Raw genomic sequence first — 57671 nt, 5'->3', positions numbered from 1 at the left:
ACGAGCATGCGGCCTGCGGATACACAGCGCTGCCCACTGGTTTTGAACCCCGCGAGCACCGCACAGGTTACTGCCAGATCGAGCCTTGCATCTTCACAGATGATAACTGCAGATTTGGAACCCATTTCACTGGCGACAATGCGATCATAGAAATCGGCAGAGATCTGCTGAATCTTGTGACCTACTTCGTAACTTCCCGTGAACAGAACAATGTTCACTTCCTTGTTGCGAACAAGAGCTTCGCCCGCCACGCCGTCACCATGCACCAGGTTGATAACGCCTTCAGGGAAACCTGCTTCGAGGAAGAGTTCCACTAATCGCTGACCAATAGCAGGTGTATCTTCGCTGGGTTTGAAAACGGCAGTGTTGCCTTCCAGCAGCGATGGCCCGAGCATCCACAGGGGCACAGCAAACGGGAAGTTCCACGGCGTGATGACCGCAGCCACGCCCCACGGCTTACGCCGCATGAAAGCATCTTTTTCTGGTATTTCGCTGGATATGACATCGCCATTGGGCATGCGGCCCAGGCCGAAAACGTACTGCACCATGTGCAGCCCTTCGATCACTTCAGCCCGGCATTCGTTGAAGATTTTGCCACATTCCCATGCCATCAGTCTAGCGAGGTTGTCTGTCTCACGCTTGATGATCTGTGCCAGGTTGTCGAACAGTTCAGCCCGGTAAACGCGACTTTGGCGACGCCAGTTCGGGTAAGCAGCCCGCGCTGCAGCTACTGCTGCATTAGCTTCCGCAACAGTTGCCTTGGGAAACTGGCCGATAACGACGCGGCTGTCTGCCGGGCTGGTGCTTTGAAATGTCTGAGAACCTGAATCCTTGTTCCCACCAATCAGATGATGTCCCTGAAAGGTTGGAGGTGCAACGTGCTGACTCATGAATCACCGGAGAGGAGAATGATTTTGGTCATTCTATGAAAGAGTCAGGGCAGTGGATGCATGCGGATGTTCTTGTACGAAATAACAGAAAAGTGACAGTCCCAGTCATCTCGACTTGAGAAGGTGCTGAGTACAAACTGAGTGGCGAATGCAAGATCACGAAGTTTGATTCGAAACGGAATGACACCAGCCGAGGCATCTTTGCCAGAGCGAAATGTTAGTTCTCCAAAGTCCTTATCGAAAGTCAGCAGAACTCTCGTTTCTTTGACTGACCATTGCAGTATTTCTTCATCAGCAATACCCGGTGCATCGGAACGTACCCAGCGAATGTCGTAACCAGAAGCAGCCAAGGCTTCTACGATGACTCTTGGAAAGTTCTCATTGGCGAGCAGTTTCATACTGATGCCGGTATTGGATAGATACGTTCCTGATTCAGAACCTGATGAGCATATTCCAGACAGGCTAAAATGTGTTCGCGGTGTATTCCGGGATAGTTGTCTTCAATCTGTTCGAATGACCAACCCTGAGCAAGCAAATCAACAATGAACTCAACAGCCAATCGAGTGCCTCGAATGATTGGCTTGCCAGATAGAATCTTTGGATCAATGACTATGTGTTCCATATCATCACCTCGTTGTTGGAAATTATACCTAATAACTTCTTCTTCGCCATGCTATCGGCACGGAACTTCACCCGCTCGCCATCTGCACGTATTCATCTCTTTAGCTCAATTGGGTTTCAGCACAACCGTCTCAAGCTCGATTTTCTCATCGGAGTTCCAACTTTTGAATCGTACGTGGAGTTGGATTGTCGGGTATTGACCAGATTCAAGCTTTTTAGAATACAGGAAAACTGAACCCGCGTATCCCCCATCGAAATAGTCTAGTTCGATTGCTCCATCCTCGTATCGTGGCACTCGAAGGCATAGTCGGTTCCAGCCAAGCTTCGTTCGCTTAGAGAACCACACGCGGTAATCGTCATCTTCAAACGCTTCTTCAATCCAGTCTTCACCCAGACGGTAGGTCTTTCCGCCGGATTGAAAAGTATTCGGCTGAACCGTGACATCGCGAACCCAAAACCCCTCGTTTTTCGCTTGTTCGCGAGAAAAGCATGGTTGCGGATCGCCGGGCTTCTGGATTCTAAAAAAGAAGAGAGCCTTGATCGTGGTCGCTGCTGCACCAACAATTAGAAGGATCAGGAGTGTTCGAAAAAGTTTCCGCAATACGTCCTCACCTTTGTCGACTTTCTTACAAGAAACTGCCACTCGTTGAAACACTTCTCGCGTGACACTGGTCTCCTGACCCCGCCGTTCCGTAGATGGCCCGAGCCGAGCGCGTCGCTGATCTATCAATTCTTGTTTATCATCAGACCTTCTACTTCTGCCTTGCGTTCAGTTTCAGCATCTGAAAGTTTTGCGAAATGCGCACTATAGTTTGAGTTCGATTCTAACAAAGGGAGAGCAGCTACATTCGGAATCTGCACAAAGTTATCTGGGGTAAGCTTGAATTCAAAATAACTCCATTTGATCGATTGATCTTGAGGCACTCCGATCTTGCCTTCACGTATGCACAAAACGAAACTTGTGATTGAGTCATCAATAGGAACGAGAAACTTGGATGACTCGCCTTTATTCGGTGTAATGTGAAACCTTAAGTCGCTGATACTTTTATGAGCTTCAACAACATCTTTCGGAGCATGAAATTCTGAACGTGTAGTCAGAATTGGATATTCGTACTTGTTCTTGTTAACAACAAATATCACTATTTCTAAATCAACAGGTTGAGTTGAAGTCGAATATCTGCATTCGAGTTGTCTGCCCATATTGTAACGGATTAGGTGCTTGAGATTCGTCGGAACTGTCCAGACTTGACGAGGACCGCACCCGATTGCATTGATCCCAAACAAACAAATTAAGGTGATAATAACATGACGTACTTGGAGCATTTTTGCCTCCTAGTCATTTTACATGCCCATCAACCTGCTACCGTGGTTTCCTCAATGTACAGCAACTCGGAGGCAGTATCATTACCAAATTCTCAGGTTATGTAGCAAAGTTACGCTCACTTCTTCTTCGCCTTAAACTCCTTGATATACTTCTCCGGATCATCCTTGAACGCATCCAGGCAGCCAGAACAACAGACGTAATAGGTCTCGCCTTTGTGCATTACTTTGGTGGTGCCCAGCCCGCCGCTGACGACACATTCTGGCCCGCTGGATTTGGCTGCACCTGCCAGCGATTCTCCTTCGCGTGTTGCCCCCACCTGAAACGTCTTGGCATACAACCGGCGATCTTTCGGTTTGGTTTCCAGCATATATTGAAATCGAATATCCCCCACCAGTGATAGCGTCAGCCTGGCATCCTCGGTGCGATTGGCATCGGTTCGTTCCGCCACCAGTTTTCTGCCATTGCTTGTCAGTGTGCCGGTAAATGTCTGCGTTTCACCTTTAGGTGTCTTAATCACGAGATTGAACTTGTCCTCACCCAGTGATCGCAATTCTCCGGAGGCAATATGTTTGCCATCCTTCATCGTGAAGGCCAGCCAGGCATCATCGCCTTTGAACTTCCATGACCAGCTGATTGTTTCTTTCCAGAATCCCTTGCTCGCACTTCTGCTTCCAGAACCGGGTTCCTCGCCGGTAGCTCGCCAGCCGCCAATGAGTTCCTGAAACCCTTTCAAGGCTTCCTTGGCGTTGGCCTTGTCATCAACAGGAGTTACGAACGTTACAGTCAGGAAACAAAGCGTGAGCATGCAGCACCTCCAGCCAATACATTAATATAACACATCCAACCCCGCAACGCCCGCAAAGGCTCTTCATGATCCGTCTCAATAAGTTTATGGCAGATGCAGGTGTCGGTTCCCGCCGTTACTGCGATCAGTTGATTCTGCGGGGACGGGTCGAAATCAACGGCGTGAAAGTCAGTGAACTGGGAACCAAGGTCGATCCCACGCATAAGGTAACCGTCGATGGCAAGCTGCTGAAGCCGCAGAAACATGTTTACTGGGTGGTGAATAAGCCTAAGGGCTATTTGTGTACCAATCACGATCCTGGAGGCCGACCCATTGTGCTGGACCTGATTCCACACGTAGAAGAACGCGTCTATACCGTCGGCCGACTGGATGATGATAGCGAAGGTTTGTTGCTGCTGACGAACGATGGCGACTTGGCACTGAAGCTGACGCATCCCCGTTTTGGCATCACCAAGACCTATGTCGTGCTGGTGGCAGGCATTGCCACCGATGAAGAATTGCAACGGATGACCAAGGGTGTGCGATTGAGTGAGGGCATCGCCAAGGCAATGCGCGTTGAACGGATTGCCAGGCAAGGGAATGCATCCCTTTTGAAAGTCGTTCTTTCCGAAGGTAAGAACCGTGAAATCCGCCGCATGCTTGCCAAGCTCGGGCACAAGGTGATGGAACTACGCCGCGAAGCCATCGGTCCGATCCGAATCGACCGTCTCAAACGAGGCAAGTGCCGCAAGTTGAGCCAGGTAGAATTGGACGGTCTCAAGCGGATGGTAGCGAAGAAGTAAGCTATCAGCTATCAGCTATCAGCTATCAGCTATCAGCTATCAGCTATCAGCTATCAGCTATCAGCTATCAGCTATCAGCTATCAGCTATCAGATGGGTGAGATCAAGCTCTAGGCATTTGTAAATGGTATGTTAGAATATATTTCATTCCCACCGGTTTCTTGATTAGCTGAAAGCTGATAGCTGACGGCTGAAAGCTCTGTAATGAACCTCCCTATCAAAGACTGGATCAACGAATCCACCTTCCACGATTATGTTCGTTCCGAAACCCGTCGGCAGTTCTTTGCCCGCGGTCTGAGCGTGGTAGGCACCGCGGCCCTTGCCAGCCTAATGGGTGTGAAGAGTTTTGCCGGCGAAGGCACCAAGACAGGTATCGGTGCTTCGCTGCCGGAAACACATTTCCCAGCCAAATGCAAGAACATCATCTATCTGCACATGGTCGGCGGTCCGCCACAGATGGACCTCTTCGATTATAAGCCGAAGATGAACGATTTTTATGATAAAGACCTGCCCGATTCGATCCGCCAAGGCCAGCGTCTGACAACCATGACGAGTGGCCAGGCACGTTTTCCCATTGCACCGTCCAAGTACAAGTTTCAACAGTACGGCAAAAGCGGTATGTGGCTGAGTGAATTACTGCCGAATAAAGCCAAGATGGTGGATGACCTCTGTTTCATCCGCAGCATGCACACCGAGGCGATCAACCACGAACCAGCTATCACCTACATTCAGACAGGCAACCAGGTGACGGGCAAGCCCTGCCTGGGCGCCTGGATGTCTTATGGTCTGGGTTCGCTCAATCAGAACCTCCCTACTTTCGTGGTGATGGTGGCCAACCCATCCAATACCGAACAGGTGCAGGCGATCTCAGCCCGTCTGTGGCAATCGGGCTATCTGCCTGGTGAGCATGCTGCTGTTTCATTCCGTTCTGCTGGCGATCCCATTCTTTACATCAACAACCCGCCCGGCGTGCCCAGCGATATTCGCCGCAAGACGCTGGATGGCCTGAAGCAACTTAACGAAATGAATTACAAGCTGGTGGGCGATCCCGAAACGCATACCCGCATTCAGCAGTACGAAATGGCGTTTCGCATGCAGACCAGTGTGCCCGAACTGACTGCCATCAACAAAGAACCCGAATCGACATTCAAACTCTATGGCGACGAAGCCAGGAAACCCGGCTCCTTCGCCAACACAGCCCTGATGGCCCGCAGGCTCGTCGAACGCGGCGTTCGCTTCGTGCAGATTTATCACAACAACTGGGATACGCATGGCAACGTGGCAGGCCGCCTGCCCAGCCAGTGCAAGGATGTTGACCAGGCCTGTTACGGCTTGATCCAGGACCTGAAATCGCGAAGCATGCTCGATAGTACCATGGTCATCTGGGGCGGCGAGTTTGGCAGAACGATTTACTCGCAAGGCCAACTCAGCAAGACCAATTACGGCCGCGATCATCACCCCCGCTGCTTCACCATGTGGATGGCAGGCGGCGGCATGAAGCCCGGCACCGTCTACGGTGAAACCGACGACTTCAGCTACAACATCGTCAAAGACCCGGTCCACATCCGCGACTTCCATGCTACGATTTTGAATCGACTGGGTATTGATCACGAACGCTTCACCTACCGTTTCCAAGGCTTGGATCAGAAACTCACCGGCGTAGAACCGGCGCAGGTGATTAAGGATTTGATTACGTAGTATGCGTTGATCAGCCGCTATCAATGAAAAAACCGCGGTCATGTTGCCATGATCGCGGCTTCTTGGTTGTACTTCTCACCATAGGTTGAACGTTAGGCTACTGCAACACGTCGACGACGCATCCAGTAACCAGCGCCCAAGAGCGGTGCACCCATGCCGAGCAGCACGATGCCTGCAGGGACTGGGACTGCGTTGACAAGTTCATAGTCAAAACTAGTGCTTTTCACGCCTGCACCGTGCGTAATATAGACCACTTGGGTCATTGAGTATAATCCATTGATTGGACCATGTCCATCATTCACGATAGACGAAAACGCTGCATTAGAAAAGGGTCCGTGATGTACGGATGCTTCTGGATTTGTTGTATCAAAAGCAATGTTGCTATCGTTCTTGTAACCCCAGGCTTCAAGGGTTCCATTGGTTGTACCACCGATATTTCCTGTTAGAATTCCGTTTGACGGGAAAGCTGGAAAACCAGTGTAAGTTAATTCAATAAGTAATGTAGCGCCAGTTGATGTTGTAGAAGAAACATTAACCGAATTCAGATCCATTTTTGCAAAGCCAGGTGAAGCTGGGAAAATAGGATCAGAAATACCTGTAGTTACATTTACTAACCAAGGTGATGCCCCTGAACCACCTGTAAGTGTACCACTAAAAGTAATCAATCCAGTTGTTGTGTTTTGTATGTCACCTGCGCCGTTATCCACAACAGTTACGCTATTACCAAGGTTGTCAGTTAATCGCATTTGAAGCAGACCAGCTTCAACTCTTGGGGTTAATAGAGCTCCCATCAAGGCAATGATGCCGAGGGAATAGATGAGCTTCCTAATCATGCTGTCCTCCTGTGGGCGATGTTTTTTCATGAAATGGTTCGAGAAGTTCAACCACAGATTAGTTATCAGGCTTCAACTATCCTTTGTCAAGTTAATTTTTTTTGACAAAGTAGAATTTATGAGCTATGCGTATTTTTCCTATTTTTTCGGTCTTTGCGAAAATTGGGTAATTTGCATCAACCCTTGAATGTTGTTGGATTATTTCAAACGCCAATACGGCTCACAGTAGATCTGTAATATGAACGCATGGCCATACTGTTCTTGATCTGCACGTACCTCTTGGATGATTCGAGCTGGATTCCACTCTTTCCCAACGAGGGCCCGCCTACAGGCTGGATCGTCACTGAGTGGAGTGATGTTGCTAAACCGGCTTCAAAAGATGGGCAGTGGAAGGTTAAAAACGGCGTTCTTTACCCCGGCGAAAAGCGTGGCACCTGGCTGATCAGCGAGAAAGAGTACAGCGACTTCATTCTTGAATTTGAAATCAAGCTCACCGAGCGAGGCAACAGTGGGGTGGCGTTACGCACTCCCTTGAAAGGCGACCCGGCCTTTGATGGGCTGGAACTGCAGATCGCAGACTTACGATACAACACCCAGGCGAAACCATCCGAATTAACAGGTGGACTTTACCGGGCAGTAGCTCCCACACAGCAAGTCTACAAACCTGCTGAATGGAATAGATTCCGCATTGAATTGCGAGGCAACAAACTGAAAGCCACGATTAACGGTGTGCTGGTGCAGGATATCGATCTCAGCCAGCAAACCGAAACGGTCAAGCGGCATGATGGCACCGATGCTCTACCCATCAAAGATCGGCCACGCAAGGGGCATATTGGTTTTCAGCATCTCAGCCGGAACAATGAACCGATAATGATCCGCCATGCCCGCATTCATGAGATCAAATAAACTCTACCGGGGTGCAGCTTTCATCCACTGTTCCCAGTCGTAACTGGTAACATCATGCTTCCCCTGTCGCAGATGATAGCGGATGCTGTTGCCCACCGGTGTCTGTACCGCAGGCCACAGGGCAGTTCCCAGCCCTTTCAAATGAAACAGCTGGAAAACCGGTTCGGCATGAACGCCAGCCAGGAATTCACCTTCGGGATCAGCCCAGGCATCATCACTGGCGCTCGCAATATAAACAAGGCGAGGTGCCATGCAGGCAATCAGCCAGTGCTGATCGAAAGGCAGTTTTTCTTCGTGTCCTGAATACTGATGAAAGTTCTTGCAGTACCAGTGTGGGAACACACGATTCAGATCAGCAGTGCGTTCGCCCTTGAGTCGACGGGCCAGTGCGGCACCACCTTCGCCTGAGTTGTTGCTGATTACCATGGCAAAGCGTTCATCACAAGCCCCAGCCCACAGTGCTGTTTTTCCCAATCGGGAATGACCATGCACATACACTCGCTTGGCATCTACGGTGTGCCAGATTTCGAGTGCATCCATGATGCGAGACAACCCCCAACCCCAGGCGCCTATAGCACCCCAGGCATGATCAGGCAGTTGATCACCCACTTTGCCATCTACAGGAAATAATGACCGGACCCCTGTCTTCCAGCCATCTTTGTGATCCTCCTCCAGGTCGCCATAGTACGCGGTGGCCACGCCAAAGCCCTGGTCAATGATCTGTTCCAAAGGCCAGCGGCTTGCCTGCACCCCTCGATGTGCTTCCGTTGCCCGGTTATTAACGACTCCCTTTTGGCCTGAAGAAGGCATCCATTTGGTGCTCAGGGGAATTCCAGGATCAGGGTGAATGCCATGATTGCCACAGAAATTGAGACCGAGAAAAACAGGGTATTTCTTGTCAGGAGTTGTACCTTGAGGCACTACCAGCATGACATCAATCGTATGTACCTCTCCGCTAGGGGCTTTCAGCTTGATGAGCAACTGCAGCCGCATGGCTTTGCCATTCAGAAAGTTCTTATCAGTCTGAGCAATCCTGATTTCCGAGCGGGCAACACGGCCTGGAGCCATGCCATACATCTGTGTTCGGAACAATTCAAGAATTTCAGGACGCCGCTGCGATTTCCACTGTTCGGCAGTGGTTACTTTTTCACCATTGCGATTGATGAGTGGATCGGGCTGGCCAACAGCCTGGGGGTTCTCTTGGCACACGGTAGTTTGTGATAGAGTCATGGCAAGCACAGCACAAAAGAACAGAGATAAGATGCGAAACACCATGATACAAGACTCCTGCGTTCGCAGGCATCGTATCATGGTGCAAGTGCAAGTTACATCTCAAACTTGGTCAGATACAGTCCGGCAATTACGCTGGCGGGCGTGGGCGGTTGTCGTCACCACGCTCTCTGCTTGAACGTTCACGAGCCGGAGGCGGTGGATCGCGACGGGGACGATCCGGACCACGCTCCATGCTGCGTGCAGGCGGTTGCCCAGGTCGATCAAAGCCGGGCCTGCGTACTTGCGAGGGTGGACCAAAGCCAGGTCGGCTGCGGGGTGCAAAATTATTCCAGCCACGTTCCCAGCCCTGGAAATTGCGACGCGCAGCAAAGTCTCGATTAAACCCGCCACGCCATGGTGTAGGTGATTGCCACCCTTGTCTGAAGTTTTGGCCACGCCCCCAGCCTCGGCCAGGCCCCCAGGGGTTGCCTCTGCCAAACCCTGGCCCCCACGGATTCTGTTGAAACCTGCCATACCCGCGGAACCCCTGGCCGAATCCGCGAGCTTCAGGCCGTGGTACGCCAGGACGACGAACCTGATCATTGCGGGTTTCTGGTCGTGCATCTGGTCGATTCCCAGGCCTGGCATCTGGTCGACGGTCACGCCCGCGAGGTGGAGTCGATTGCCCGCCCTGCAGCTTTTTCAGCTCTGCACGAAGGTCAGCAATCTCCTTCTCCAGTTTTTGCAGTCGGTCGTCAGGATTGCCTCGATCCTGAGCCTGGTCTGGCGTTGCCAGAAGCAGCATGCTCAAAATCGCACCAGTTGTCCACCATTTCCACATGTTTGTTACCTCCCGGTCGATGCCCCCGGTCTTGATGTCGTTAGCGACAAGGCTGCATCTGGAAGGTTTCAACACCGTCTCTGCTCGAGAGTAGTTACGTTCTCATCCATTTCTCTCGATGACTAAAGCCATTCTGAAGTCATGACCTGGCGCTCGAGGATTGAGAGAGCCATTGCTGACATGTTTTGTTGATCTGCTTTTCCAATCGTTTCAATTCCACCAAACACCATCTTCGCAATGTTTCCATATATCGGTGCAAACTCCTGCTGGCATTCACCTGATGGGACAAACTCTGCTGCAGAGGTATAAGCCAGCCCAGCAACTGGTTGATATCCCGCTGCCTGCCCAGTGCATCCTGTATAGCGGTCAAATCATTCAGAAGCTTTGCAGCAGGTGAGTTATCCTTGGCTGGATAAACCGTTTGCAGAAGGTATCGCCACCGCTTGGTCGCAAGGCGAAATTCGTGCAGCGATTCAGCAGATAAGGACTTTCCCGAAATCTGACAGGGAAGACTCTGCTGATGCAGCCAGCGTTGATGCCGCTTCTTCCAGGTAGATGTGGTGGCAGTTTGGTAAGCGCTCTTACCCTGTTCCTGCAACTCTTTGAATGCACGAAAGTAGCGTTCTGCCTTGCTGCGTACCTGGTTGATTACCTTCTGGTAATGGCAATGCCAATCATGTAAAAGTGCAGCGGTGAGTTCCGAATCTGGTTTGCGGGTATGTTCCTGCAGCAAGGCCAGGCGAATATCCGCATCGCGCAGCTTGCTGAACTTTCTGCGCAATGAACGAAGAACTCGAAGTGCTTTGTCGGGAACCGTTGATGGGTTGATGAGCTTCAGCACCGACCACGCAGCGGCGCACTTGCGGGATAATATGCGCAGCTGATGTACCCGCTCAGGCTGATAAGTATTGCCAGCCAGCAATGATCTGAGCAGTGTTCCCATTTGCTGAGCATGCCGTACGGCCAGCCTGGCAACAGCAGGGAAGATGTTTTTGGAAACAGTGGGGAGTGGCGAGGCCTTTTTCATGACATTATTGTCATGGATATGTCAATGGAAATCAAGCGGCATTATTGGTGTCGTTCGAGTTCACTTCTGAGTGCCGCCTCCTGCATCACACCTACGTGGCTGGCAACTTTCTGTCCATTCTTGAATATCATCAGTGCTGGGATGGATGATACGCCATACGCGGATGCCAATGCCTGATTCGAATCGACATTGACCTTGCAGACTTTGTAATCGCGTGCCAGTGATTCGAGAACAGGGTTCATCATTCTGCACGGCCCACACCACTCGGCCCAGAAATCGACCAGCACAGGCTCCTTCGATTCCAGCACTTCCTTTTTCCAGTTGAATTCGTGCATCAGCATGAGGTGCTCCACTTGTCACAATCAAATTATACGCGAGACCATTCAGCTGGTGAACCTGTTTGATAGTGTTGTGTCATGCATGGTATGCAGACTTCGTCTTTACCACTGGACGCCGACGCGCAGCACGAAGCGAGTGCTGATCAGCGCGAAATGGTGCGTTTGGTTCGCCAGGCACGAACCGAGGTGGGTAAGCGACTGCGCGAAATAGGCTGCATGAACCCGGAAGAAATTGAAACAACCCTGGTCTGCCTGGATAAACTGATCGACTTGCACGTGTATGTTCATTCCATGGACGAACGGCTGGAAAGCACACGAGAACGACTGAATCGCACAACATGGAGCGATTGATAATTACTTCTTTCGCAATTGCACATGCACCCTGGCGACATCCATCATGTAATGATCAATCGGATGCTCCAAAGCCTTGCGGATATATTCCTGTGATTTCATCGAGTTTCCCATCATCTCTTCAAATAAGCCGCAATACAGATAGGCATAGAATCTGCTTGAGGTCTTGTCCTGTACACCTGTTGCATTCGCTGCCGAAAGTACCTTCTCTACAGAACTTCTGCCTGCAAAAAGTGCATAGACCTCCATCATGGGAACTCGACTGTCCTGGCTGATTTTCAGTAGTTCTTTGCGTGCAGGCTCCAGACCTTTGACTTTGGCATTGCACAGCAGATGCCAGACGGCATTCTCTACATCTTCAGGTTCAGCCTTGTCGGAAGTGACAAACTGGGCCACGCCTTCACTGAATTTGTCAGCATAGTAAAGAGTCAATCCGCGTCGCCAATGGGCAGGGGCATCACTCGGCTTGAGACGTATCTGCTGATCGAAATCAGCCAGTGATTCTGCAATCTTCGCTTGTTTGAAAAGAATGCCTCCCCGCATACTGAACAGTTCAGCCCGCTTGGGTTCCAGCTTGATGGCGGTATCGAGCAGCTTCCTGGCGTCCTGCAGATTACCCGTCTTTTCAGCCTGTTGCGCCTTGGATGCCAAACCACGCCAATCGTCCTGCCCTGTTTGCCAACAAAGACAACTGCAACATAGGAATACCGAGAGTTGTGCAGTCATATTCAGCTCCTGTATCTTCAGTCGGGCGGTTCTGTGTCACTGTCACAAACTGCATACTATCATGAAAACATCATGACGTAATCAGGTGCCCTATGCAATACGCTCTACTCTCTGTTTTATTCATCTTTGGCTCGATAGTAGTTCAGGAAAAGAAAAACCCTGAACCAAAACCTGATCCATCGCTGGTCCGTGTGGAAGATGTTGCCGGGTTGCCGCGCGTCCTGATCATCGGCGATTCCATTTCGATGGGTTACACGCTGCCTGTCCGCAAACTGCTCAAAGACAAAGCCAATGTGCATCGCATCCCGGAAAACGGCGGTCCAACTACCAATGGCATCGCCAAACTCGATAAGTGGCTGACGGTTAACGGCTCACGCCACTGGGATGTCATTCATTTCAACTGGGGACTGCACGATTTGAAAGTGACTGCCAACGGCCACCAGGTTTCTCAAGAAGTATACGAGAAAAACCTCAGACAACTGGTGAAGCAACTGCAGGCAACGGGTGCTCGACTCATCTGGGCAACCACCACACCAGTTCCCGAAGGTAAATTAAGCCCACCACGCAAGACCGAAGATGTACTGCAGTACAATGCCATTGCTCACAAGATCATGATGGAGGAAGGCGTCACTATTAATGACCTCTATGCCGCCTGCCTGCCCGAACTCAAGAACTGGCAAAGGCCGGTCAATGTTCATTTCACCGAGAAAGGATCACAGGCCCTGGCTGAAATCATCGCGGGCAAAATCAAAGAAGAACTGAATCGCAAACCTTAACGACTCATTTAATACACAATAAGTCACGCGGGTTGGGTGCCACGGTTCGCGTGTACTCACGCTAACCGTGCCCATTCACCTCATCGTTACATTAAGGTTTTTTTGCTCACGCTTCCTGAGTAACAGCATCCATCGTGGTAATGGTATCGTTTGGGTCCGTCGCATGATCGTTGAACTCTCCCTCCCAGCGGGCCATCACCACCGTAGCCAGGCAATTACCCACCAGGTTTACCGTCGTGCGGGCCATGTCCATCAATGCATCCACGCCGAGAATGACTGCAACAGCTTCCACTGGGTAATTGAAAGAAATCAATGTGCCTGACAAAATCACCAAAGAGGCACGCGGCACAGCAGCTACCCCTTTGCTCGTCAGCATCAGGGCCAGCATCAGGATGATCTGCTGCCCCCAGGTGGTTTCCACCCCCGATGCCTGCAGACAGAAAATCGATGCCACCGCCAGGTAGAGAGTCGTTCCATCCAGGTTGAATGAATAGCCGGTGGGCATGACAAAGGAAACGATGCGTTTGGGTACGCCCAGAGCTTCCATCGCCTGCATGGCCTTGGGCAAAGCTGCTTCGGAAGAGGTTGTGGAAAACGCAATCAGCGCCGGTTCCGCGATAGCTTTGCCGAAACTCTTGAGGGGCACCCGTGCCAGCCAGCAGACAGGCAGCAACACCACCACGATGAAGACGATTAACGCTGCGTAAAGTGTGAGAATCAGCATGGCAAGGTTTTTGAGCACTTCCAGTCCACCCTGAGCCACTGTGCCCGCGATGGCAGCACCCACACCAATCGGCGCGTATTTCATCACCAGCCCGACGAATTTGAACATCGCCTCAGCCAGGGCATCCAGCCCTCCCAGCAGATTGTCGCGGTGGTGTTTCTTGATCTGCGTCAAAGCGATGGCAAACAGAATTGCCCAAAACACAATCTGCAACACTTCATTCTCGGCAGCTGCCTGGACAATGCTCTTGGGAATAATGTGTTCCATCATGGAGGAAGCGGAATTCTGCTTCTTGGCAAATTCCTTTGCTTTCTCGGCACTTTCGGGTGGTTTGATGCCAACGCCAGGCTGCGTTAGGTTGACAGCAGCTAGGCCGATAAAGAGCGCCAGCGTGGTGACGATTTCGAAGTATATGAACGACTTGAGTGCCAACCTGCCCACTCGTTTAATGTCGTCGCCATGCCCGGCAATGCCGATCACCAAGGTAGCAAAGAGCAGGGGGGCAATCAGCGACTGGATCATGCGAATGAAGATCGTCGACAGCATGCTGTAGATCGTGGTGGGATCAAATGCAGTGGGGTCAGTTGGCTTGGGGAACAGCCATCCAATGAGCGTGCCGACAATCATGGCCAGCAGAATCCAGCGAGTCAGCGACCAGGTACGGAAGTATTGAAACATAAAAGCCCGGCTTCCAGACAACAAACGAAGTGCCCCACCTTAGCCGGGCTTGTCCAGTGTGGCAAGCGCATTCTTATGATCACAATGAATGAGTGCTTTGAATCTCACCCCTCAACCCTGCCCCCTCACCCCTTTTTCGCCGCATCCTGCCACAAACCAATCACTGTTCCATCCGGATCAGTGACATAACAGTAGAAACCCATTCCCATCATATCCATCTTGGGCATGATCACTTTGCCACCTGCTGCTTCCACTTGCTTTACCCGTTCATCAATGGAAGCAACATGAATGGCAAAAGCAGGGGCCTTGAGATGCTGGTTCTCAAGCAATATGCCGCCGTTGATGCCGCCCGGCTTAAGTGGAACGCGTGTAGTTTCATCGACGGGAGTGGTAACACAACCCACCATAACGCTGCCATCCGGCATGGGCCAGTCGGCCAGTTGCCAGCCAAAGATGCTGCCATAAAAGGCCCGTGCCTTATCAAGGTTCTTGACGGGGATTTCAAAATGTACGACGGGATCCACAGCTTCCTCCTTTAATAATAATGTGCAATCTGTCTCTAGCCTAAACAGTACGTAAAGCACTGGATAGGTGTACAGTTCAGGAATCTGTAAAAATGCCTGTTCGTTGATCAGATAAAGATGCGTTTCTATTTTCTTGCGAACCAGACTCCAAATACTTAGACTTAAGGCCAGCCAGGGAGGATTGCATCATGGGCCGTGATGGGTGTCCCGCTGTAAAAACCTTAGACAGTGCCTTGCGAACTTCCATTCCATTTTTGAATGGATCCTACAAGGAATGGAATGGCAAAAACTATCCACGCTTACAGACGGATGGCAATCCCCGCCATCAGATGGGCATCTGCCTGGATATCATCCTGTTCTGCAAACAGGGTCTGACGCCCGACAAAAGTGTTGACTGGCAAAAAGAGAAGAAACTCGGCGAGAACCTCGTACGGGCTTTCATTGATTTGAAGGATTCGATGAAATGGACGGAGATCATCTTTCAGGACAGGTTTTTCTGGGAGCCTGAATATTACACACATTATGCACAGGATCAGAAACACTTTACCCACATCCACATCGACTGGATGACAAACAGCCTGAAAGGCAAAGGTAAATCGGAAAACGAAATCTACCAGAATTCCCCTCAGAATAAGACCACGGAATTCAAAGCTGCACTGACTGCCAAACTCGATCAGATCAATGAGAAGTGGAACAATAATACGCTCGACTCCATCAACCTGGCTGGCATCGTCAAAACATACAGCCCGGATGTCAATCCGGTCGGTGAATGGCGCGTGCAATGCGATAAATGGACCTGGATTTACCAATTCGATGCCAACGGTAACGTTACCTGGCGCGATCCGTACAACAACAAATCAGGAAAAGGTAAATGGAAAGTGGGAGCGGGTGAGATTCAGTTTGCCTGGAATTCCGGCACACCGGAATCATGGAAGTTGCCGATTAACCCATCCAATCAAACGGGCAGTACCAAGATGGAGGGAAAACATTACACCATTAATGCGGTGCGGATGTAAATCCTTCTTCCACAATAGAAACTTTATGGATGCTGTTACTGGCTCAATTGTGTTGCGATTTCTTTAAGCACCTCCACATCACTCTCCGGCCGCATGGGGCTATTCGGATGGGTTTTCGACGACTCAATACTGCCCAGCAGTTTCAAGAACTGTGCTGCGGAGTGCTTGTACGCAGGCACAGGCTCACGAAAGGCAAATGCACCAAGGTACTGGAGCTTATCGTTCAATTCATAAAACCGCACATCGCCCGTTTCCCAGTATTGATCCCGTTGGGCGAACAACTGGGGAGCAAAAGTGGATAGACCCAGCAGGTAATCGCTGCCATACATCACCATGTCGATAGCCAAGTCGTTTCCGGTAAAGACGTGAAAGTCAGGGCGCTGCTGATCACGCAGTTTGAGCCGTTGCCATTCCAGTTCACGCGATAGCGACGAATGCTTGGCTCCCATACACGACTTGACTTTGAGCAGTTCAGCATAAACTTCCAGCGAGTAGATTTTGCCAAACGGTGCAAACATCTGCCCCAGTTCAAATGCAATGAATCGAGAAACATGGCTGCCAAGATCGTGATATGCTCTGACCAGTTGGTCATCAGGCAATGATGTCAACCCAAACGATTGACAGACCACCGGGATGCCGCCTTGCTGGGCAATGTGTTCCATTTGCCGGGCGTAGGCATCTTGCTGAAACGGGCTACCCGGCTGATCGCTGACAAACACGCCGGCAGCAAAAGGTTTACCGGCCATTTCGCAGCGTGTGTATTCAATTGCTTTCGCCTTATCTGCATCACTCAAGAACGGCCCAAAACCAGTATCCATGTTGACGGCAGGCATCAACCCGGCATCTCTGGTGCGGATGACATGCTGAACAAAACTCCGCCAGTCGATCTCCCCATTCTCCAGGAATGGCAGCAGGATCGCTGAGATACCCATTATCTTGCGGCGGGGGCGGAGCATGGCGAGGGGATCGATCGTCATCAACTAACCCGAAAATGATTGGTTCAGAAGTCTTTCATTCACTTGGCCAAAAGTAAACATTCTCCCGCTTTGCAGATTGTTGAAGGTTACCCTGGCCGGGCTGAAGAGCAGGGGATCGATCTTGTAAAAGTCGCCTCCCACTTTTTCAAAAAGTTCTGCGAATGGAACGCCGTAATCAGGTGAAGCAGAAGCAGGCACCTTCGGTCCGACTTCAGCAATGAAGTCATCAGGGCAATCAACCCATAGCGTCACCATGCCGCCATAGAGGATGGCATCGTTAGTGCGGCCAATGGCGGCATTGGTGCGTTTGGCTACCGGCGGCAGCGGAGCAGTTCCGTGCCCGCTTTTCACTTGAAGCACATCGAACTTGAGTTCGTGCAGTTTGTGTAAACACGTCTCTACGCTTCGTGCCACCACCTGCAAGGTTCCCGCCATCGAAGTCGTCGGAGCAACCAGCAACGTCACATGCTCCGGGCTGACATTGCACTTGCTGGCAATGTCGAGAGCCACATCATCGTTGGGCAGTTGCTTGGTTTCCAGGCAACCAATGGCAGCATGAACAAGTTCAGTGCAGCCAATATGTTTGTACAATTCTTCGCGGCCATAAGCAGCACGCATGGGGCCGGAACCCATAGCAAAGAAATTGCCAACCTTGATCATCCACCCCGCATATTGACTCGCCAGGCAGGCAGCTACCGGTTGATCGGTGGTGACTTGTACGAGGGGGTAACCCGCCAGCGTTGCAGATTGTATGCTGACCAGTCCCAGATCAGCCAGGCAGATATGGGAAAGCATCAAGCCAGCGTGCAAGCCGCCAGGGACTGCTACACCTGCATCAATAATACGCGAGCCTTGCGCCGTTCGGCTGACTGCAACCCGGAAATCTTCTGCCCTGGCTTCCAGCAGTTCAGCAAGACGAAAACCGCGTGCATTCAAATGGAGATTCATGGATTGATGAACTTCTTTTCAGAAACCTGGTGTTTGAGACAACGAAGTTAGCATATCGAATCTTCATTACACAGCCGACAGGGTTGTCTTGCCGAATGTAACGACCTGGTTGATGCGAAGTTGCTGCAATCTAACAGGTTGCATGATGCGGAGTATTACGGAAATTCGTTATAAAAGAACTTCGCATGCAATTCCGACAGGATAACATCATGTCCTTCTTCCGCCTGTTCAGTATCGTTGCTTTCTTCAGTATTATGGCGGTGACTTACGCCGATCCTTTTAGACCAAAAGAAACTGAGCCGAAACTCTTCAAGAACCTGAAGTATCGTCAGATCGGCCCGGCAGCTGGTGGACGTGTCTGCCGAGTGGCTGGCATTCCGGGTGATGCACTCACCTATTATGCAGCTACCGCTTCGGGAGGATTGTGGAAGTCCATGGATGGCGGCCTGCGCTGGTCATCCATCATGGATGAGACGGGTTCCTTTTCTATTGGCTCCGTTGCTGTTGCTCCAGCAAACCCCAATATTCTCTATGTAGGTACGGGTGAAGCAAATATTCGAGGTAACGTCTGCAGTGGCGACGGTATCTTCAAATCCGTTGATGCAGGACGCACCTGGAAACACGTGTGGAAGCAGAAGGCCCAGATCGGCACCATCATCGTGCATCCAATCAATCCAGACATCTGTTTTGCAGCAGTGTTAGGGAATGCGTTTGTGCCCAGCAGCGAACGTGGAGTCTATCGCACTACCGATGGAGGCAAAACCTGGAAGAAAGTTTTGTTCCATGACGATGCAACCGGAGCCAGTGATGTCTGCTTCGACCCCAACAATCCGAACATTCTCTTTGCAGGCATGTGGCAAACACGTAGACGGCCCTGGGAACTGACGAGTGGCGGCCCAGGCAGCGGCCTCTATATCTCCCGCGATGCCGGCAACACCTGGCAGAAACTGGAATCAAAGAATACTCTCGGTAAAGAGACTGGCTTGCCTGAAGGCATCTATGGCAGGGTTGGCATTGCGGTTGCTGCCAGCGACAGCCAGCGTGTGTACGCTTTGATTGAGGCAGAGAAGGGCGGTTTGTTCAGGTCGGATGATGGTGGTGTCACCTGGAAACTGGCCAGTGGCGACCGTCGCTTGCGACAACGTGCCTGGTATTATTCGACGATCACTATCGATTCCACCAATGCCAATGTTCTTTGGTGCCCGCAGGTGACACAACTGAAAAGCATTGACGGAGGTAAGACATTCGAGAACGTAGCTGGGCCGCATCATGGCGACCATCATGATCACTGGATTGATCCCACCAATCCCAGGCGGATGATCAATGCCAACGATGGCGGTGTGGATATCACAGTGGACGGCGGAAAAACATGGTTCACACCTACTTTGCCGATCAGCCAGTTTTATCGCATCCAGGTGGATCAGCAGATGCCTTACCATGTAGGCGGCACTATGCAGGATTTAGGTTCTGCTGCCGGGCCATCGAATACGCTGGCAGTGCAGGGCATCCGCTTGGCCGACTGGTATCCCGTTGGTGGTGGCGAAACAGGTTATGTGCTTTTTGATGCGAAGAATCCGAACGTGGTCTATGCCGGTGAATATGCCGGCATCATCACTCGCTACGATCGGCTGACTCGCACAGCCAGGAATGTTTCCATCTATCCAGAGAATCCATCAGGGCATGGCGGGGAAGCGATGAAATACCGCTTCCGCTGGCCTGCTCCCATTGCTGGTTCGTTTCATGAAGCAGGCACCTTGTATCATGCGGCCAATGTCCTGTTCAGATCACGTAATGGTGGCCAGACATGGGATAAGATCAGTGATGACCTGACTCGCAACGATAAGAGCAAACAGAAATGGTCGGGCGGACCTATCACCGGCGATAATACGACTGCTGAGTTCTATTGCACCATTTCCGCAGTAGCAGAATCACCGCTGGAAGCTGGCGTCATCTGGGCTGGCTCCGATGATGGGTTACTTCACATCACCAGAGATCAAGGCAAGACATGGAAGAATGTAACAGCACAACTCCCTGAATTCCCCGAGTGGGGAACTATCAAAATGATCGAAGCTTCACGATATCATGCAGGCACTGCCTACGTTGTTGTGGATGCTCATCTGCTTGGCGATACGAAGCCCTACCTGTTCAAGACCAAAGACTATGGGCAAACCTGGGAATCACTCAGTCAGTCCATGCCAGGCAGCGATTACCTCCATGTGGTGCGAGAAGACACCAAACATTCAAACATGTTGTTTGTGGGGTTTGAGCGAGGTGTATACTTCAGCACCGATGCAGGCAAAAGCTGGCAAGCACTGAAATTGAATCTGCCTCCAGTGCCAGTGCACGATCTGATCGTGAAGGGTAACGATCTGGTGCTGGGAACTAATGGCCGATCGCTCTGGATTCTCGATGATATTTCGCCGGTCCGAAGCTTGAATGCAGAGAAAGCTGAAGAGCCGGTAGTGTTCCTGAAGCCGGAGCCTTGCATCCGCTGGAAAATGGGAAGCTCCGCCATCACTTCACATTTAGCAGCATCGTTCGAAAACCCTCCGTATGGAGCCGTTCTGCATTATCATCTCAAAAAGAAACCAGCCAAAGAACTCAAACTGGTGATTGAAGATGCTGCGGGTAACCGGATCATCAGTTTTGAAGGCAAGAAAGATCAGGACGACAAAGAGAAGAAACAAGAACCTGAGGAAGGTTCTACTCCCAAACCGGAGCTCGAGAATGAACCGGGCCTGCATCGGTTTGTCTGGAACCTGAGCCATGAGAGGGGGGCTGCCATCAAAGGTGCGGTTGCTGATATGGGTAGCCCTGAAGTAGGGCCACCTGTGAACTCGGGTAAATATACTGCACGCCTGATCGTTGATGGGAAAACATACGCTAACGCGATTACGGTACTCCCTGATCCACGAATCAAGCAATCCGATCGTGATGTAGTCCTTCAGGAAAAGATCACACTGGAAATGCGTGGAGATATCAAGCTGCTGACGAATACCGTCGAAACGCTGCGTGCAGTTCGTTCACAGTTGCAATCGCGCAATGAACTGTTGAAAGACCATAAGGAAGCGGGCAAACTCGTTGATGCGAGCAAGAAAGCGATCGAACAGCTCGATCAGCTCGAAGAGAAGCTCCATAATCCCAAAGCAAAAATTGCTTACGATATCCTGGCGCAGCGTGGCGGAGCGAAACTTTATTCCAGGCTGGTGTTCCTGTACAACTCGGCGCTGGACGGCGATGACGGTCCAACGCAGGGTGAACTGGAAGTCTATATCGGTATCAAGACTGAGCTGAAACAGTGCATCGTCGCGTGGGAGAAATTCAAATCGACGGATTTAATCGGTCTGAATGAGCAAGCTCTCAAGCTCTCCGTCCCAACGATCTTTGTGCCTAAGCTGGTTGAAAAGAAATAAACCATGCAGAATCAAATCGTTCAGAACGGCAAATCATCCCTGTGCCATAGCGCCATCTGGGCTTCGGGCAGTTCGGGCTGATTGGTTTCCCGAATGATGTATCTTGGCTCTGGCAAAAGAAACGGTGCCAGCTTCAGGTTGATATCGCGGCAGCCCGGGCCGCTGGGAATATCACGATTGTAAGTTTGCTCAGGCGACTGCGATGCCAGCAACCATGTGATGCCCGCATCCTTCACATTCTTCAAAACACTTTTGATGTGGCCCAGCGAAAGATGAATGAAGCAATCGCGGATCATAATCAGGTCCGCTTTCGGAATCGGCCCAGCAATCAGGTCGCCTACCTGAAACTGGATGCGAGGCGGTTTGGCAAACTCCTGCTGATTCTTTTCAATAATCGCAGGCACCAGATCGAGGCCAAGATAACTATCCAAAGGCAGATCGACGTGCTTCATCCAATAATAGTCGCCACACGGGGCATCGATCATCGACTTGATCTGGAACTGTTGGATAAGCCTGGGCAACCCATCACGAATGCCAGCGGTACGCTCCATCGTGGAGCCTTCACCAGATACCGTTTCCAGCGAGGCTCCCCATTTCTTCTGTTCAAAGGTTTGTTGAAAACGCGACGCGTAATCCTTGTTGTGCAGCAAGACATCCACGCGATCAAGAATGGAACGTGCCAGTCGCTTGGCAGATTGAATAACAGAAGGCATAATCACCCTGTTGAAGTACCGGAAACGGCTATCAAATTACCTTACGGGTTGCCAGCAGTTGGGGAAGTGAAGAGACGTTAGATTACCATTTCTTCAAACAGGTGAGGCAGGTCGGCGGAGATGCCGTGTGCCTGGTTGATTTTCTGCTGCAAAGCCTGCCTCTGTTTATCTTCACCATGTGTTAAAACAACGCGCGGCTTACCTTGGGCAATGCTGCCCAACCACTGCATGAGTTCTGTCTGCCCCGCATGGGCGCTGAAGCCGCCGAGAGTTCGGATTTTCGCGTTCACCTGGATGGATTCGCCGTAAATGGTTACCTGCTTTCGCCCATCAACCAGCGCCCGCCCCAATGTCCCCTCGCCCTGATAGCCCACGATGACGACATAAGTATCCCGTTGCCAGAGCCGATGTTTCATGTGATGCAGGATACGACCTGCGTTGCACATGCCGGAACCAGCCATGATAAGCATCGGCCCTTCCAGGTCGTTGAGTCTTCTCGAATCATCAGCGGTTTCCGAAACACTGACCATGCTGAAATCCTGATCCAGTTGGCCTGAGCGTTTCAAAGCCAGTGCCTCTTCATCGAAGATACTGGTATGCTTGCGGTAAATCTGTACGGCATCTATAGCCATCGGGCTGTCGAGATACACGGGGAACGCAGGTATCTGTTTCGTGCGGAACATGGCAGCCAGATGATAAATCATCTGCTGGGCACGGCCTACTGCAAACACAGGCACCAGGATGACACCTTTGCGATCCACCGCTTCGCGAACGATGTTCTGAAACTCTTTCAGCGTTTCCTGCAGCGGCCTGTGGTCGCGGTCGCCATAGGTGGATTCCAGTACGACGACATCGGCATGCGGGATCGGTTGCGGATCACGCAGGAACGGTGCACCACGAGGCCCGATATCGCCTGAGAATGCTAGGATCTTGCGCGAGCCATTTTCTTCCACGGTCAATTCAATGCTGCTTGAACCCAGCATGTGACCGGCATCCACAAGCCTGGCTGTCATTCCTTCAGCAACCTCTTTGCTCACGCCGTATTCCAGAGAACGAAACAGGGATACAGTCTGCTGGACATCCTCCGCACGGTAGAGAGGCTCTTCCGGTGCATCGCCACGTCGAAGCCGTTTCTTGTTGTTCCTGTCTGCATCCTGGGCCTGCACCTTGGCCGCATCGAGCAGGATCAGTTGTCCCATGTCTCGCGTGGCTCCATTGGCCCAGATCGGCCCACGAAACGACAGTTTGTTGAGCAAGGGCAATCGCCCAACATGATCCAGATGGCCATGCGTTAGCACCACAGCATCGAGACGAACTTTTTCCAGTTGTCTGGGAATGATGTTCTTGCTGTCGGCACCATAGCCTTGAAAGATGCCGCAATCAACCAGGACGCGGGACTGATTGGTTTCAACGAGATACGAGGATCCTGTGACTTCGCCAGCGGCGCCTAAAAACGTGATTTTCATTTTGAATTTCTCAGGTAGTGCTTCTCTCTACAAGATAGCAGTTTACCTGAGTTTCTGAGCATGAATTATGCAGCGAGCTTGATTTCCTGCTGCATCTGCTTCCATTGAGCAACAAAACTCTCGTAATCCTCAGGTGTATCGACACCGGCAGAAGCTTCCGCGATGACACCCACCTGGATGCGATGCCCCATGGCGAGGACACGCAACTGTTCCAGTTTCTCCAATCGCTCCACGGGTGAAACAGGACTCTGGGACAGCTTCAGCAGGAACTCGCGCCGGTAAGCATAAATACCTAGATGGAGAAAGAACTGAAACGGTTCAGATGCGAGCAGCGGCGCTCCGTCGCGGACAAATGGGATCGGGCTGCGGCTGAAATACAATGCCTGGCCCAGATCACCTACCACCACTTTGACACAATTCGGATTATGATACTGCTCCAGCGAACGCAGCGGAGTGGCCAGGGTAGACATGGAAGCCTGGGCATTGCGATGCAATACATCTGCAACGAAATTGAGAGCATCAGGTTCGATCAATGGTTCATCGCCTTGCAGATTGACAATGATGTCAGCCTGCAGCGACTGTGCGACCTCTGCAACACGATCGGTGCCACTGACATGGTCTTCCCTAGTCATGGTAACATTGCCGCCAAACGAGCGGACAGCGCTGGCAATGCGCTGGTCATCCGTGGCGACAACAACATGATCAATGTTCTTCGCCTGGCTGGCTCTCTCGTACACATGCTCGATGAGGTATTTACCCGTGGCACGCAGAAGGGGCTTGGCAGGTAAACGGGTGGATGCATACCGAGCGGGAATGACTGCCAGGGTTCGCATGCTCGGCCTCCTTGCCGATGTCGTGAACGAGGCTCCAGTATCGCTGTGCGGCAGGACGTGTCAAGGTCGATTTAGACAACTGTCATACTACAGGTTGCGGGTTTTCGGCAACTCGGCTTCGGGGCTGCACCAGTGGCTGATATCCTGCCTTGCATGAGGTGTAAAGTTCTCAATCTGCAAGGCAGACTGATAAGCCTGCTGGCCGGCTTCTTGCAGGACATGCAACTCCATCAGTTGGAACTCACGGAGCGTACGATAGATCACTACCTCATCCGGGGTGGACTGATTGGACAATTGGATTTCAGGATGGCTTTGGCTGATGAGTGACTGCAGTTTCCGACTGTTGTCGGAATCGGGAACCATGCAGACGACATTTTCATGGCATGGATGCCCACCCGTCAATGCAACATGAGGCTGAGCCTGAGTGAGATAGCGGTTCAGAAATTCGGCATCACTCTGGTATCGTTCGAGGAACAGTGATGCGGCATCAATAGATACACCGCGTTTGGTCAGGAATCGTTTAATCTCACCCAGTATTTGGTTCCGTATCTGCAGCATGGCTTCCGGCGACATCTGGTAAACATCACCTAGTGGCGGGCAACTGCCCGACATGCTGTGCGCGAGCAAGTTGTCGATCTTTTCAAGATCTTCTGCCCCAAAGCTGCTACTGTATTTCTGTGCCAGATCTGTCAGTGATTCCATGCTGGCAGGCATCAGATAGGATGTCGTCGATCCAGCACTTTGTTCTTTAGGGACATCCGCTTCAAGAGAATTCTTGCTGTAACGCAAGGACAGCAGGTTGGCTCTGCATTTCTCAATTTCCTGTGTAAAGGTCACACAGATATTCTTGAGTTTTTCATAGATCATGCTGAGGCGTTCGTGCATGAACGATTCATACCTCGCCCGGTACACGGCCATCAGTCGTTCGGCAGGTGTCTGCATCCTGGGCCAGAGAAATTTAGTGATGTTTCGAATCCGATCGTATTCCATCACATCATCACGAAGATAAGCCAGTGCCAGTGCAAAATCTTCCTGCGATTTCTTTGCTTGCCGGGTATGATGGTTCATGAGCTTGTCCATGCAGCGGAACAAGTATCGTTGAGCGACATCTGCAGCGCCGATGCGTAAGCCCGGTTTATCCATCAGGCTGAAAATGGCATGTCTAAATTTTTTGTATGCCTGTTTTGTCAACGACTCTCCCGCATTTTTGATGGCATGGCCCCAAGCTGTCACGGGATTCAACACCGAGTGCGAGACGGAATCATCTCCCTTGGCATTGCCGATAATATCGAGAATTTTCTGCAGCGTTTCCTGAACAGCTTGCGACGCTGGGAGCTTTTGCTTGATCGGCAACTGGAAAGGTTCAATCAGTTCCTGGATGCTTTCATCAGCCGATTTACCCAGTGCATCTCTGAGACCTGCTTCGAGATGCTGAAATGTTCCTTCGGAATGATATTTTTCAATCTCGATGAAGTCATCTATACGTTTTTGAATGGCTTCATTCTGCTGAGAGGTAATGGGACGCAACCAGTGATCAATCATCTGATTGCAGAGCACCTTCATCGCGTGATTCATCACGGGCAGATGTGGAGACGCTGCAACTTGTACGCCGCATGACAGATACAAATCACGCTGGCTCGAAGTCTGTACTGGATCAGCCAGATTGCCCAGGGATGTCAGGCTGAGGCGATAAACACACTCCGCTGCCTGCCGGATTACCGAGATGGCTGTATCGGAACCCTCCTGTTGGAGAGCCGGTGGAAGTGAGCGGGTTTCAAACAGCAGACACTGATCAAAAGGAGGCTTGTCTTCAGTCAGTGGCTCGGATTTTGCAAGGTAGCAGGCATGGAAGGAAACTTCGGCCTGCTGGAAGTGATAGAGTTCGTGTAATGCTGCAACCGCATTGGCCTCTGGCAAATCGGGTGATTGCATGGTCACGGCATCAGGCAGGTAAAGCAATCCAAGTATTTCCGATTTTTCGATACCTGATTTCCGGAGCGTATCTCGCACCACGTAAGCGCAATCCAGGAACATGCCGCTGCCGGTGCCACCACCCAGATGGGTAATGATCACTATTCGCGGAACGGAATGTCTGATCGATGCAGCGGATTTTTGTACTGCTTTCTGCATCGATTCAGGGGACAATAGTTCCTGGATATCTCTTTCCAGCTTCGCAGTGAATGCACTGTAATGCTCAATGAATGCCAATCGGCCCAGCGAGCGAATGCCGCTGGTGGTCAGTGTGCGTGGCATGCGATAGAGAAGGTTGGTGTTCAGCCAGTCTTCCACCGGTGGCAGGGTATCGCGCGATCGAAGGTATCTGGAGGGACGGTTGAGCCCCATCAACAGCAAATCTTCAGTTGATTCCTTGGTGCATAGGTGAGAAGCAGGAGCAGTTGCATCGGTATCCAGTGACATGCAGTGCAAGAGCGGATGACCGTCCTGACCATAATGGGAGATCAGTTCCTGCTGTATCCAGCTGATGGTAGCTCGACCGAACTGTCCAAGGCCGATAACTATCGTTGGGCGAAGTATGCCCTGATTCGGATCAAACTCAGGCAGAACAATCTGTTCTTTGGAGGGTAACTGCAGCTTGGGCATTCGCCGGCTGTTATGGGCAATCTGAGTATCGGGTTTGGCATCACTTCGCTGTTTGAAATCCTGCCGGATATCGCCAGTGACTTTCCTTAACTGCCCCAGGTTGCTGCCATCAGACGGTGAGGGTGTTTTGATCGGTTGCGTTTGTGCTTCGCGTTCCAGTTGTGTATCGGTTGCCTGGTCGCTTTGTGAGTAGCTTTGGTGTATCTGCTGAAGTGCCTTCACGAAGGCTTTGCAATTGGGCCATCGATCTGCGGGCGCCTTGGATAAGGCACGGGCAACGATGGGGCGTTCGGCCGGAGGAAGCGCATCGAGATTCGGGGTCCCTTGTACGTGCTGCAGTAATAACTGCCTCGGATTCTTGCCCGTAAATGGTCTGGAGCCTGTTAATAATTCCTGGTACACAATCGCCAGGCTGTATTGATCGGAATGACGACTGACGTAACCTTCAAACGATTCCGGTGCAGCGTAGAGTGTCGTGAATCCGCCAGTAACGTTGGCCAGCATGCCTTCGACATCTTTCACCAGACCGAAGTCTCCGATCTTGATGTGGTTGGCCAGCAGGAACAGGTTTTGCGGCTTGATATCGAGATGGAGCAGATCATGCTTCTCTGTCATGTAGTCGAGTGCTTCGGCTGTTTCGAGCATGTAGCCCATCAACTCATCCTGCGGAATTCCAGGCAACCCCTGCAGCTGACATTCCTTGACACGATCATGCAGACTGCAATCAGCCAGTTCGGTCACAATCATCAACTGGCCATCAATGATTTCGTATCGATCTAGCGCGAGAATAAACGGATGCCGAATACGCTTGATACGCTCCAGTGATTTGAGTTCCTGCTCTGCCCTGCCGGTATCTGCATCTTCACCAACAGCTGAGGTTGATTCGAGATTGCCAAACACAAACTTGATGGCTTTGTACAACCCGCCGGGCGCTTCACACTTCCAGACGTCTCCGTACCCTCCTCCTCCTATTCGCTCAATGAGTGAATAGCCGGGAATGGGTTCAGCACGCGTTTCGATACGAAAAGCCATCATTAGACAGTATAGGTTACGATTTTCACATATAGTCCAAATCTTCCTTCATGGTACTATATATCGCACTATGAAATAGTCAGTCGGTATGCTTTCATAAGAAATGAATATCTAAATCCTGACAATCATTAAGGTTACGTGAAGTTGAATCCTGGATGATCGAGAAAGTAGATGTGCCATTTTCTTGTTGAATTGATGATCATTTCTATGCCTTTCAGCCTCATAGGAATGAAATTGAGAGATCATTTAAGAAGTGATTTCAACATTTTATTCCAGACGTCATAGCCTTGGTCGTTCAAATGCAGTCCATCATCCCGCAACAGATCTTTGCGGGGTTTCCCTTCACTGTTGAGCATGGGAGTGACAGTATCCACATAGTGAAGCCGTTTGTCCAGGCTGCACCGTGTCGTGATCAACATGTTTGCCTCTTTCTGCTTGTCAAACAATTCCCACCTTTTGGTGCTCGGCTTCACGGCAAGAAAATAAATCTCTGTGCCAGGCAGTTTAGTGTGAATGATTTTCACGAACTGATTGAAGTCCTTGGCCAGTTCTTCTGGTGAAACCTTGTCAGCCAGATCGTTATCACCAGCATAGAGTACCACGCTGCGGGGTTCATACTTCAGTATGATCCGCTCAGCAAAATAAATACTGTCGCTCAACTGTGAACCACCAAAGCCGCGGTTGATAGTCTTTAACTCAGGAAACGCCTTGCCCGTATCCCAAAGACGAATACTCGAACTGCCGACGAAGAGAATGGCTTGTTGTGGCGGAGGGTTTTCCCTGTCCTGAACTTCAAACTTCGCGATATCCTTCGCCCACTGTTCATGGTTGCGACCTCTGATTTTCTCCTGCCCATGCAACTCAATAGATGATGACGAAAGTACGAACAGTAATAGAGCCAGACAGCGAATCGAATGCATTAGAATCCTCCCCTCATTTCCTGTTGCTACGTTATCCAACCAGTAGTCGCTGTCAATTGTCAGAGGTCAACAACCAGTTTCTGAACTACTTTGGCCATTTCCCGATGCAATGAGGATTACATGTTACGTGACTTTCGATTTACAGGAGTTTGTTTCATGTTCCGTCGCACTTTGCTGGTACTCTGTTGCATGATGATCGCTCCGCTCGGTGTTTCAGCTCAAACCATTCAAAGCACCTTTGATGCCGGGCTGGAAGGCTGGACCACCAGCACCGGCGGATCGCTTACCTTCAGTGCTACGGGTGGCAACCCGGGTGGCTACCTGCAACAGATGGATCTCGATCTGCAGGATATGTTTGTGATGGCACCTGCACCATTTCTGGGTAACTTATCAGCTTTTCAAGGTGGCACACTTTCATTCGATGTGAAGCAAATTGTTGGTACCGCGGATTATGCTCCATTTGGCATCGTCATTCTCCGGAACGGCGCCAACTTTGTCTCTGCGGACATCGTCCCACCAGGGCTGCCCGGTTCAGACTGGTCAACGCAATCAGTCATTCTGAACGCAACGTCTTTCGGCACGACACCCGATTTCCTAGCATCGATAATGAGCAATGTCACAGCACTGGAAATCATGCTCGAATCGCAGGTGGGCGTCTTTGAAACAGTGGGGCTCGATAATGTTCAGTTAGCGGTAGCAGTGCCCGAACCAGGCAGCCTATTCTTATTGACAGCCACCGGCGTAGGAGCGATTCTGACTTGTCGCCGAAAACGGTTAGCACAGAAATAAAAATTCTGAAATACATTCCTTCGTCACGCTGATTCACCCGCCTGTTGTTCAATTCAGTAGGCAGGGTGACATCCCTTAAGTAAGAATATCCACGGCTTGTTCTGTCCAACAGCAAGTCGAAAACGGTTGATCAATGAACTCTTTCTTCAGCGAACTGCGAAAAAGACTGCGTGATGTCGGCAAGGCTGTTACACCCGAATTGCATGCCGATATTCACAAGTCCGTTCTTGCATGGCTGGGGCTGCGTACTAAAGAACGCGATGAGAAAGCAGTTGAAGTCAATGGTGTGATACTGCAGAGCTTCCACTGGTATTTACCAGCTGATCAGAAACACTGGCAACGGCTTGCGGAAGCCATGCCACAACTGGCTCAGGCCGGCTTCACTGCGCTCTGGCTGCCTCCTGCCTGCAAAGGCGCTGCCGGTGGCTACGATGTAGGCTACGGCATCTATGACCTCTACGACCTGGGCGAATTCAATCAGAAGAACAGCATCCCTACCAAGTATGGCACCAGGGATGAACTGCTTGCCCTGATTCGTGCTGCCAAAAAAGTAAAGTTGCAGATTTATGCTGATGTTGTGTTTAACCACAAACTGGGAGGCGACAAGGAAGAGGAGTTCGAAGCCATACCCGTTGATGAGAACAACCGCACACACGATGTAGGCCCGCCGGAAAAGATCAAGTCGTACACGCATTACGAATATGCTGGCAGGGCAGGGAAGTATTCCCCCATGCAGTACCATTGGTATCATTTCGATGGTGTCGATTTCAATGCTCGCAAAGCTGGAGAGAATCGCATCTATCGTATCAAGGACAAAACTTTTGCCGACAAGGTGGAACTGGAGAAAGGCAACTACGACTTCCTGATGGGTAGTGACGTCGATGTCGATCATCCTGAAGTGAAAGCGGACCTGTTACACTCGGGGGAGTGGATGCTGGAAGAGATTGGCGTGGATGGCTTCCGCCTTGATGCCATCAAACACATTCAGGGCGATTTCTTTCAGGATTGGCTTGATGCCCTCGAACAGAAAACCGGCCGTGAACTCTTTGCCGTGGGTGAATACTGGACCACCAACAACGACACGCTGAACTGGTACATCGCCAACACGGAAGGCCGACTCAGCTTGTTTGATGTGAACTTGCATTACAACTTTGTGACAGCAGGGCAGCGAGGTCGAGAATACGATCTTCGCAAAATCTTCGATACCAGCCTGGTGCAGCGGGTGCCCATCCTGGCGGTGACCTTCGTTGATAATCACGATACCCAACCTCTGCAGGCGCTGCAGTCAACCGTTGAGGCCTGGTTCAAACCCTTAGCCTACGCACTCATCCTGCTGCGCCGCGAAGGCTATCCCTGCGTTTTCTACCCCGATTACTTCGGTGCGGAATACGAAGACAAGGGAATCATCATCAAGTTGCCTTCCCATCAATGGATGCTGAATAAATTCCTTGCTGCACGTAGTGGTTATGCTTACGGCCCCCAGAAAGACTATTTCGATCATGCCAATGTCATCGGCTGGACACGCCTGGGTACTCCAAGCCATCCTGGTGGACTTGCTGTGCTGATAAGCAATGGTGACGATGGTGAAAAATGGATGGACATCGGCCATCCGAATGCGCGATACCAGGATGTCACGGAACACATCAAAGAGCCAGTTCTTACCAATAGAGAGGGCTGGGGCCACTTCCGCTGCCTGGGCGGCAAGGTTTCCGTCTGGGTACGGGATGCAAATCAGTGAACAGTGAAAGCGTAAATTTCTTGGCGCTTCTTGGCGACTTGGCGGTAAAAAAGCACACTCAAACATTGTCAATTGGTTGATACCGCCTCTGCCACTCTTCCCGCGTCGCAAATGCTGAAGGAGAAATGGCTCGAAGAATGGCCAATGTACCATCGAGATGGTCAATCTCATGCTGCAGCAATTCGGACAAATCGTCCTCGGCCTGCAGTGTCTGGGCCTGACCTGCTTCATCCAGATACGCGACGGTAATGCGTGTTGCCCGTTTCACCTGCACCAGAAGATCAGGGAAACTGAAGCAATCATCCCATAGTGTTATTGTCTCACTGCTTGCATAGGTGATGACAGGATTGATCAATGCTCCGCAAAAGCCAGTTGGCTGCATGCGGATGTAAATGATCCGTTGCAGTTCGCCAATCTGTACAGCAGCAATACCCCGGCCGTAACCATGCATTTGGCGGAAATGTGCCAGGGTGTCGCGGAGATCTTCGATGATCTGTTGGATTATTGCTGATGTACAGTCGTGCACTGGCTGCGATTTTTCAAGGAGCAGTGGATTGCCAAGTTGAAGAATAGAACGAACGGGCATGACTAATCCTTCAACTTCGTTGCCTGATGTGTTATTGAGCAAATCAATCACTTCGTAAATACCGCCACTACTGCTGCTTCCCAAATGTAGTAACCATCCTTCTGGTCTAATTGCACTTTAAGATCACGCACAGTATTCAAGTCGGCATTAATCGATTCATTGGAAAGAGGGAAAACCAGACCATCAGTAAGCAGTTTGGGAAGCACCTTTGCACCACTCTCCATCACTTTAGCTACCAGGGCGCTTTGCGAATTCTCTGCTGCAGGTTCAGCGATCAGCTTGGGAATTTCGAGTTTCAGAATGAATCGTTTGTTAACATCGACAGGCCAAAAAAACTCGCCACTGAGTTTCAAGGCAAAGTCAGCGTTAATCGCAAACGGAACAGTAGGATCACGATGCCAGTCTGTCGTCTTACTGGCTTGCCTGATGACTGCTGCGGGCAGGCCTGCTGTGGCGGTATCTGCCTTCACATCCTTGTTTACTACTTTCGATCCGAAAGATTCCTTGTCGATCATTCCCTGCAACGTGAGCTTGCCCTCAAAGAAAAAAGTATGTGGAGGTAAGACCGTTACGGCCAGATCATCGACTTTGGTGATGTGCATCTGGGAAAAGCGAACATGGCGGACACCGAAAACTCTCAGCATTGGTATCAATGTGGGCTTCAGATCAGCGGGTAGCTTGGCTTCAATGTCGATGTCAGAAAACGTCTTCCCTTCCTTGAAATTCGCCAGCCAGCTGGAACGTATTTCTGCAAAGTTTAATGCAACACGCAAATTAGGTACACGCAACTCTGGAGGCTTCTCAGACTGAAACAGCAGTTGAAAATCTCCACGGATCAATTCAGGTTGTTGAACACTGATACTGGTCAGGGGCGAGAATTGTTTCACCTGCAGTTCTCCACTGGCTTCACCAAGCAACCGATTGGTTTTTGCCATTTCAGGGCTGTGACCGACATGCAGGGTGATTTTCGTTTTTCCGTTCTCGGTGCGGAACGAACCGAGTGCATTGTGTTCCATGATCAGGTCAGCCAGCGGTCCTTCCATGCTGAAGCGGCCATACTCGCCATCCACCAGCTTGTCCTGACGCAAGACAATCCGGGTCTGTGGTCCGGCAATGAACTCGAAAGTCCGGTCAGCCCGCACTCGATAAAGCATGGAATCGAAGTATATTTTTCGTCCAGCGTCCAGTTGCAGTCGAATGAGCACTTCATCGCCATTGCCCAGGCGGAACAGATAACTTTTCTTGTTCTGTGCGAGATCAAGAGATGTGACTTGCCGATCGAGCCAGGCCATTACATGCGGTTCGACCATAGGCAGCTTCAGGTGATTTGCGGTTATGGTGGGAACTGCAGGTGGTGTTGCCGGGACGGTAGGATCGGGTAGTTTGTCGCTGCTGGGAACGCTGAGGGTTTGGTTGTTATTTTGGAAGGGGTAGTTCCAACCGTACCAGCCCAAAACAGCCAGGATTGCAACTATCGCTGCTATGGAGACAAGTGGCTTCCACGCGATCGGTGATTTTCGTTGCACCACGACGCTGGGCAAACTGCCAGACTTCCTCTTGGGCGGGAAATGCTGCGCACGAACATCGTCCAAGGCTTCAGCAAGCGATTGTGCTGAAGCAAATCGCTTTTCAGGCTGTTTCGCCAACGCTGTCATGCAGATGGCATCCAGCTCTGCAGGCACGGCAGGGTTGCGTTGCGAAGGCGGTTCTACCGGGTCATGCAGCACTTTCTGCAGAGTATCCAACGGCGATTCACCTACATGAGGCGGCTGGCCGGTCATCAATTCATACAGTATCACCCCCATCGCATAGATATCAGCTGCCGGGCCTACATCGCGAGTTTTTCCTGCAGCTTGTTCGGGTGCCATGTAACTGGGCGTGCCCAGCGCGACACCCGTTTGCGTTTGTCCGCTCTGATCGTGCTTGGCCAAACCGAAGTCAGCAATCTTAGGCTCGCCTTCAGGTGTAAGTAGCACATTGTCAGGTTTCAAATCGCGATGGATGACACCTTCCTTGTGGGCGCATTGCATTCCCAAGGCAAGCTTTTCCACCAGGGCAACTGCTTCCGGTATCGTCCACTGCCGATGTCGCAGTTGCTTGGCCAGCGAACCACCTTCCATGTATTCAAGCACCAGGTAGGGGCTGTTGTTACTGATACCGGCTTCATAGACCTGGACGATGTTTGGATGCCGCAGCCTGGCAATGATGCGGGCTTCGTGCAGGAATCGCTGTAGTTCATGCTGACCGGCAAACTCGCCGGACTTGATCATCTTGACTGCTACATCACGCTGGAGCATGATATGCCGGGCACGATAGACCACGCCCATGCCGCCAATACCCAGTTCGGTAAAGTTCTCGTAGCCGGGAATGGAAAGTATTTCGGACCGGCGGAGCGGCAGTGGCGATACTGCAGGCTTGAAATCGCTGCTGGCCTGGGTGGCAGTTTCAGCCTGAACAATTTCCTGCGAAGAGGTGGCAGTTTTCAACTGGTTGTCAGCCGTGCCTTCCCGTGTTGATCCATGCAGAATTGCTGGATCAACCACGGTATCCGGCATCGGTTTAACTGGCTGATCCTTCATCGAAAACTTCTCAAGACGACCTTACGGAAACATCGCGACACACTCTGGGTGCGCTGACTGGCTATTCACCTCGGGCACTTGAGGTTTTACGCATCATCGAAACTATTCACCAGTCAGCAGGCGGCATGCAGTAATCAAATATAACCATCAGAACTGTTGAAGTACAGTGCCTTGTGGGTTGGTTTGTGTAACTCTAATGCACTTTTCTAATTTCTCAGCCGAAGTGTTCACAGGAATTCAAGCAAGACGCCCCAAAGTCTCTTGAGTCTGATACTCCAGACAATCATGATTTTCCCTCATCATGATGCACCCTGCCAGTACGCGCACCACGAGGAATCTATTGTGTAACCGCTGCATTGTGTAGTGCTGATTAGCAGCGAGAATCGGAGCCAGATCATCTCCAGCCTTGAGCCTTCCGAACCACATGTCGAGAGCAAACGGGTACCGGCTGATGGCTTGGTAAGTCTGATAGCCTTTTGTCACTTCGTACTGTCAACAGGCAATTTCCTTACAGCAGGCAACAATCGATTCGGCACTGCCACCATCGTCTACTCTTCTTTCGCAACAGTCGCATCATCGGCAGCCAATTGCTCTTCTACTGCTAGCAGTTTTGCTACTCGCTCTGCGTTCCAACCTTTCGGGAATCGTTGTTGTTTCTCCATACTCCGCGCGAACCCGCCACCGGCTTGAAGAGCCGGTGGCTAAATGGAATTTACTCTAACTACACCCGCTCGTACTCCCGCAGCTATCGCACTTCAAACAGGTGCCGTTTCTTACCATGGTCATCGAGCCGCATTCGGGGCAGGGGTCGCCTTCGTAGCCTTTTAAACGGGCGACGCGGACTTTCTCGGCTTGCTGGGCTTTCTTGTCGCTGACGACGCCCACTTTCGCGCGGGTTTCTGCAACCGGGTTGTGGCCGTTGCCATTGCCAACAGGATTCAGGCGACCAGTACGGGGACGTTCAAAAGCTGTTGGACGCTGCGGCACCGTGCCCGTGGCGACGGCGGCGGCTTTGGTCATGCCCGCGCCTTCTAGAGCACCGCCGCCGATGGCATCGCTGCGGAGGTCTTCTGAATCAGCGGTTTGTACATGGGCCAGATCGTGGCGGCCCAGGTAGGTGATGGCCAGCTCGCGGAAGATGTAGTCGATGATCGACGTGGTCATGCGGATGTGCGGGTTGCCCTGCACCATGCCGTTCGGCTCAAAGCGGGTAAAGAGGAAGGCATCGCAGAATTCTTCCAGCGGCACGCCGTGCTGCAGGCCGATGCTGATGGCGACAGCGAAGCAGTTCATCAAGCTGCGGAAGGCAGCGCCTTCCTTGTGCATGGTGATGAAGATTTCGCCCAGCGTGCCGTCGGGGTATTCACCCGTGGTGAGGTAAACCTTGTGGTTGCCGATGTTTGATTTCTGAATGTAGCCAGCCCGGCGATCGGGCAGGCGACGACGCATCGCGTAACGCTGCACGGCTCGCTCGGCGACTTTCATCGCAGCGGCCATCGGTTCGGGTGTAACCTCGGCTTCAGCTTCTTCCAGATCGTCGCTGCTGGTGTTGAGCGGCTGGCTCAGCTTGCTGCCATCGCGGTAGAGGGCGTTAGCCTTGAGTGCCAGCTTCCAGCTCATCATGTAAGCATTATTGACATCTTCTACCAGGGCATCCTGAGGCATGTTGATCGTCTTGCTGATCGCGCCGCTGATGAATGGTTGCACGGCAGCCATCATGCGGATGTGGGCTTCGTAAGCGATGTAGCGCTGGCCCTTCTTGCCGCAGCGGTTGGCACAATCGAAGACGGCGTAGTGTTCCGCTTTCAGGTGCGGAGCCCCTTCGAGCATCATGGTGCCACAGACATAATCGTTGGCTTCTTCGATCTGGGCTTTGGTGAAGCCGAGAGCGGAGAGGACGTCGAAAGTGGGGTTATCGAGCTGAGCCTGGGTGAAGCCGAGCGCGCCCTTGAGGAAGTCATCAGTCAGCGTCCAGCGGGTGAACGCGAAACGCAACTCGAACACACTGGGCAGCATCTTCTGGATGGTGGCGATGAGTTCGTCGCTGAAGCCCTTGGCCTTCAGAGTGTTCAGGTTGATATGCGGACAACCATCGAGAGTGCCAGCACCACGGCAATAACGTTCGATGCTCTTGATCTGGTCTTCCGTGTAGCCAAGGTGTTCGAGGGCCTGGGGCACCGAAGAGTTGATGATCTTGAAGTAGCCACCGCCGGCCAGTTTCTTGAACTTCACCAGGGCGAAGTCGGGTTCGACACCGGTGGTATCACAATCCATGACGAGGCCAATTGTCCCCGTTGGGGCGATAACAGTGACCTGGGCATTGCGGAAACCATGCTTTTCGCCAAGAGCAACCATGCGGTCAGCATCTTCGCGGGCAGAAGCCAGCAGATCGCTGGGGCAATGGGAAGAATCGAGAGGCACTGGCTTTACAGTGAGGCCTTCATAATCCTGCATGTTGGTATAGGCAGCCCGGCGGTGGTTGCGAATGACGCGAAGCATCGCATCCTTATTGGGGGCATAGCGGGGGAACGGTCCGACTTCCGCTGCCATTTCAGCACTGGTGGCATAGCTGTGGCAATGCAGAATCGCGGTGACGGCACCAGCTATCGCCCGGCCTTTTTCGGAATCGTAGGGAATACCTTGCACCATCAGGAGGGTGCCAAGATTGGCGTAGCCCAAACCGAGGGTGCGGTAGTCGTACGATTTCTGAGCGATCGGATCGCTGGGGAACTGGGCCATGTAGACCGAGATTTCGAGCACGATGGTCCACAGACGAGTCGCATGGCGATAGCTGGCGATATCGAACTTGTCGTTCTTGAAGAAGGTCATCAAGTTCAACGACGCCAGGTTGCAGGCGGTGTCGTCGAGGAACATATATTCGCTACATGGATTACTCGCGTTAATCCGCCCATCGACCGGACACGTGTGCCATTCATTGATGGTGGTGTCGTATTGCACGCCCGGGTCGGCACAGGCCCAGGCAGCTTCACAGATTTCACTCCACAGTTCCCTTGCCTTGAGCGATTTCTTCGGCTTGGGGTCGCGGTGTTCCTTCTTCGCTTTTTCCCTTTCCACTCTGCCATACAGATTCCACATCGAATCGTTGATTACAGACTGCATAAACTCGTTGGTGATGCGAACAGAATTGTTGCTGTTCTGCCCTGCTACCGTGTTGTAAGCTTCGCTGTTCCAGTCGGTATCATACTCGACAAACTCCATGCCCGTGACACCCTGCCTGGCAAGCTGGATGGTGCGCTGCACATAGTTCATGGCCACGCAGTTACGCTTGGCTTCGACCATGGCTTTCTTGAGTGCCGGGTTCTGTGCCGGGTCGAAACGGTCTTTGACATTGCCCGCTGCTGCAGGTTGGCAGGCAGCAAGAATGTTCTTGAGCGAACGCTTGGTAATCTTGGAGCCTGCGACCAGCGAGGCAACTTTTTGTTCTTCAATCACCTTCCAGTTGATGAAGGCTTCAATATCGGGGTGATCGAGATCGAGAACCACCATCTTGGCTGCGCGACGTGTAGTGCCACCCGATTTGATCGCGCCAGCAGCGCGGTCACCAATGCGCAGGAAGCTCATGAGGCCAGATGATTTGCCGCCACCGGAGAGTGTCTCCCCTTCGCCGCGCAGCATGGAGAAATTGGAACCGGTGCCGGAGCCATATTTGAAAATACGCGCTTCGCGTACCCACAAATCCATGATGCCGCCATCATTCACCAGGTCGTCGCTGACGCTCTGGATGAAGCAGGCGTGAGGCTGGCAACGTTCGTAGGCACTGGTGGCTTTGGTCAGCTTGCCGGTGCTTGGCTCCACGTAGGAATGGCCTTGTGCCGGGCCTTCGATGCCATAGGCCCAGTGCAGGCCGGTGTTGAACCACTGTGGGCTGTTAGGTGCAGCCATCTGCATGGCGAGCATGTAACACAGCTCGTCGTAGAAAGCACGGGCGTCGCTTTCGTTGTTGCCGAAGTAGCCACCCTTCCAGCCCCAGTAGGTCCAACAACCGGCCATGCGACTGAAGACCTGTCTGGAATCTGTTTCGTAGCCCACGCCGTCGATTTTGCCATCAACAGGTTGAGATCGCTGCAGCCAGGCGGGAATGCCAGCCTCCGGAACTTTTTCGAGAGTTTGAGGAACGCCGGCTTTGCGGAAATACTTCTGGGCAATGACATCGACCGCTACCTGCGACCAGCCTTCCGGGATGAGGATATCCTTCATCTCGAAGACGACTGAACCATCGGGGTTGGTGATCCGGCTGGTCCGCGGAGTGAACTTGATCGCGGAATAGGGATCCTGCCCGGCGGTGGTGTAGCGGCGACTGATTTTCATGTGGCTTATCCTTTGCCATAATGACAAAAAGGACGAATCGATAACGAGATGACCACTTCCTATGGCCTCTCTTTATCGTAACGTCCTTCGTTCAAGCAATAAAGTGTACAGCAACATTAGTTGCATCCATGCAAAGGTTTTTCCCTGACTCATCGATATCGGCGAGTCTTCCGAAACGGTTCTTTTCTGAACCTCAGTAGGACTGAGGGTTGGCATCTTAACTTGACGAAGTGCCATGTTCAAGGATTAACTTGGAAGTTGGCAACGATTGTGCCGAAGGTACCGATGGCGCAAGAAGTTGGGGCTAGGGAATTTTTGAAGGATTAATGTATATCACAAGGATTCAAACCATACGCCTCTCCTCGAAACGACATAAGTCATTATTTGATATGATCTTATGTTGTTGTGTGTAAAGCTGAACCTGCGATTTTGCTTGAAATACCGCATCTAAACCGCTTCAAATAGTGTTAATCAAAGTTTCACTTGAATGGTTCTAAGATTTAAGAGCTACTGGTATCAGTTAAGGGGAACATCACATGACTATCGTCTGGATTATTCTCGGAATCATTCTTGGTCTGATTGTCTTGCTGCTGATCCTGGCGGCCATGCAGCCTAATCAGTTTCGCGTTGAACGAAGCATGGAGATGAAAGCGCCACCCGGCAGAATCATGGAAGTGCTGACCGATTTTCGTCGCTGGATGGATTGGTCACCCTGGGAGGAGCTCGATCCCAACATGAGTCGAACCCATTCAGGCAGCGAAAAAGGCGTTGGCGCCAAGTATGCCTGGGAAGGCAACAACAAAGTCGGACAGGGTAAAATGGAAATCAAGGAAGTGGTGCCCGATAAGAAAGTCGTGATCGATCTCGAATTCATCAAACCTTTCGCAGCAAAGAATCAAGGCATCTACGAACTGGAACCCGTTGCAGGCGGAACCAAACTCGTCTGGGGCATGGTGGGGAACAATAGCTTCGCCGGAAAAATCTTCTGCATGATGATGAACATGGACAAAATGATTGGCAAAGATTTCGAAAAGGGACTCAGCAAGATGAAAGCGTTGGTGGAGAAGAACGTCTAACAGAATAAGAGTTTCGTTCTCCCATCTTCCTTGGCAGAAGGGTGTTCAGATTAGCGACATGTGTAACAGTGTTAAGAACCTAACCACCATAATGTGAAGAAATGTATGTCCTCGGATTCAGCAACGATCATTCGTGATGGCGATGTTTCCCATCGTATTCAAATCACCCATCGTGATTGGATGTTGACGGCAGGACCGGGATTTGTAGAAGGGCGAGCTTTCACCAAAGCGTTTGGTGTGTTTGAGAATTATACTGTTGCTGGTGGAATCCCGAAAGGATCACTGGTTTATCGCAAGGGCAATGAGCTATTTGCAGCGGCTTCCGAATTACTCAAAGCCATTCAACGAGATTACGAGTTGCTGCAGTTTGACTATTCCTATCAGATTGAAGGTTATCCAAAAAGTTACGGTGGTGGACAGAGCATTTGTATAGATGGTTGCAGTGGCATTTTGTCACTACGACCAAAAGGTTATTGCTCGATCAGACTATTAGGTGAACCATTGCCAGATGGAGTCAAAGAGATCATTGACTTGAGGCCATTGCGAACGTTCAAAACCGATATCGGCATGCTTAAAGTTTACCGCAGAAAAGCACAAACCAAGGTTCAATGGACAGATACATTGCCTCCACTTTTGGACTTCCTCTCTGATCGGCTGGATCGTGTTCTGAGCCTTGAGCATATTGATCGAGTGGTCTAGTGTCTGTTCCGGAGCAAGATTTGGAACGTGCCGTCCCCATACTTCCTGTCGATTACCTTGCAACAGCCCGGCAGTTTTATGTCGATGGACTTGGCTTTCAAATCACTTTCGAAGCTACCGAAGATGGCAAGACTGGTTTGCTGGGCGTGAAGCGTGGAAAGATTCCCATCGCGCTCTGCAGCGCTGGTCGAACGGCTTGCCCGTTTCTGTTCGTCGCCGGCCAGGCTATCAGCGATCCTGGCGTCAGGTTGCCCAGTGGTGAAATGATCATCCGTCTCACATCATGATGTTACTGATGACCGGCTTGATCCTCACAGTTGCTGCAGCCACTCGAGGCTGGTTGTGGGATTCGATCGTTCGGTAGATCGTGGGTCACGATTGCATCGTGAAAGGAATTTCCGATGCAGAGAGCATAGCACGATACAATCGTGCTCCACGGCATCGCAATAATACTCCTCTTGACAATATTCCTCATAACGAATAATATACCTGTATGGCTGGTAAATTACAGGTTGAGTTATGCAAAAAGAAGCCGTTCGACCTGATCGAAGAGGAAGTGTACCTCAACATCATGCGGACGGCAGAGCATCTTTCCCGATCTTTCATCAACCTGATGAAGGAAAAGGGGATAACCGGCAGCCAGTATAACGTACTCCGTATTCTGCGCGGGCATGGCGAGGCTGGCGTTTCCTGCAATGACATTGCAGAACAAATGGTCGCGTACGATCCTGATCTGACCAGGCTGCTCGATCGTCTGGAGAAAACCGGCCTGGCAAAACGGGAACGCTCCACAGTTGATCGTCGAGTCGTCACCACGCGAATCACAGCGAAAGGCTTGAAACTGCTGGATAGTCTGGATCAGCCAATTCGAAAAAAACACCAGGAACAATTGAAGATGCTCAGTGCATCGCAATTGCAGGCACTGATCGATTTGCTGGAAGCCATTCGATCAGAATAGTTTGTTCAGGTTGTTGCAGGAATGGTCCTGTCAGCAACATTACTCAGGAGGTTAGAGATGATTGCATTATTGACTTCGCTGTTACTTTCCCCTATCCCGGCAACCGATGCTGTGCTTAATCCATACGCGGTAGATAATATTCATTCAAGCGTGATGTTTCGCATCAAGCATTTGAATGTTTCCTATACCTATGGCCGTTTCAACCAGATTTCAGGCAGTTTCCTGATTGATTCTGCGGATGCCAGTAAGAGCACGCTGACTGTAGAAATAAAGACGGACAGCATCGATACCAACAGTGCAGATCGCGACAAGCATCTCAAAGGGCCAGATTTCTTCAACGTGAAGCAATTTCCTACCAGCACCTTCAAGAGTACCAGCGTTAAAGCGGTCGAAGGTGGCAAGTTTGAAGTAACTGGCGACCTGACCATGTGCGGCGTTACCAAACCCGTCACCTTCACCCTGACCAAAACCGGAGAAGGCGAATCGCCTTTCAAGGATTACCGACAGGGCTTTGAAGCTAACTTCACCATCAAGCGTAGCGACTTCGGCATCAAGTTCATGCCTGAAATGCTCGAAGACAGCGTTTGGCTGCTCATCAGTGTCGAAGGCGCTCGCAAGTAATCGCTAACAAAGTAATAGAGAGGAATCACCATGAGCACGTTTGAAAGTTCGATGGCCATGAAGCTGGTGGTGATTCCTGTTGGCGTTATGCTGCTGGGATACATCCTGGCAGTTTTGCTTCGAAAGTGGCCTGTCGTGTCGGCAATGTTGCTTGCCATGGGTGCATGCGGAAGTTTGACGGCAGCAGACTGGCTGCTTCGCGGCCAAGCTGATTGGTGGCCTGCCGATGTAACTCGCAGACTTCATTACTTTGCCTGGCTGGCCGTGCTGGTAGTGCCGATGGAAACACTCTGGCGATCATCCAGAGCTGCATGGAAGCATATCTTGCTGATTATCTGTCGGGCCGGAGTCAGTTCAGCATTGGCCTGGCAATTAACCAGTGTCGCAGAACCCAGATGGATGTGGGTATCAGCCATCACCAGTATTCTGACACTGTTGTGGACATTGCTCTCGTTGCCTTTGCCTATCAGTTGGTTATCGCTGGGAACCTGGGCTGGGATTGCAGGTTTGGCAGGGGCGCTGTTGACATTGAGTGGCTCCGCCAGTTTGGGACTGGTCAGCGTTGCATTTGGAGCTGTGCTTGGCGTTTTGGCTTTTATACACATCAAGTGGCCACTTACCACTTGGCAGGCTGTCGCTGGAGTCCTTGCAGTAACCTTGATGGGCTTACTGGTTTCAGGTCAGCAGTTTGCAGAAGTGCCAATATCCAGCGGTGTCCTGTTGCTGTTAAGTCCGCTCTGTGTGCTGTTGATGCTGTTGCCGGCTATCGGTCAACGCAACTGGATCAACGGCTTGCTGGGATTGACACTCGCCCTCGGTGTTGGTGGACTCTCGTTGTGGTTAACCAGAATCAACACACCAGTCGAAGAGAAGAAGGAAACGGAAAATCCGTATTTGAAGTATTATCAGCGGTAGTTATCGGGGCAGGTGGATCAATTCATTAGTCGTTCGCAGCAGCGGTTCCTCGCCCGGCTCATTGCCGGGTGGTGTACTCCTCCATGCGGTGCCCGACAGCATCTGGCGAACGGCAGACTGTACCAGGTTCTGCATTTCCTCCGGTTTGAACTCGGTCATTGATTTGGGAGCTGGGCAATCCTGCGGGATGGCAGCCAGCTTGAAGCCATACCCAGCCATGCTGCACATGCTCCAGATGCGAACCAGATCGCCTCGCGTATGGGCATAGCTGAAGGATTGCAGGTTCTCAATAGCAATGTTGATGGCACTCGGCGAAACGCTGGCTGAATCCGCATACAGTTTCCCAGCGACAATCACATACACATTGGTAGGCTTGGGATGCTGAATGGCCTGCACCGGTGGCCTGAAGAATACTGATTGCGACACCGTGCCATCCACATGCATTTCATGAAAGCACTGGCCATTCACGTATACCGGGATACGGGCAGCAGGAAATACTCCCGGTATAGCACTGGAGGCAAGCAGGATTTCCTTCATCAATTCGATATCCTGAGGCCGTCCCTGACTGGCAATGGCTCCCATGTCCCAGACGACAAACCGTTTCCCTTCGGCTTCGGTTGTGCCGATGTACAACCTGCGGCCTTTCTGGTGTTCACGTGCAACTGCCTGCACCAGTTCCGGATGAACCATTTGATCCATCATCTTGCGCAGTGGTTTGTTGGTCGCAAATGATTCGCTTAATATGCCACAAGGTCCTTTGATCCGGTAGATATCGCGGGTTTCCACATTGGTGTATAAACTCAGGATCGTCGGGTCAAAAGCAGAGCCTAAAAAGGCAAACGGTGCAATCAAAGCCCCGGTACTGATGCCTGTTACCACATCGAAGCAGGGCCTGTCGCCACGCTGGGTCCAGCCTGTCAGCACGCCTACGGTATAGGCTCCATAAGAGCCGCCACCCGAAAGGCAGAGGACATTGTAATTAGCATGTTCATAGTATGCTGTTTGCTTCTTGATCAACGAACGGTACATATCTTCAACCGGTTCATTCAGCGTGTTGGGGTCGCGAAGCGAGTTGGATTCCAGCCCGGCAGCAGTGGGAGAATTTATCTGTTTGTTATGAAACAGGCATCCGCAAGTGGTGAGAAGAAACGAAATGAGCAGCAACAAGCCGACGGGCTGTCTGATGGTCAACAACTTGAATAATTCTGATATCACAGACAACTTTACACGAAATTCCGGACGTTGCATTTTTGACAAGTTCACTTCTAATCCACGTATTCTGAGGAATAAGTCGAAAATGCGAGCCAGATAAGACAGGCAGACTCTAACGGTTTACTTCAACGTCTGATCTGGTTGATCAATATCGTTATTATCGGAATTGTCGTGCTGAATATGCAGTCAGACATCAACTGGAGCAACGAGAAAGCCGGGCTGAAAAAGCTTCAACCCGGCCTGATAGTTCTGAGAAATACGTGTCTTATCGCTTTTTCATCTTCTCAGGGAAGACTTCACCTTCATACTTCATCTTGTTCAGATCAGCGCCTTTGTGAGGCAGAACATCAGGAAGTACGCGGACGCTGGTGGTTACCTTCAGTGGGAACGGTGCACCAACATCGTAAGTGAGTTCAACAAAGAACGCAGTCCAGCCCTTTTCGGGAGGAGTGATCTTGCCGACGAAGGAACCGTCTGCTTCCTGCTTCAGTTCAGTGCTGGTGTAGGCTTTGCCAATGGTATCAACACGGAAATCGCGGGTGTTGGCATTGGTGGCCTGCCAGAGAACAACTTTGCTCGGCGGGGTCTTGTATTTGACCTTGATGCTGCCATCCTGCTCGAACGTCCAGGAATATTCAGGACGTGGCTTGCCATTAATCACCATGTGATGATAGGCAGTAATGCTTTGCAGTGCATCGCTGTCCTTAAGGCCGTGATCAGCATTAGCAACGTAGCGGAGCAGCTTTTCGCCCTTCAGCTCGTCGTAATAGAACTGGGAAGAATCAGGCAGGAAGAACTGATCGCCTGCAGCATTCACAACATACTTGGGAAGAGTCAGTCGATCCTTGTAAGAAAGAGGGTCTTCAATTTTGTAAAGATCCTGCATGCGTGGATGATCCTGTCGCTGCAGAATGTTGTGCTGGTAATAGTTGCCGATAGCCATGGCCCAGAAGCCATACGCTTCGCCATGATGCTTGATCGATTCAGCGCTGTTGAGCACATCAATCACGATGGGAACAATCGCTTCCACGCGTGGATCGGTAGCACCAGTCAGCCAGGTAGTCCAGCCTCGCTTGGAACCGCCAGCAACTACAAATTTTTCTACAGGTGTGCCTTCCTTCTGTGCCCATTCCTGAATGCAATCCATGCATCGAACAGCACTCTTGACCATAGGCAGGCGGCCTACCCAGGTAGCGTCGCCGGTTTCCAGGAACTTGGCCCAGCCGTAACCGAGCAGATCATCTTCAACGCGCTTCACGCCATCGTTGTTGAAAATCAGTGGTTGATTGGGAACCATCTTCAATTCCACCACGATACTGCCGGTGCTGGCAGCGATCATGGAGGTCATCACGTCGGCTTTGTCTGGCATGGGGCGTTCATTGCTGCCCCCGCCGATCATCAGGAATGCCGTCTTGCTGGTCAGCTTTTTCGGCTTGCTGATGACAACCGCGTGTTCCCACACAGTGCGGTTGACTTCTTTTTCATTCCGCCAGCTTTGGGAACGCAGTTTGATGATGGTAGTTTTTACAGCTTCACCATCAATGGATTTGATTACTTCCCAGCCATATACGGGGTCGGCTTTGTGGATGTAATCATCGAGTGGTGAGCGATGCAGAGCTTTCGGCTGCTGTGCTGAGAGGGGAAACGTGGCAACACTGATTAACATAAGTGTCCACATCAAGGCGCGCACTTTCATGACTGTTCCTTGGAGGGAGGGACTAAAGGTAGGACAGTGGCATTATAGCGTATGATCTAGCGTCAAACAGGCATTTGATGGATTTGAAATGCAATGATGAGAATAAAAGGAAAAAGCCCATGCAAGGCATTGCATGGGCTTAAAACTACACATTTAGTTAGTCTATGTCAGTTCGAAAACTCAGGCCGTCGTGATGCCAGCATGTTTTGCAATCTGCTCACGATGCTCGAATGCATCTGGCTGACCCGGCTTTCGGATAGATCAAGCGTCTGCCCGATTTCTTTCATCGTCATCTCTTCATAGTAGTAGAGAATGATGATGAGCCGTTCATTGCGACTGAGACCACGGGTAACCAGTTTCATGATGTCGCGATTCTGAATGCGGTGGGTTGGATCTTCCGCTTTCTTGTCTTCCAGGATGTCAATCTCGCGGACATCCTTATACGAATCAGTTTCGTACCACTTCTTATTCAGACTTACCAGGCCGACGGCACTGGCTTCATTGGCATGCTTGGCAAAGTCTTCGATGGACATGCCCATCTTTTCTGCCAGTTCATCTGGTCGCGGTGGACGGCCCAATGCTACTTCCAGTGCTTTTCGTGCATGTTCCAGCTTGCTGGCTTTGCTGCGAACCAGCCGAGGAACCCAGTCCATTGTGCGAAGTTCATCGAGCATCGCGCCACGGATACGGGGCACACAATAGGTTTCAAATTTGACGCCACGATCCAGATCAAACGCTTCGATGGCATCCAGCAGTCCAAAGGTGCCCGCGCTGATAAGATCGTCCAGTTCCACGCCATCAGGCAATCGTGCCCAGATGCGTTCGGCATTGTACTTGACGAGTGGCAAGTAATGCTCGAGCAGGCGATTACGTCGATCTAACGTGGCTTCCGTGCGGTAGTCTCGCCAGAGTTGTCCCACGTCCTGCTCTACGTGCGTTACCATGCATTCCTCCCCAGGCAGGAGAGCCTGGGCGGGCGTGCGATGACAGGAAGTCAAGAAAACCGTAGCAGGACGATCAATTCCCCCGAGTCGACCGTCCCTGGCCCCTCGATTCCCCGGCGTCGCCAGGCTTGCGCCTCGTGCGCCCAACCCCGCTTGCTCCAACACCCCGATATCGTCACAGTGCGCGACGATGCTGCTCGTACTTATCGGCACGCTCCTTAAGGTTCCTTCAGAAAAAGCGGTTGCCTTTCCTGTCCCCACCAGTGAAGCGTCGCCCGCCTGCAGCAGCCTTCAAGCGAGGGGCACATAATACATCACTTCTTTTCTGTCGAGAGCAATGTGACCTAAATCCTGTCAGAATCATCATTTTGAAAAAATGACATAACAAACTGGTAAGTTGGCGAAAGTAGTGGATTCCAAAGCGTTTCAAAATCTACCCATCCCCTGAAAGGTCGGTGTCTGAGCTTGCATCTTGCTGCACACAACTCGCAGGATGATGTCCTGCAGCACTTAACCACAAAGAGAAATGGATGTTAGCACGCATATTGAAAGCATGGCCGTCAGCTCCTTGAGCAGGATTCATCATGCAATAGCCTAGCAATCAGCGGTTCCGATATATCATGACTACATGTCCAGTTCATCGAATCAGTCAGTGCCATTTCATCTCAACAATATCGTCGGGCAAAGCCCCGTCATGCAGTCGGTTGCGGAACGCATCAGGCAAGTCGCTCCGTCACGTTCCAGTGTTTTGCTGGTGGGAGAAACAGGCACTGGCAAGGAACTGATGGCCCGAGCTATACATCTCTATAGCCCTCGAGTGGATGGACCCTACATTCGTGTGAACTGTGGAGCGCTTAGCGAAGGGTTGCTTGAAAGCGAACTGTTTGGTCATGTCAAAGGTGCGTTTACTGGTGCATTGGATAATAAAACAGGCCGATTCGAAGCTGCACATACCGGCACCATCTTTCTCGATGAAATCAGCAGCATGAGCCCCAAGTTGCAGGTTAAACTACTCCGGGTCTTGCAGGAAAGAGAATTTGAGCGCGTTGGCGAAAGCAGAACCATACGTGTCGATGTTCGCGTGGTAGCAGCCACCAACCAGCATCTGGAAGATGAAGTAGATGCACATCGCTTTCGCGAAGACTTGTACTATCGTCTGAATGTTGTGCCCGTTTATCTTCCGCCACTGCGAAGCCGACCTGAAGATACTTCCCTGCTGATAGATCATTTTGTCAAAAAGTACTCCCAGGAAAATCGCAAGACCATTCAGGAAATTGAGCCGAAGGCCATGGAGTGGTTGTTGTCACACCGCTGGCCTGGTAATGTTCGTGAACTCGAACACACTGTGGAGCGGGCCGTGGTACTTGCCCAGACGCCTATCATAACATTGGACTTACTGACTCCCAATTCCAAGCTGGGACAACGACAGCTTCGCACCGGAAAGAAAGAAGCTGCCAGCTTGGATGACCAGATTCAACGATTAATTCAGACAGGCCTGCAGGCTCCACGTAGTTCATCGACTACGCTGTATGATCATCTAGTTGGCGGTGTGGAAAAGGAATTGATTCAGCAAGTACTCAAAGAATGCGAAGGAATACAGACCAAGGCAGCCACTCGATTAGGCATCAACCGCAATACCCTTCACAAAAAGATGCAGGAATTCGGCCTAACCGAATCAGATACAAATTAGGTCAAGCTAAGTTTGAGATTTAGCTTCATCAAAACAATAAAGAATGCCGAAAAAATGGATAATGACAATTATTGTTTAGTCAAATTCCGAGGACTGCCATGTTTCGTGCATTATTGTTAAGTTCTCTGTGTTTGATGCTTATTAGTATTGTTGGATGTCAACACTCTGCTGACAACAATTGCTGCGATTCGCGACTTTCAGCGTTGGGCGCCAAGACACTGCTATCCTGGGAAGTGCCCAAAAAGAACGGGGAGAAGGATGACAAGAAGCATTCCAATGGTGATTCTGAAAACGGAAACGAACCTGAGAATGATGTCATTGCCACTGATAGGCCAGACTTTACAGAAGCGAGTTCCACTGTAGGTCGCAACCGAATACAGCTTGAATCAGGATACACTTATAGCAGAAACCGTGAAGCTGGAGTTCAGAATCAGCATTCCTATCCAGAAGCCTTGTTCCGCATTGGTATGTTTGCAGATTGGTTCGAATGGCGAATCGCCCAGAACTATTCCAGCACTCATATGCCCGGTGCTGTTTCACAAGGGCCGGAAGACCTCTATGTAGGTGTCAAATTAGCCCTTACTGAACAAAAAGAATACATGCCTGAATCAGCGCTCATCATCCAGGCAACCGTCCCGACTGGCTCAGACAATACAACAACAGGTAAAACACTGCCTGGTATGAACTACCTCTTTGGTTGGGACATCACGGACAAGATTTCGATGGGTGGAAGCATCCAGGGAAATGCAGCAGTAACCGATTCGGGGCACTCTTATCTGGAACTCGCCCAGTCGTTGACGGTTGGTTATGCCTTTACTGAAAAACTGGGCAGTTACATGGAAGTGTTTGGCATTGAACCATTCAGCGGCAATGCACCAGACATTGGCCCATACTACTTCTTTGATGGCGGTTTTACCTATAAATTCACGCCCAATTTCCAGTATGATATTCGCGCTGGCGTAGGTTTGAACAAGCAATCAGACGATTTCTTTGTGGGTGCTGGCTTTGCCGTTCGGTTTTAGAGTTGCTGCAAATACCATGCAGAGCCAGCAGTTCTTTGTGCCAAGCCCATTGTTCGAACTGCTGGCTCCACATTGTCTCGAGGAAACATGCTTGCTATCGAGGGTATTCGTCATCCATGTCAGATGATTTACCCTACGCTCAATAATTCCTGCAGGAGTTTATCAGACCAAAATCCTGCTGTTTTCTCACACGTTGGCAACTATAATTGCCTGATCTAGTAACTGGAATGAAAGTATGCCTAACGAGTCTGAACGCGCATTGGCGATATTTGTGGATTTTGACAACATTGCTCAGGGTTTTCGCCGCACGGATCGTTTTGATATCCAGCGTGTGCTCAAGCGAATGGTGGAAAAGGGAAAAATCGTCTCGAAGAAAACGTATGCAGATTGGAGTCGTTATCTTCCTTACACTGCATCGTTACATGAAGCGGCCTTTGAATTGGTCGAAATTCCGAAACGGTCCATGACCGGCAAGAACTCTGCAGACATTCGCCTCTGCGTCGATGCCATGGACCTGGCTTACAGCAAGCCTCACATCGATACCTTCGTCATTGTTTCAGGCGACAGCGACTTTACCCCGCTCGTCTCCAAGCTCAAGGAAATGGGCAAGCACGTCATCGGCCTGGGGATGAGCAATTCGACCAGTGATCTGCTTCGCGATAACTGTGATGAGTTCATCTATTACGAAGACCTGGAAGTGGAGAAGGCTGATACTCCCAAGGTCAATCTGCCTGTGCCCGATACCAAGCGAAAGGCGCTGGAACTGTTGCTGGAAGCATGCGTGGCCCTGCGTCGCGAAAACAAGGAAGTGCTCTGGGCTTCCATGATTAAGGAGACTATGAAGCGGAAGAAGCCTTCCTTCAACGAAACCTATCATGGGTTCGCGACGTTTTCGGCATTGCTGGAAGATGCACAAGCTCAGGGACTGGTTGAACTCGAAAGAGACGCTAAACGCGGCACCTACAGCGTAGTTCGTTTTGGTGCTGAGCTTAGTCCGCATGTCCGAAAGGAAAGCCCTCGCACCAGGGGCAAGGAGACACATTCGCTCCCCAGCCGTGCTCCGGTTAAAGGAACCCCAACCAAACGAGGCATCGCTGCCCGGCCAGAACGTGATGTCGGTCTGGAACGAATCCCTGCGACACGGCCAATCGCAGCAGAGATCAAGCCTCGTGAAACCAGATTCCAAGGCTTCTCGGATTTTGCAGAAGAGACCAGCCAGTTTCTGGGGAAACAAAAGTCCGCAGCTTTTGAAGATGAATTTGCAGAATTCTCAGGTACTCAGCGCAGCCCCTTCAACTCGACCGCCGATGAAGTCATGGCAAACCTGGCTGAATCCAGGAAAACGACGGAACGACCGGTTGTTGAAAAGCAGGTCGATGAATCTGAAGTCATTGATACCGAAGATATGGCTGCACCCGAATCCGAAGAGAAAGACAAATTCAAGAAGCGCCGTCGGCGAGGCAAGGGTAAAGAAAAACCCAACGAAGAGCCTGTAACGGTTCCCACGGTTATTGAAGACATGCCGATTTCGTTCGATGATATTGCAACCCCCCGTAAAGCTGAGCCGGTTGATGCATCGGTTTCATTCGCATCTTTTGAAGAAGCTCCTGTATCACACGATGTTCCTTCCGAAATAGCTGTGGCTGCTGTGGAACCTTCACCTGCACCCATAGTCAAACCGGTCGAAGAAAAGCCTGCGGTAGAAGAGCGAGAACAAGAGCAGCGTCGAGGCTTCGGCTTTGGAATTTTTGATGAATAACTCATCAGGCTGGCTGAAGCAGGTTCGTCTGTTTCTGGAAATGATCCGCTTCAGCCACACACTCTTCGCGTTGCCTTTCGCATTGGCAGGCGCTGTTCTGGCCTGGCGTGCTTCAGGCAGAACAAAACCGTTTGAGATATTTATCGATATTGCTGGTATCATCCCCTGCATGGTTCTTGCACGCACCTGGGCGATGGCAATCAATCGCCTGGTTGATCGCAAGATTGATGCAGCCAATCCACGCACCGAAAAACGCCATCTTCCCGCAGGCTTACTCTCCGTGCAGGCTGTAACCTGGTTTGCGATACTCTCAGCCATCGGGTTTGTGATATCAACGATCCATTTCTGGGTCTGGAACGAGAACCTTTGGCCCCTCATTCTCAGTATTCCAGTGCTGCTCTTTATCGCAGGCTACTCCTTCACCAAACGATTCACCGCCCTGTGTCATGTCTGGCTCGGTTTATCACTCATGCTGGCACCGATTGCGGCCTGGCTGGCCATCACAGGTTCACTTTCGTGGACGCCAGTAGTATTAGGTTTAGCAGTACTCTTCTGGGTTACAGGCTTTGATATTCTCTATGCCACTCAGGATGTTGACTTTGATACCAAAGCAAAACTGCACAGCATCCCTGCAGCCCTTGGAGTGAACAACGCATTGCGTGTTGCGTTCCTGAGCCATATCTGCATGGTTCTCTGTTTACTGATTCTTTATTTCATCGCTGAATTGGGAATGATCTATCTGGTAGGCATCATCCTGGTAGCTTGTCTGCTCTGTTACGAGCATGCTATCGTGAAGCCCAACGACTTGTCACGAGTCAATCAGGCATTCTTCCAGGTGAATGGCGTGATCAGTGTGGGTATGCTGGTGATTATCATTGTTGATGTATGTTTTCAGAAATCAGCTTAACTCCATGACTGTTAGTAAACCGATTCATCCGTTCGCTTAATCAACTCTTCCAGAATAGGCATATTGGCTGGCGGAAATTCGAGTTTCAACAGATCGTTTCGTTTTACCCATCGAAACGGAGCATCAGGCTCAATGTCTTCAATTGGCTCACAGAGTACAAAAACCAGTCGCAGATTTTTATGACCAGCGGGGATGATGACTTCCCGTCGCCAGTTCATGAGCCGGATATCGATGCCTGTTTCTTCACGCACTTCCCGCCAGACGGCCTGGTCGATCGTTTCGCCATATTCCACTTTTCCGCCGGGGAACTCATCACGGCCTGGCCAAGTTTGATCCTCACGGCGAGCGCCGACGAGAAATTGATCATCCCAGCGCACAATGCCGATGGCTACCTGCATTTCCGGTTTTGTGGATCCCTCCGCCATCAGATCATGCTCCAAGTGACCAGAGAACGAGCCATCTACTATCCCAACAATATATTTACATCATGTTACCAGTATTCAGGCAAGGATGGGTTTCATGATTCCTCTTGATTTATCAGGTCAGGTGGCACTCGTTACCGGTGTTTCCGACAATGAGAGCTTTGCGTGGACTATTGCCAAAACGCTGCAGGCTGCCGGGGCCAGGCTGATTTTTGCCGTCCATCCACGTGTCACCGGCATTGTGGAGATGTTTTTAAGCAACGACAAGGATGCTGAGGCCCGGGTTCTGCCCTTTGGAAAAGGCAACCTGAAGGTCGATAAAGTGGTACCCTGCGATGTCAGTTACGATACGATGGCCGATGTTGACGAAAAAACTCGCACCGACCGTCGTTACGCCAAGCATGGTGATTTCTCGCTGCAGGGAATGCACGATAAAATCAAAGCAGATTTCCCACGTGTTGACATCCTGATTCATTCCGTTGCCTTCAGTTCTGAAGTGAAGAAAACACAGCGTGATACCAGCCGGGCTGCTTACCTGCAGGCGCTTTCCATCAGCGCCTACTCATTGACAGGGCTAATGCGAGCGATTTCTCCACTAATGACTCAAGGCGGATCCGTCGTTTCCCTGTCCTACATCGGAGGCGAGCGCGTCGTGCCCCACTACGGCGGCGGCATGTCCACTTCCAAAGCAGCATTGCAGATAGATACCAAGCAACTTGCGTTCAATTACGGCAAAGATAATATTCGGGTGAACACCATTTCCGCAGGCCCCTATGCATCACGAGCTGCCAAGGGCATTGGTGATATTGAGCAGATGATTCAGCACGCTGCAGAAAAGAGTCCATTGCCTCGAGGCATTACCGCTGATGAAGTGGCACAAGCAACCCTGTTTTTGTGCAGCCCGTTAGCTTCCGGTATTACCGGTCAGGTGCTCTATGTAGATTGTGGCTACCATGTGATGGGTGTGTAACATCTCATCCAATTTCTTGGATGGGATCATCAGCCTTGGCCTGGTAGGGACTGGGTGATAGCGAGAAAGGACCTTTTGAGTCGCCTGGTATCACCCACGTTCCATGGATGGAACCTTCGCCATCGTATTGCCCGGTGTAAACAACTTTGTGTTTGCCGATATACTGCTTCACGAAGGAAATCTGCCCCTGGTCATACTCACCCTTGATGACAAACAGGCCAACGATATCCTTTCCACCGCCGCTGATGCTGCCGTTGTGAAATTTCAACGTGAAATCATCCATGAACTGCCTGCCGAAATATTGCTGTTCCCAGAAGCCACGCCAAAGTCCTGATGGATACATTGAATCCCCCTCTTTCCTTTCGCCATTGTAACAGGAACAAAGTGACTATTCATTTTTTTCGATTTTCTTGGTAATGACTATACACTTGGCAATTTGGCTGCTCGTGAAACACTGATCGCCGATCCCTCAGCAATAAAGGCAGAAGCAGCGGGCTGTTTCACTATCTCTTCCAACTTCGGGCCATAAAGGCCTGTCAACTCCCCATTCAGCCAGGATCGATCAGCCTTCCAGATACGCCACGAAGGATGCTTGACTTCATATTCGACCACGCTCCCATGACGTTGGGTTACATAACCCCAATAATGCTCAGTGATAAACTGTTCTTCCGAGCCTTCAGAAGGCAATACTGGCTGGCCTGTGAAATCTGCCCCTAGTTCGCACCAATGACCGTTCCATTTCCATCGATATTTCGCTTCTCCCTTTTGATCCTCTGTGGACGTTTTGGCAATGGACTGCATCGGCAAGGTGATGTAGTTCTCGTTGTAAACAACTCGGGCCACTGTTGCGATGACCCATCTTGGAACAATCTCTTTGACAAACACAACGCCTCGCCGCCAGCCGTTTGCATCACGTTTACGAACATACATCCGTAAGTTGACTTCATCAAAATGCTGATGAAACGGGATAGCCCAGCCACGAACTCTCGTCTGTTCAAAACGAAATCCCACCATGCTGACATAATGGCGTCCCTGCCAGGTGTCTAATTCTGTTCCAGCCGGTACCAGGTGCTGGATCAATTCCGGGGCAACCACATAATTCAGCATGACCAGCGTATGCCAGTGCGCTGTCAGGAAAGGCTTGTTCGACATGATTCCGGTCCGGGATGTACTTGCAATCTCCAGTAAAACTACGCAAGATCATAACAGAGGAAATTGGATGAAGGAACTAACATCATCATGAGTGACCGTATCCTCATTCGGAGCAGTGAATCCCGTCTGCCTGCTTATCTGACCGGTGGCGGCGGCGTGCTGCTCATTATTGTCGGAATTGTGCTGGCTGTGATCAAGAACAACAGCGTCATCGGCTTCAGCCTGGGCGGGGCAGGGCTGTTGCTGCTGTTTGCCAGCTTTTACATCGAAACAACACGCGTTCGCAACCTGATGTGGCTGACAACCGAGCCGCATCGCTTTACCATCACCGATCACATTGGTGAAAGAACATTCAGCGACGATGACATTGTCAGCATCGCCCTGCAGTACAAGGATAATTTTGAAAACGGCAACCACACTTCCACGACGCGAACCTTCCGTGTCTGGGTCGTTGCCAGCGGCAATCAGCCAGAACTTATTGAGATGAAGAGCAAGTACAAGGTAGGACAGGTCGATCCCGCTGATGAGTTCATCGTTCGCATTGTCAAACTGCTCAAGGATCGGGCTGATGGTGAACGCCTCAAAAACCAGAGCGTGTTGGGTGAAGGCTGGGAACTTACCAATTCAAGTCTCTTGATTCGCAACCAGAAATCGGAAGATTCGGAAACGCCATTGTCCGAAATCGTGGCAGTGCAGACTATCGAAGATAAGCTCAAATTCTGGAGGAATGGCCAAGAAGAAGCTTTTGCAGCTATTCCCATCCATGCTGCCAACGCACACATTCTTCATCTGCTCATCGAAGAAATACTCGCAAAGCGAGGCGACCAGAACATAACAGTTGCGGACGGTCAGCTTGGCCGCATCATCTTCGAACGAAAGCCCAAAAAAAGCATTGGCATATCTCTGCTCGTCGTAGCGGGACTCCTCTTGGCAGCCAGTCTGATTTTTATTGTGGTTATTGCGGCAGGTGGTGCAGACAAGCATGAGCGCGAAGTCATGCTGATTCTTGCGATTTGTTTCCTTCCCATCGCAGTATTGATGAGTATCGCCGCCTGGATCACATTCAAAACGATATTCCGCTGTCATGAGTTTGGTCTCTACCAGCGAGGCGTTTTTCGTGAACACACATTGCTCTACACCGATTTGAATGAGTTCACCTATTCCGCGACCAAGCATTATCACAACGGCGCTTACCTTGGCACCCATCTGAAAATGACCTTCTTTCCCCGGGCTGAACTCAATAAGCCGAAAATGGTTTTCGGCACAACGATCAAGAACGTGGACACTTCTCTGGATGTCCTGCGTGATTCGCTCGCTGCCATCATAGGCAATCGCATGGTACAGACAGTGCAGGGCGGTCAATCGGTTCCCTGGGCCGATCTGGTTACACTGGAGCACGATCAACTGCGTTACATTCCAGGAAGTTGGTATGGTAGGAAGCCTGAACAAACCATTTCCTACCACGATATTTCAGGTTTTTCTATCGAGCAGGGAAAATGCACCATATTTCAGCGCGGAAAGCCCAAGCCAATCATTACACTGGGAATATCGAAGCGGAATTTCTTTCCGGGCTACCATGCATTCTCGGTGCTTTACCTGGCCGCGAATCATCATGGGCCGATCAGTAACACCGATGAAGGCATTGCAAAACACGTTCAGGATACTGCATCCACACAGTTTGATTAACCATTGAAGAAAGGAAGACTGTTATGCGCATTTTCACGAGCTTGTCCCTTCTGCTGATCGCAACATCAGCGATAGCTGCACAGGAATCAGCAGAGGGTGTTGTCAAGAAAGCCATCGCTGCTATGGGCGTTCCCAACGATGGCAAGCCCTATTACCAGACCTGGCACGAGCAGGGTAAGATGAACTTCGGCGGTGCATCCATTGTTTACGATTCCTACTGGACATTCGAGCCTTCCGACAAATACCGTTTCGAGATGAAAGGCGAATTCCAGGGGCAGAAGATAGAGATCGTCTTTATTCAAAACGGCAATCAGGCCAAAGAGAGCGCCATGGGGCAATCACGCATGGTGGAAGGCGAGAAGCTGGAAGAGACAACCCATTCACTCTATCAGCTTTGGGTGAACAGTCTGACACCACTGGTAAACGATACAGCCTTTAAACTGAAACTGCTGGGTGAACGTTCATTTGCTGGCAAGTCAGTCGTCAGCGTGCTGGTATCCCGAGAAGGCAAACGGGACGTCACTCTGCATTTTGACAAGAACACTCACTACCTTGCTGGCTGCACCGATAAGGTCAAGGATGAATTCCAGGGTTGGAAAGAGGTAACACAGGACGCCGAATTTTCAGACTATGAAAAACTGGCTACTGGCGAGATGGTTTTCAAGAACATGGTTCTCAAACGTGAAGGTAAAGTGCTCATCGAATCCAAGATGAGTGAATCCAAACGCCACGCTGGCAGCAAGCCAGAAGCTTTCAAACTGGATTAATATCTGAAGTCATGCGAGTCGGGTGCCACGGTTTGCGTGTAGAGGCCGTCCGGTAATTCAGAGTGCATCGAGGATCCATTGTATTTGCCCGTTGTTGTTTCCGCAGCGGTGGTTATGTCGCAGCAGAAGTTGATAGTTGGCGATGGCAGCGAGTAGTTGTGTTTGGTTGTTGCCCAGTCC

At 51.0% G+C, this 57671-nt stretch carries 52 protein-coding genes (1 of these 52 running past the window's edge); 22 read left to right on the top strand and 30 right to left on the bottom strand.

Translation table 11 applies throughout. The annotated features are described in order from the left end of the window. The 6 genes from JNJ77_11190 to JNJ77_11165 form a co-directional block, all read right to left on the bottom strand. Window positions 1-890: the 5' portion of an aldehyde dehydrogenase family protein gene (locus JNJ77_11190; GenBank protein MBL8823144.1), read on the bottom strand. The gene continues 622 nt to the left of window position 1, outside the view; the window shows 890 of its 1512 coding nt (coding positions 1-890); its start codon is at window positions 888-890; its stop codon lies beyond the left edge, outside the window. Between the two features lie 44 nt (window positions 891-934). Beyond that, window positions 935-1288, bottom strand: a complete 354-nt coding sequence (locus JNJ77_11185; GenBank protein ID MBL8823143.1) for a DUF5615 family PIN-like protein — start codon at window positions 1286-1288, stop codon at window positions 935-937. Further along, window positions 1285-1512, bottom strand: a complete 228-nt coding sequence (locus JNJ77_11180; protein ID MBL8823142.1) for a DUF433 domain-containing protein — start codon at window positions 1510-1512, stop codon at window positions 1285-1287. The genes JNJ77_11185 and JNJ77_11180 overlap by 4 nt, the downstream gene beginning before the upstream one ends. Before the next feature lie 105 nt (window positions 1513-1617). Further along, a complete protein-coding gene (locus tag JNJ77_11175; protein ID MBL8823141.1) occupies window positions 1618-2154 on the bottom strand; it encodes a hypothetical protein in 537 nt (178 codons plus the stop codon). A gap of 83 nt (window positions 2155-2237) precedes the next feature. Beyond that, window positions 2238-2834 carry a hypothetical protein gene (locus JNJ77_11170; GenBank protein ID MBL8823140.1) on the bottom strand — a complete coding sequence of 199 codons (597 nt, stop codon included), beginning with the start codon at window positions 2832-2834 and terminating at the stop codon, window positions 2238-2240. A 116-nt stretch (window positions 2835-2950) separates the two neighbouring features. Then, window positions 2951-3202, bottom strand: coding sequence for a YHS domain-containing protein (locus JNJ77_11165; GenBank protein MBL8823139.1), 252 nt, complete (start codon window positions 3200-3202; stop codon window positions 2951-2953). Between the two features lie 503 nt (window positions 3203-3705). On the opposite strand from JNJ77_11165, the gene JNJ77_11160 reads away from it, so the two are divergent. Together JNJ77_11160 and JNJ77_11155 are read left to right on the top strand one after the other, a co-directional pair. Next, window positions 3706-4422 (top strand): rRNA pseudouridine synthase, encoded by a 717-nt coding sequence (locus JNJ77_11160; protein ID MBL8823138.1) that lies wholly within the window; start codon window positions 3706-3708, stop codon window positions 4420-4422. A gap of 203 nt (window positions 4423-4625) precedes the next feature. Beyond that, window positions 4626-6119, top strand: a complete 1494-nt coding sequence (locus JNJ77_11155) for a DUF1501 domain-containing protein (protein ID MBL8823137.1) — start codon at window positions 4626-4628, stop codon at window positions 6117-6119. Between the two features lie 92 nt (window positions 6120-6211). On the opposite strand, the gene JNJ77_11150 is transcribed toward JNJ77_11155, so the two are convergent. Continuing rightward, a complete protein-coding gene (locus JNJ77_11150) occupies window positions 6212-6952 on the bottom strand; it encodes a hypothetical protein (protein MBL8823136.1) in 741 nt (246 codons plus the stop codon). Between the two features lie 246 nt (window positions 6953-7198). Here JNJ77_11150 and JNJ77_11145 point away from each other — a divergent pair, with 246 nt between their 5' ends. Beyond that, window positions 7199-7858 (top strand): DUF1080 domain-containing protein, encoded by a 660-nt coding sequence (locus tag JNJ77_11145; GenBank protein MBL8823135.1) that lies wholly within the window; start codon window positions 7199-7201, stop codon window positions 7856-7858. A 3-nt stretch (window positions 7859-7861) separates the two neighbouring features. Here the strand turns inward: JNJ77_11145 and JNJ77_11140 are convergent, their stop codons facing one another. The 4 genes from JNJ77_11140 to trxA form a co-directional block, all read right to left on the bottom strand. Then, window positions 7862-9133 carry an acetylxylan esterase gene (locus JNJ77_11140; GenBank protein ID MBL8823134.1) on the bottom strand — a complete coding sequence of 424 codons (1272 nt, stop codon included), beginning with the start codon at window positions 9131-9133 and terminating at the stop codon, window positions 7862-7864. A gap of 85 nt (window positions 9134-9218) precedes the next feature. Then, window positions 9219-9911, bottom strand: a complete 693-nt coding sequence (locus JNJ77_11135) for a hypothetical protein (protein ID MBL8823133.1) — start codon at window positions 9909-9911, stop codon at window positions 9219-9221. A gap of 139 nt (window positions 9912-10050) precedes the next feature. Next, window positions 10051-10938 carry a CHAD domain-containing protein gene (locus JNJ77_11130; GenBank protein ID MBL8823132.1) on the bottom strand — a complete coding sequence of 296 codons (888 nt, stop codon included), beginning with the start codon at window positions 10936-10938 and terminating at the stop codon, window positions 10051-10053. Window positions 10939-10979: 41 nt separating this feature from the next. Then, the gene (trxA, locus tag JNJ77_11125) at window positions 10980-11279 is read right to left on the bottom strand and encodes a thioredoxin (protein MBL8823131.1); all 300 of its coding nucleotides are present in this window, start codon (window positions 11277-11279) and stop codon (window positions 10980-10982) included. A gap of 84 nt (window positions 11280-11363) precedes the next feature. Here trxA and JNJ77_11120 point away from each other — a divergent pair, with 84 nt between their 5' ends. After that, window positions 11364-11627 (top strand): hypothetical protein, encoded by a 264-nt coding sequence (locus JNJ77_11120; protein MBL8823130.1) that lies wholly within the window; start codon window positions 11364-11366, stop codon window positions 11625-11627. A 3-nt stretch (window positions 11628-11630) separates the two neighbouring features. On the opposite strand, the gene JNJ77_11115 is transcribed toward JNJ77_11120, so the two are convergent. Beyond that, window positions 11631-12353 (bottom strand): hypothetical protein, encoded by a 723-nt coding sequence (locus JNJ77_11115; GenBank protein MBL8823129.1) that lies wholly within the window; start codon window positions 12351-12353, stop codon window positions 11631-11633. Between the two features lie 92 nt (window positions 12354-12445). On the opposite strand from JNJ77_11115, the gene JNJ77_11110 reads away from it, so the two are divergent. Beyond that, window positions 12446-13129 (top strand): SGNH/GDSL hydrolase family protein, encoded by a 684-nt coding sequence (locus JNJ77_11110; GenBank protein MBL8823128.1) that lies wholly within the window; start codon window positions 12446-12448, stop codon window positions 13127-13129. Window positions 13130-13235: 106 nt separating this feature from the next. Here JNJ77_11110 and JNJ77_11105 read toward each other — a convergent pair whose 3' ends face one another. Continuing rightward, a complete protein-coding gene (locus JNJ77_11105) occupies window positions 13236-14531 on the bottom strand; it encodes a dicarboxylate/amino acid:cation symporter (protein ID MBL8823127.1) in 1296 nt (431 codons plus the stop codon). A 125-nt stretch (window positions 14532-14656) separates the two neighbouring features. Continuing rightward, window positions 14657-15055 (bottom strand): VOC family protein, encoded by a 399-nt coding sequence (locus tag JNJ77_11100; GenBank protein MBL8823126.1) that lies wholly within the window; start codon window positions 15053-15055, stop codon window positions 14657-14659. Window positions 15056-15243: 188 nt separating this feature from the next. On the opposite strand from JNJ77_11100, the gene JNJ77_11095 reads away from it, so the two are divergent. Continuing rightward, on the top strand, window positions 15244-16071 hold the full coding sequence (locus JNJ77_11095) for a hypothetical protein (protein ID MBL8823125.1): 828 nt from the start codon (window positions 15244-15246) through the stop codon (window positions 16069-16071). Window positions 16072-16106: 35 nt separating this feature from the next. On the opposite strand, the gene JNJ77_11090 is transcribed toward JNJ77_11095, so the two are convergent. Continuing rightward, complete coding sequence (locus JNJ77_11090; protein MBL8823124.1) at window positions 16107-17048, bottom strand: dihydrodipicolinate synthase family protein; 942 nt, start codon at window positions 17046-17048, stop codon at window positions 16107-16109. Window positions 17049-17051: 3 nt separating this feature from the next. Further along, window positions 17052-17996 (bottom strand): methenyltetrahydromethanopterin cyclohydrolase, encoded by a 945-nt coding sequence (locus JNJ77_11085; protein MBL8823123.1) that lies wholly within the window; start codon window positions 17994-17996, stop codon window positions 17052-17054. A gap of 185 nt (window positions 17997-18181) precedes the next feature. On the opposite strand from JNJ77_11085, the gene JNJ77_11080 reads away from it, so the two are divergent. Next, window positions 18182-21409: a glycosyl hydrolase gene (locus tag JNJ77_11080; protein ID MBL8823122.1), complete on the top strand. Its 3228-nt coding sequence runs from the start codon at window positions 18182-18184 to the stop codon at window positions 21407-21409. 20 nt (window positions 21410-21429) lie between these two features. Here JNJ77_11080 and JNJ77_11075 read toward each other — a convergent pair whose 3' ends face one another. The 5 genes from JNJ77_11075 to JNJ77_11055 all read right to left on the bottom strand — a co-directional run bounded on the left by JNJ77_11075 (window position 21430) and on the right by JNJ77_11055 (window position 28974). Next, window positions 21430-22122, bottom strand: coding sequence for a class I SAM-dependent methyltransferase (locus JNJ77_11075; GenBank protein MBL8823121.1), 693 nt, complete (start codon window positions 22120-22122; stop codon window positions 21430-21432). Window positions 22123-22199: 77 nt separating this feature from the next. After that, window positions 22200-23588: an MBL fold metallo-hydrolase gene (locus JNJ77_11070; protein MBL8823120.1), complete on the bottom strand. Its 1389-nt coding sequence runs from the start codon at window positions 23586-23588 to the stop codon at window positions 22200-22202. Between the two features lie 65 nt (window positions 23589-23653). Beyond that, complete coding sequence (kdsB, locus tag JNJ77_11065) at window positions 23654-24421, bottom strand: 3-deoxy-manno-octulosonate cytidylyltransferase (protein MBL8823119.1); 768 nt, start codon at window positions 24419-24421, stop codon at window positions 23654-23656. 87 nt (window positions 24422-24508) lie between these two features. Then, complete coding sequence (locus JNJ77_11060; GenBank protein ID MBL8823118.1) at window positions 24509-28057, bottom strand: protein kinase; 3549 nt, start codon at window positions 28055-28057, stop codon at window positions 24509-24511. A gap of 239 nt (window positions 28058-28296) precedes the next feature. Beyond that, window positions 28297-28974, bottom strand: a complete 678-nt coding sequence (locus JNJ77_11055) for a hypothetical protein (protein ID MBL8823117.1) — start codon at window positions 28972-28974, stop codon at window positions 28297-28299. Between the two features lie 156 nt (window positions 28975-29130). Between JNJ77_11055 and JNJ77_11050 the strand changes: the two genes are divergently transcribed. After that, window positions 29131-29763 carry a PEP-CTERM sorting domain-containing protein gene (locus JNJ77_11050; protein MBL8823116.1) on the top strand — a complete coding sequence of 211 codons (633 nt, stop codon included), beginning with the start codon at window positions 29131-29133 and terminating at the stop codon, window positions 29761-29763. Window positions 29764-29896: 133 nt separating this feature from the next. Beyond that, entirely contained in the window at window positions 29897-31501 is a 1605-nt protein-coding gene (locus JNJ77_11045; protein ID MBL8823115.1) for an alpha-amylase, read from the top strand. A gap of 58 nt (window positions 31502-31559) precedes the next feature. Here JNJ77_11045 and JNJ77_11040 read toward each other — a convergent pair whose 3' ends face one another. From JNJ77_11040 to JNJ77_11030, 3 genes are all read right to left on the bottom strand, one after another. Continuing rightward, window positions 31560-32087 (bottom strand): peptide deformylase, encoded by a 528-nt coding sequence (locus tag JNJ77_11040; GenBank protein ID MBL8823114.1) that lies wholly within the window; start codon window positions 32085-32087, stop codon window positions 31560-31562. A 47-nt stretch (window positions 32088-32134) separates the two neighbouring features. After that, on the bottom strand, window positions 32135-34666 hold the full coding sequence (locus tag JNJ77_11035) for a serine/threonine protein kinase (protein MBL8823113.1): 2532 nt from the start codon (window positions 34664-34666) through the stop codon (window positions 32135-32137). Window positions 34667-35383: 717 nt separating this feature from the next. Continuing rightward, window positions 35384-38995, bottom strand: coding sequence for a vitamin B12-dependent ribonucleotide reductase (locus tag JNJ77_11030; GenBank protein ID MBL8823112.1), 3612 nt, complete (start codon window positions 38993-38995; stop codon window positions 35384-35386). Window positions 38996-39546: 551 nt separating this feature from the next. On the opposite strand from JNJ77_11030, the gene JNJ77_11025 reads away from it, so the two are divergent. From JNJ77_11025 to JNJ77_11000, 6 genes are all read left to right on the top strand, one after another. Beyond that, window positions 39547-40071, top strand: coding sequence for an SRPBCC family protein (locus tag JNJ77_11025; GenBank protein MBL8823111.1), 525 nt, complete (start codon window positions 39547-39549; stop codon window positions 40069-40071). Window positions 40072-40176: 105 nt separating this feature from the next. Further along, window positions 40177-40770: a hypothetical protein gene (locus tag JNJ77_11020; protein ID MBL8823110.1), complete on the top strand. Its 594-nt coding sequence runs from the start codon at window positions 40177-40179 to the stop codon at window positions 40768-40770. 20 nt (window positions 40771-40790) lie between these two features. Further along, window positions 40791-41057 (top strand): hypothetical protein, encoded by a 267-nt coding sequence (locus tag JNJ77_11015; GenBank protein MBL8823109.1) that lies wholly within the window; start codon window positions 40791-40793, stop codon window positions 41055-41057. Between the two features lie 206 nt (window positions 41058-41263). Continuing rightward, window positions 41264-41728, top strand: coding sequence for a MarR family transcriptional regulator (locus JNJ77_11010; protein ID MBL8823108.1), 465 nt, complete (start codon window positions 41264-41266; stop codon window positions 41726-41728). A gap of 57 nt (window positions 41729-41785) precedes the next feature. After that, window positions 41786-42349 (top strand): YceI family protein, encoded by a 564-nt coding sequence (locus tag JNJ77_11005; protein ID MBL8823107.1) that lies wholly within the window; start codon window positions 41786-41788, stop codon window positions 42347-42349. Between the two features lie 30 nt (window positions 42350-42379). Then, the gene (locus tag JNJ77_11000; GenBank protein ID MBL8823106.1) at window positions 42380-43264 is read left to right on the top strand and encodes a hypothetical protein; all 885 of its coding nucleotides are present in this window, start codon (window positions 42380-42382) and stop codon (window positions 43262-43264) included. On the opposite strand, the gene JNJ77_10995 is transcribed toward JNJ77_11000, so the two are convergent. The 3 genes from JNJ77_10995 to JNJ77_10985 form a co-directional block, all read right to left on the bottom strand. Then, window positions 43265-44512 (bottom strand): patatin-like phospholipase family protein, encoded by a 1248-nt coding sequence (locus tag JNJ77_10995; protein ID MBL8823105.1) that lies wholly within the window; start codon window positions 44510-44512, stop codon window positions 43265-43267. Between the two features lie 229 nt (window positions 44513-44741). Next, complete coding sequence (locus tag JNJ77_10990) at window positions 44742-46172, bottom strand: PhoPQ-activated pathogenicity-related family protein (protein ID MBL8823104.1); 1431 nt, start codon at window positions 46170-46172, stop codon at window positions 44742-44744. Between the two features lie 167 nt (window positions 46173-46339). Next, complete coding sequence (locus JNJ77_10985) at window positions 46340-47116, bottom strand: FliA/WhiG family RNA polymerase sigma factor (GenBank protein ID MBL8823103.1); 777 nt, start codon at window positions 47114-47116, stop codon at window positions 46340-46342. A gap of 628 nt (window positions 47117-47744) precedes the next feature. Between JNJ77_10985 and JNJ77_10980 the strand changes: the two genes are divergently transcribed. The 4 genes from JNJ77_10980 (at window position 47745) to JNJ77_10965 (ending at window position 52494) form a co-directional block, all read left to right on the top strand. After that, window positions 47745-48806, top strand: coding sequence for a sigma-54-dependent Fis family transcriptional regulator (locus JNJ77_10980; GenBank protein MBL8823102.1), 1062 nt, complete (start codon window positions 47745-47747; stop codon window positions 48804-48806). Between the two features lie 233 nt (window positions 48807-49039). Continuing rightward, window positions 49040-49828, top strand: coding sequence for a transporter (locus JNJ77_10975; GenBank protein ID MBL8823101.1), 789 nt, complete (start codon window positions 49040-49042; stop codon window positions 49826-49828). Between the two features lie 235 nt (window positions 49829-50063). Beyond that, window positions 50064-51587, top strand: a complete 1524-nt coding sequence (locus tag JNJ77_10970; GenBank protein MBL8823100.1) for an NYN domain-containing protein — start codon at window positions 50064-50066, stop codon at window positions 51585-51587. Continuing rightward, window positions 51580-52494, top strand: a complete 915-nt coding sequence (locus JNJ77_10965) for a UbiA family prenyltransferase (GenBank protein MBL8823099.1) — start codon at window positions 51580-51582, stop codon at window positions 52492-52494. Before JNJ77_10970 ends, JNJ77_10965 begins: the two co-directional genes overlap by 8 nt. An 11-nt stretch (window positions 52495-52505) precedes the next feature. Here JNJ77_10965 and JNJ77_10960 read toward each other — a convergent pair whose 3' ends face one another. Then, complete coding sequence (locus JNJ77_10960) at window positions 52506-52919, bottom strand: NUDIX domain-containing protein (GenBank protein MBL8823098.1); 414 nt, start codon at window positions 52917-52919, stop codon at window positions 52506-52508. 94 nt (window positions 52920-53013) lie between these two features. On the opposite strand from JNJ77_10960, the gene JNJ77_10955 reads away from it, so the two are divergent. Then, entirely contained in the window at window positions 53014-53886 is an 873-nt protein-coding gene (locus JNJ77_10955) for an SDR family oxidoreductase (GenBank protein ID MBL8823097.1), read from the top strand. A gap of 4 nt (window positions 53887-53890) precedes the next feature. Here the strand turns inward: JNJ77_10955 and JNJ77_10950 are convergent, their stop codons facing one another. Together JNJ77_10950 and JNJ77_10945 are read right to left on the bottom strand one after the other, a co-directional pair. Next, complete coding sequence (locus JNJ77_10950) at window positions 53891-54229, bottom strand: hypothetical protein (GenBank protein MBL8823096.1); 339 nt, start codon at window positions 54227-54229, stop codon at window positions 53891-53893. Window positions 54230-54306: 77 nt separating this feature from the next. Continuing rightward, window positions 54307-55038 carry a DUF2071 domain-containing protein gene (locus tag JNJ77_10945; GenBank protein ID MBL8823095.1) on the bottom strand — a complete coding sequence of 244 codons (732 nt, stop codon included), beginning with the start codon at window positions 55036-55038 and terminating at the stop codon, window positions 54307-54309. Between the two features lie 87 nt (window positions 55039-55125). Between JNJ77_10945 and JNJ77_10940 the strand changes: the two genes are divergently transcribed. Then, a complete protein-coding gene (locus tag JNJ77_10940; protein ID MBL8823094.1) occupies window positions 55126-56724 on the top strand; it encodes a hypothetical protein in 1599 nt (532 codons plus the stop codon). 23 nt (window positions 56725-56747) lie between these two features. After that, window positions 56748-57491: a hypothetical protein gene (locus JNJ77_10935; GenBank protein MBL8823093.1), complete on the top strand. Its 744-nt coding sequence runs from the start codon at window positions 56748-56750 to the stop codon at window positions 57489-57491. Window positions 57492-57671: the final 180 nt, after the last annotated feature.

Source organism: Planctomycetia bacterium (genome assembly GCA_016795155.1).
GTDB lineage: Bacteria > Planctomycetota > Planctomycetia > Gemmatales > HRBIN36 > JAEUIE01.
The sequence above is the reverse complement of the archived record's forward strand: the minus strand, read 5'-3'. Positions and strand labels throughout refer to the sequence as shown.

What these genes read in the sequence shown, in the direction of transcription:
- JNJ77_11185 (MBL8823143.1), bottom strand. Translation starts at nt 1,288, where the DNA reads ATGAAACTGCTCGCCAATGAGAACTTTCCAAGAGTCATCGTAGAAGCC.
- JNJ77_11180 (MBL8823142.1), bottom strand. Translation starts at nt 1,512, where the DNA reads ATGGAACACATAGTCATTGATCCAAAGATTCTATCTGGCAAGCCAATC.
- JNJ77_11170 (MBL8823140.1), bottom strand. Translation starts at nt 2,834, where the DNA reads ATGCTCCAAGTACGTCATGTTATTATCACCTTAATTTGTTTGTTTGGG.
- JNJ77_11165 (MBL8823139.1), bottom strand. Translation starts at nt 3,202, where the DNA reads ATGCTGGAAACCAAACCGAAAGATCGCCGGTTGTATGCCAAGACGTTT.
- JNJ77_11160 (MBL8823138.1), top strand. Translation starts at nt 3,706, where the DNA reads ATGATCCGTCTCAATAAGTTTATGGCAGATGCAGGTGTCGGTTCCCGC.
- JNJ77_11155 (MBL8823137.1), top strand. Translation starts at nt 4,626, where the DNA reads ATGAACCTCCCTATCAAAGACTGGATCAACGAATCCACCTTCCACGAT.
- JNJ77_11150 (MBL8823136.1), bottom strand. Translation starts at nt 6,952, where the DNA reads ATGATTAGGAAGCTCATCTATTCCCTCGGCATCATTGCCTTGATGGGA.
- JNJ77_11145 (MBL8823135.1), top strand. Translation starts at nt 7,199, where the DNA reads ATGGCCATACTGTTCTTGATCTGCACGTACCTCTTGGATGATTCGAGC.
- JNJ77_11140 (MBL8823134.1), bottom strand. Translation starts at nt 9,133, where the DNA reads ATGGTGTTTCGCATCTTATCTCTGTTCTTTTGTGCTGTGCTTGCCATG.
- JNJ77_11135 (MBL8823133.1), bottom strand. Translation starts at nt 9,911, where the DNA reads ATGTGGAAATGGTGGACAACTGGTGCGATTTTGAGCATGCTGCTTCTG.
- JNJ77_11130 (MBL8823132.1), bottom strand. Translation starts at nt 10,938, where the DNA reads ATGAAAAAGGCCTCGCCACTCCCCACTGTTTCCAAAAACATCTTCCCT.
- trxA (MBL8823131.1), bottom strand. Translation starts at nt 11,279, where the DNA reads ATGCTGATGCACGAATTCAACTGGAAAAAGGAAGTGCTGGAATCGAAG.
- JNJ77_11120 (MBL8823130.1), top strand. Translation starts at nt 11,364, where the DNA reads ATGCAGACTTCGTCTTTACCACTGGACGCCGACGCGCAGCACGAAGCG.
- JNJ77_11115 (MBL8823129.1), bottom strand. Translation starts at nt 12,353, where the DNA reads ATGACTGCACAACTCTCGGTATTCCTATGTTGCAGTTGTCTTTGTTGG.
- JNJ77_11110 (MBL8823128.1), top strand. Translation starts at nt 12,446, where the DNA reads ATGCAATACGCTCTACTCTCTGTTTTATTCATCTTTGGCTCGATAGTA.
- JNJ77_11105 (MBL8823127.1), bottom strand. Translation starts at nt 14,531, where the DNA reads ATGTTTCAATACTTCCGTACCTGGTCGCTGACTCGCTGGATTCTGCTG.
- JNJ77_11095 (MBL8823125.1), top strand. Translation starts at nt 15,244, where the DNA reads ATGGGCCGTGATGGGTGTCCCGCTGTAAAAACCTTAGACAGTGCCTTG.
- JNJ77_11090 (MBL8823124.1), bottom strand. Translation starts at nt 17,048, where the DNA reads ATGACGATCGATCCCCTCGCCATGCTCCGCCCCCGCCGCAAGATAATG.
- JNJ77_11085 (MBL8823123.1), bottom strand. Translation starts at nt 17,996, where the DNA reads ATGAATCTCCATTTGAATGCACGCGGTTTTCGTCTTGCTGAACTGCTG.
- JNJ77_11080 (MBL8823122.1), top strand. Translation starts at nt 18,182, where the DNA reads ATGCAATTCCGACAGGATAACATCATGTCCTTCTTCCGCCTGTTCAGT.
- JNJ77_11075 (MBL8823121.1), bottom strand. Translation starts at nt 22,122, where the DNA reads ATGCCTTCTGTTATTCAATCTGCCAAGCGACTGGCACGTTCCATTCTT.
- JNJ77_11070 (MBL8823120.1), bottom strand. Translation starts at nt 23,588, where the DNA reads ATGAAAATCACGTTTTTAGGCGCCGCTGGCGAAGTCACAGGATCCTCG.
- kdsB (MBL8823119.1), bottom strand. Translation starts at nt 24,421, where the DNA reads ATGCGAACCCTGGCAGTCATTCCCGCTCGGTATGCATCCACCCGTTTA.
- JNJ77_11060 (MBL8823118.1), bottom strand. Translation starts at nt 28,057, where the DNA reads ATGATGGCTTTTCGTATCGAAACGCGTGCTGAACCCATTCCCGGCTAT.
- JNJ77_11055 (MBL8823117.1), bottom strand. Translation starts at nt 28,974, where the DNA reads ATGCATTCGATTCGCTGTCTGGCTCTATTACTGTTCGTACTTTCGTCA.
- JNJ77_11050 (MBL8823116.1), top strand. Translation starts at nt 29,131, where the DNA reads ATGTTCCGTCGCACTTTGCTGGTACTCTGTTGCATGATGATCGCTCCG.
- JNJ77_11045 (MBL8823115.1), top strand. Translation starts at nt 29,897, where the DNA reads ATGAACTCTTTCTTCAGCGAACTGCGAAAAAGACTGCGTGATGTCGGC.
- JNJ77_11040 (MBL8823114.1), bottom strand. Translation starts at nt 32,087, where the DNA reads ATGCCCGTTCGTTCTATTCTTCAACTTGGCAATCCACTGCTCCTTGAA.
- JNJ77_11035 (MBL8823113.1), bottom strand. Translation starts at nt 34,666, where the DNA reads ATGAAGGATCAGCCAGTTAAACCGATGCCGGATACCGTGGTTGATCCA.
- JNJ77_11030 (MBL8823112.1), bottom strand. Translation starts at nt 38,995, where the DNA reads ATGAAAATCAGTCGCCGCTACACCACCGCCGGGCAGGATCCCTATTCC.
- JNJ77_11020 (MBL8823110.1), top strand. Translation starts at nt 40,177, where the DNA reads ATGTCCTCGGATTCAGCAACGATCATTCGTGATGGCGATGTTTCCCAT.
- JNJ77_11010 (MBL8823108.1), top strand. Translation starts at nt 41,264, where the DNA reads ATGGCTGGTAAATTACAGGTTGAGTTATGCAAAAAGAAGCCGTTCGAC.
- JNJ77_11005 (MBL8823107.1), top strand. Translation starts at nt 41,786, where the DNA reads ATGATTGCATTATTGACTTCGCTGTTACTTTCCCCTATCCCGGCAACC.
- JNJ77_11000 (MBL8823106.1), top strand. Translation starts at nt 42,380, where the DNA reads ATGAGCACGTTTGAAAGTTCGATGGCCATGAAGCTGGTGGTGATTCCT.
- JNJ77_10995 (MBL8823105.1), bottom strand. Translation starts at nt 44,512, where the DNA reads ATGCAACGTCCGGAATTTCGTGTAAAGTTGTCTGTGATATCAGAATTA.
- JNJ77_10990 (MBL8823104.1), bottom strand. Translation starts at nt 46,172, where the DNA reads ATGAAAGTGCGCGCCTTGATGTGGACACTTATGTTAATCAGTGTTGCC.
- JNJ77_10985 (MBL8823103.1), bottom strand. Translation starts at nt 47,116, where the DNA reads ATGGTAACGCACGTAGAGCAGGACGTGGGACAACTCTGGCGAGACTAC.
- JNJ77_10980 (MBL8823102.1), top strand. Translation starts at nt 47,745, where the DNA reads ATGTCCAGTTCATCGAATCAGTCAGTGCCATTTCATCTCAACAATATC.
- JNJ77_10970 (MBL8823100.1), top strand. Translation starts at nt 50,064, where the DNA reads ATGCCTAACGAGTCTGAACGCGCATTGGCGATATTTGTGGATTTTGAC.
- JNJ77_10965 (MBL8823099.1), top strand. Translation starts at nt 51,580, where the DNA reads ATGAATAACTCATCAGGCTGGCTGAAGCAGGTTCGTCTGTTTCTGGAA.
- JNJ77_10960 (MBL8823098.1), bottom strand. Translation starts at nt 52,919, where the DNA reads ATGGCGGAGGGATCCACAAAACCGGAAATGCAGGTAGCCATCGGCATT.
- JNJ77_10955 (MBL8823097.1), top strand. Translation starts at nt 53,014, where the DNA reads ATGATTCCTCTTGATTTATCAGGTCAGGTGGCACTCGTTACCGGTGTT.
- JNJ77_10950 (MBL8823096.1), bottom strand. Translation starts at nt 54,229, where the DNA reads ATGTATCCATCAGGACTTTGGCGTGGCTTCTGGGAACAGCAATATTTC.
- JNJ77_10945 (MBL8823095.1), bottom strand. Translation starts at nt 55,038, where the DNA reads ATGTCGAACAAGCCTTTCCTGACAGCGCACTGGCATACGCTGGTCATG.
- JNJ77_10940 (MBL8823094.1), top strand. Translation starts at nt 55,126, where the DNA reads ATGAGTGACCGTATCCTCATTCGGAGCAGTGAATCCCGTCTGCCTGCT.
- JNJ77_10935 (MBL8823093.1), top strand. Translation starts at nt 56,748, where the DNA reads ATGCGCATTTTCACGAGCTTGTCCCTTCTGCTGATCGCAACATCAGCG.